Annotated in this window: 52 protein-coding genes and 2 pseudogenes (1 of these 54 running past the window's edge); 51 read left to right on the top strand and 3 right to left on the bottom strand. The window is 40.9% G+C overall.

Annotated elements, in window-relative coordinates; translation table 11 throughout:
• From mltG to KUA57_RS05360, 24 genes and pseudogenes are all read left to right on the top strand, one after another.
• A protein-coding gene (gene mltG / locus KUA57_RS05475; protein WP_218493807.1) for an endolytic transglycosylase MltG crosses the window boundary here: on the top strand, positions 1 to 1,497 show its 3' portion. It extends 198 nt beyond the left edge of the window; only the last 1,497 of its 1,695 coding nucleotides appear in the window; the start codon falls outside the window, past its left edge; the stop codon is at positions 1,495 to 1,497.
• A gap of 60 nt (positions 1,498 to 1,557) precedes the next feature.
• Positions 1,558 to 2,040, top strand: a complete 483-nt coding sequence (gene greA / locus KUA57_RS05470) for a transcription elongation factor GreA (protein WP_000818750.1) — start codon at positions 1,558 to 1,560, stop codon at positions 2,038 to 2,040.
• Between the two features lie 75 nt (positions 2,041 to 2,115).
• Complete coding sequence (locus KUA57_RS05465; RefSeq protein ID WP_023947824.1) at positions 2,116 to 3,480, top strand: amino acid permease; 1,365 nt, start codon at positions 2,116 to 2,118, stop codon at positions 3,478 to 3,480.
• A gap of 100 nt (positions 3,481 to 3,580) precedes the next feature.
• The gene (locus tag KUA57_RS05460; protein ID WP_218493806.1) at positions 3,581 to 3,991 is read left to right on the top strand and encodes a GNAT family N-acetyltransferase; all 411 of its coding nucleotides are present in this window, start codon (positions 3,581 to 3,583) and stop codon (positions 3,989 to 3,991) included.
• Between the two features lie 45 nt (positions 3,992 to 4,036).
• Positions 4,037 to 4,195: a hypothetical protein gene (locus tag KUA57_RS05455; protein ID WP_218493805.1), complete on the top strand. Its 159-nt coding sequence runs from the start codon at positions 4,037 to 4,039 to the stop codon at positions 4,193 to 4,195.
• Positions 4,196 to 4,374: 179 nt separating this feature from the next.
• The gene (locus KUA57_RS05450; protein ID WP_218493804.1) at positions 4,375 to 5,220 is read left to right on the top strand and encodes an ABC transporter ATP-binding protein; all 846 of its coding nucleotides are present in this window, start codon (positions 4,375 to 4,377) and stop codon (positions 5,218 to 5,220) included.
• A gap of 15 nt (positions 5,221 to 5,235) precedes the next feature.
• The gene (locus tag KUA57_RS05445; RefSeq protein WP_218493803.1) at positions 5,236 to 5,964 is read left to right on the top strand and encodes a hypothetical protein; all 729 of its coding nucleotides are present in this window, start codon (positions 5,236 to 5,238) and stop codon (positions 5,962 to 5,964) included.
• A gap of 384 nt (positions 5,965 to 6,348) precedes the next feature.
• Positions 6,349 to 6,558, top strand: coding sequence for a helix-turn-helix transcriptional regulator (locus tag KUA57_RS05440; protein ID WP_020902217.1), 210 nt, complete (start codon positions 6,349 to 6,351; stop codon positions 6,556 to 6,558).
• On the top strand, positions 6,548 to 7,036 hold the full coding sequence (locus KUA57_RS05435; protein ID WP_218493802.1) for a DUF6773 family protein: 489 nt from the start codon (positions 6,548 to 6,550) through the stop codon (positions 7,034 to 7,036). Before KUA57_RS05440 ends, KUA57_RS05435 begins: the two co-directional genes overlap by 11 nt.
• 114 nt (positions 7,037 to 7,150) lie before the next feature.
• Positions 7,151 to 8,611 carry a nicotinate phosphoribosyltransferase gene (locus KUA57_RS05430; RefSeq protein ID WP_218493801.1) on the top strand — a complete coding sequence of 487 codons (1,461 nt, stop codon included), beginning with the start codon at positions 7,151 to 7,153 and terminating at the stop codon, positions 8,609 to 8,611.
• A complete protein-coding gene (gene nadE / locus KUA57_RS05425; RefSeq protein WP_070482141.1) occupies positions 8,608 to 9,432 on the top strand; it encodes an NAD(+) synthase in 825 nt (274 codons plus the stop codon). Before KUA57_RS05430 ends, nadE begins: the two co-directional genes overlap by 4 nt.
• A 499-nt stretch (positions 9,433 to 9,931) precedes the next feature.
• Positions 9,932 to 10,480: a GNAT family N-acetyltransferase gene (locus KUA57_RS05420; protein ID WP_218493800.1), complete on the top strand. Its 549-nt coding sequence runs from the start codon at positions 9,932 to 9,934 to the stop codon at positions 10,478 to 10,480.
• A gap of 166 nt (positions 10,481 to 10,646) precedes the next feature.
• The gene (gene ccdA2, locus KUA57_RS05415) at positions 10,647 to 11,357 is read left to right on the top strand and encodes a thiol-disulfide oxidoreductase-associated membrane protein CcdA2 (protein WP_218493799.1); all 711 of its coding nucleotides are present in this window, start codon (positions 10,647 to 10,649) and stop codon (positions 11,355 to 11,357) included.
• Between the two features lie 13 nt (positions 11,358 to 11,370).
• A complete protein-coding gene (locus KUA57_RS05410; RefSeq protein WP_218493798.1) occupies positions 11,371 to 11,934 on the top strand; it encodes a redoxin family protein in 564 nt (187 codons plus the stop codon).
• A gap of 9 nt (positions 11,935 to 11,943) precedes the next feature.
• On the top strand, positions 11,944 to 13,056 hold the full coding sequence (gene msrB / locus KUA57_RS05405; RefSeq protein ID WP_218493797.1) for a peptide-methionine (R)-S-oxide reductase MsrB: 1,113 nt from the start codon (positions 11,944 to 11,946) through the stop codon (positions 13,054 to 13,056).
• Between the two features lie 70 nt (positions 13,057 to 13,126).
• Entirely contained in the window at positions 13,127 to 13,864 is a 738-nt protein-coding gene (locus KUA57_RS05400) for a response regulator transcription factor (RefSeq protein WP_084937094.1), read from the top strand.
• Entirely contained in the window at positions 13,861 to 15,552 is a 1,692-nt protein-coding gene (locus KUA57_RS05395) for a cache domain-containing sensor histidine kinase (protein ID WP_115904160.1), read from the top strand. The genes KUA57_RS05400 and KUA57_RS05395 overlap by 4 nt, the downstream gene beginning before the upstream one ends.
• Positions 15,553 to 15,666: 114 nt before the next feature.
• Positions 15,667 to 16,230, top strand: a complete 564-nt coding sequence (locus tag KUA57_RS05390) for a TIGR01440 family protein (RefSeq protein ID WP_049510992.1) — start codon at positions 15,667 to 15,669, stop codon at positions 16,228 to 16,230.
• Between the two features lie 2 nt (positions 16,231 to 16,232).
• Positions 16,233 to 22,130 (top strand): ZmpA/ZmpB/ZmpC family metallo-endopeptidase, encoded by a 5,898-nt coding sequence (locus tag KUA57_RS05385; RefSeq protein WP_218493796.1) that lies wholly within the window; start codon positions 16,233 to 16,235, stop codon positions 22,128 to 22,130.
• Positions 22,131 to 22,202: 72 nt separating this feature from the next.
• Positions 22,203 to 23,924: an aminodeoxychorismate synthase component I gene (gene pabB, locus KUA57_RS05380; protein WP_218493795.1), complete on the top strand. Its 1,722-nt coding sequence runs from the start codon at positions 22,203 to 22,205 to the stop codon at positions 23,922 to 23,924.
• Entirely contained in the window at positions 23,925 to 24,542 is a 618-nt protein-coding gene (locus KUA57_RS05375) for an alpha/beta fold hydrolase (RefSeq protein ID WP_218493794.1), read from the top strand.
• A 49-nt stretch (positions 24,543 to 24,591) separates the two neighbouring features.
• A pseudogene (locus KUA57_RS09695) lies at positions 24,592 to 25,278 on the top strand (excalibur calcium-binding domain-containing protein); the annotation flags it as partial.
• A 117-nt stretch (positions 25,279 to 25,395) separates the two neighbouring features.
• Positions 25,396 to 26,355, top strand: coding sequence for an ROK family glucokinase (locus tag KUA57_RS05365; protein WP_020902451.1), 960 nt, complete (start codon positions 25,396 to 25,398; stop codon positions 26,353 to 26,355).
• A 97-nt stretch (positions 26,356 to 26,452) separates the two neighbouring features.
• Entirely contained in the window at positions 26,453 to 27,292 is an 840-nt protein-coding gene (locus KUA57_RS05360; protein WP_049516528.1) for a thymidylate synthase, read from the top strand.
• Between the two features lie 50 nt (positions 27,293 to 27,342).
• On the opposite strand, the gene KUA57_RS05355 is transcribed toward KUA57_RS05360, so the two are convergent.
• Positions 27,343 to 27,513, bottom strand: coding sequence for a DUF3042 family protein (locus KUA57_RS05355; RefSeq protein ID WP_001051780.1), 171 nt, complete (start codon positions 27,511 to 27,513; stop codon positions 27,343 to 27,345).
• Between the two features lie 120 nt (positions 27,514 to 27,633).
• On the opposite strand from KUA57_RS05355, the gene miaA reads away from it, so the two are divergent.
• The 6 genes from miaA to bgaA all read left to right on the top strand — a co-directional run bounded on the left by miaA (position 27,634) and on the right by bgaA (position 39,570).
• A complete protein-coding gene (gene miaA, locus KUA57_RS05350; RefSeq protein ID WP_218493792.1) occupies positions 27,634 to 28,518 on the top strand; it encodes a tRNA (adenosine(37)-N6)-dimethylallyltransferase MiaA in 885 nt (294 codons plus the stop codon).
• A complete protein-coding gene (gene hflX / locus KUA57_RS05345) occupies positions 28,511 to 29,749 on the top strand; it encodes a GTPase HflX (protein ID WP_024057897.1) in 1,239 nt (412 codons plus the stop codon). Before miaA ends, hflX begins: the two co-directional genes overlap by 8 nt.
• On the top strand, positions 29,742 to 30,365 hold the full coding sequence (locus tag KUA57_RS05340; protein WP_218493791.1) for a cystathionine beta-lyase: 624 nt from the start codon (positions 29,742 to 29,744) through the stop codon (positions 30,363 to 30,365). The genes hflX and KUA57_RS05340 overlap by 8 nt, the downstream gene beginning before the upstream one ends.
• 14 nt (positions 30,366 to 30,379) lie before the next feature.
• Positions 30,380 to 31,309: a ribonuclease Z gene (gene rnz, locus KUA57_RS05335; RefSeq protein ID WP_218493790.1), complete on the top strand. Its 930-nt coding sequence runs from the start codon at positions 30,380 to 30,382 to the stop codon at positions 31,307 to 31,309.
• A 20-nt stretch (positions 31,310 to 31,329) separates the two neighbouring features.
• Positions 31,330 to 32,085: an SDR family NAD(P)-dependent oxidoreductase gene (locus tag KUA57_RS05330; protein ID WP_218493789.1), complete on the top strand. Its 756-nt coding sequence runs from the start codon at positions 31,330 to 31,332 to the stop codon at positions 32,083 to 32,085.
• Between the two features lie 246 nt (positions 32,086 to 32,331).
• Complete coding sequence (gene bgaA / locus KUA57_RS05325; protein ID WP_218493788.1) at positions 32,332 to 39,570, top strand: LPXTG-anchored adhesin/beta-galactosidase BgaA; 7,239 nt, start codon at positions 32,332 to 32,334, stop codon at positions 39,568 to 39,570.
• Positions 39,571 to 39,749: 179 nt separating this feature from the next.
• On the opposite strand, the gene KUA57_RS05320 is transcribed toward bgaA, so the two are convergent.
• On the bottom strand, positions 39,750 to 40,109 hold the full coding sequence (locus tag KUA57_RS05320) for a DUF3397 family protein (protein ID WP_020902455.1): 360 nt from the start codon (positions 40,107 to 40,109) through the stop codon (positions 39,750 to 39,752).
• Between the two features lie 91 nt (positions 40,110 to 40,200).
• Here KUA57_RS05320 and mnmL point away from each other — a divergent pair, with 91 nt between their 5' ends.
• Genes mnmL through KUA57_RS05295 form a run of 5 tightly spaced genes read left to right on the top strand, consistent with a single transcriptional unit; the run spans position 40,201 to position 44,899 of the window.
• Positions 40,201 to 41,157, top strand: a complete 957-nt coding sequence (gene mnmL, locus KUA57_RS05315; RefSeq protein ID WP_025172881.1) for a tRNA modification radical SAM protein MnmL/YtqA — start codon at positions 40,201 to 40,203, stop codon at positions 41,155 to 41,157.
• Positions 41,141 to 41,698, top strand: a complete 558-nt coding sequence (mnmM, locus tag KUA57_RS05310; protein ID WP_218493787.1) for a tRNA 5-(aminomethyl)-2-thiouridylate-methyltransferase MnmM — start codon at positions 41,141 to 41,143, stop codon at positions 41,696 to 41,698. Before mnmL ends, mnmM begins: the two co-directional genes overlap by 17 nt.
• Positions 41,691 to 41,945, top strand: a complete 255-nt coding sequence (locus tag KUA57_RS05305; RefSeq protein WP_004255753.1) for a hypothetical protein — start codon at positions 41,691 to 41,693, stop codon at positions 41,943 to 41,945. The genes mnmM and KUA57_RS05305 overlap by 8 nt, the downstream gene beginning before the upstream one ends.
• 11 nt (positions 41,946 to 41,956) lie before the next feature.
• Entirely contained in the window at positions 41,957 to 44,011 is a 2,055-nt protein-coding gene (locus KUA57_RS05300; RefSeq protein WP_004255758.1) for a cation:proton antiporter, read from the top strand.
• Between the two features lie 27 nt (positions 44,012 to 44,038).
• Positions 44,039 to 44,899 (top strand): YihY/virulence factor BrkB family protein, encoded by an 861-nt coding sequence (locus KUA57_RS05295; RefSeq protein ID WP_218493786.1) that lies wholly within the window; start codon positions 44,039 to 44,041, stop codon positions 44,897 to 44,899.
• Positions 44,900 to 44,978: 79 nt separating this feature from the next.
• Here KUA57_RS05295 and queA read toward each other — a convergent pair whose 3' ends face one another.
• Positions 44,979 to 46,007, bottom strand: coding sequence for a tRNA preQ1(34) S-adenosylmethionine ribosyltransferase-isomerase QueA (gene queA / locus KUA57_RS05290; RefSeq protein ID WP_218493828.1), 1,029 nt, complete (start codon positions 46,005 to 46,007; stop codon positions 44,979 to 44,981).
• A 150-nt stretch (positions 46,008 to 46,157) separates the two neighbouring features.
• Here queA and KUA57_RS05285 point away from each other — a divergent pair, with 150 nt between their 5' ends.
• The 16 genes and pseudogenes from KUA57_RS05285 to KUA57_RS09595 all read left to right on the top strand — a co-directional run.
• Positions 46,158 to 46,865 (top strand): glucosamine-6-phosphate deaminase, encoded by a 708-nt coding sequence (locus KUA57_RS05285; protein ID WP_218493785.1) that lies wholly within the window; start codon positions 46,158 to 46,160, stop codon positions 46,863 to 46,865.
• Between the two features lie 150 nt (positions 46,866 to 47,015).
• The gene (gene rpsU, locus KUA57_RS05280; protein ID WP_000048054.1) at positions 47,016 to 47,192 is read left to right on the top strand and encodes a 30S ribosomal protein S21; all 177 of its coding nucleotides are present in this window, start codon (positions 47,016 to 47,018) and stop codon (positions 47,190 to 47,192) included.
• 282 nt (positions 47,193 to 47,474) lie between these two features.
• Positions 47,475 to 48,410 carry an HPr(Ser) kinase/phosphatase gene (gene hprK / locus KUA57_RS05275; RefSeq protein WP_000115152.1) on the top strand — a complete coding sequence of 312 codons (936 nt, stop codon included), beginning with the start codon at positions 47,475 to 47,477 and terminating at the stop codon, positions 48,408 to 48,410.
• Positions 48,403 to 49,191 (top strand): prolipoprotein diacylglyceryl transferase, encoded by a 789-nt coding sequence (gene lgt / locus KUA57_RS05270; protein WP_218493784.1) that lies wholly within the window; start codon positions 48,403 to 48,405, stop codon positions 49,189 to 49,191. The genes hprK and lgt overlap by 8 nt, the downstream gene beginning before the upstream one ends.
• Entirely contained in the window at positions 49,192 to 49,575 is a 384-nt protein-coding gene (locus tag KUA57_RS05265) for a DUF948 domain-containing protein (protein ID WP_042750944.1), read from the top strand.
• Positions 49,576 to 49,590: 15 nt separating this feature from the next.
• Positions 49,591 to 49,980 (top strand): YtxH domain-containing protein, encoded by a 390-nt coding sequence (locus KUA57_RS05260; RefSeq protein WP_000517381.1) that lies wholly within the window; start codon positions 49,591 to 49,593, stop codon positions 49,978 to 49,980.
• A gap of 83 nt (positions 49,981 to 50,063) precedes the next feature.
• Positions 50,064 to 51,194 (top strand): radical SAM family heme chaperone HemW, encoded by a 1,131-nt coding sequence (gene hemW, locus KUA57_RS05255; protein WP_218493783.1) that lies wholly within the window; start codon positions 50,064 to 50,066, stop codon positions 51,192 to 51,194.
• A gap of 4 nt (positions 51,195 to 51,198) precedes the next feature.
• Entirely contained in the window at positions 51,199 to 51,936 is a 738-nt protein-coding gene (locus KUA57_RS05250) for an acyl-[acyl-carrier-protein] thioesterase (RefSeq protein ID WP_218493782.1), read from the top strand.
• Positions 51,937 to 51,944: 8 nt separating this feature from the next.
• Complete coding sequence (locus KUA57_RS05245; protein WP_049487855.1) at positions 51,945 to 52,718, top strand: TIGR01457 family HAD-type hydrolase; 774 nt, start codon at positions 51,945 to 51,947, stop codon at positions 52,716 to 52,718.
• On the top strand, positions 52,708 to 53,325 hold the full coding sequence (locus KUA57_RS05240; protein WP_218493781.1) for a TIGR01906 family membrane protein: 618 nt from the start codon (positions 52,708 to 52,710) through the stop codon (positions 53,323 to 53,325). The genes KUA57_RS05245 and KUA57_RS05240 overlap by 11 nt, the downstream gene beginning before the upstream one ends.
• A 211-nt stretch (positions 53,326 to 53,536) precedes the next feature.
• On the top strand, positions 53,537 to 53,938 hold the full coding sequence (locus KUA57_RS05235; protein ID WP_000631254.1) for a Spx/MgsR family RNA polymerase-binding regulatory protein: 402 nt from the start codon (positions 53,537 to 53,539) through the stop codon (positions 53,936 to 53,938).
• A complete protein-coding gene (locus tag KUA57_RS05230; protein WP_001041977.1) occupies positions 53,938 to 54,216 on the top strand; it encodes a UPF0223 family protein in 279 nt (92 codons plus the stop codon). The genes KUA57_RS05235 and KUA57_RS05230 overlap by 1 nt, the downstream gene beginning before the upstream one ends.
• On the top strand, positions 54,206 to 54,979 hold the full coding sequence (locus KUA57_RS05225; protein WP_218493780.1) for an inositol monophosphatase family protein: 774 nt from the start codon (positions 54,206 to 54,208) through the stop codon (positions 54,977 to 54,979). Before KUA57_RS05230 ends, KUA57_RS05225 begins: the two co-directional genes overlap by 11 nt.
• The gene (locus tag KUA57_RS05220) at positions 54,980 to 56,284 is read left to right on the top strand and encodes an RsmB/NOP family class I SAM-dependent RNA methyltransferase (protein WP_218493779.1); all 1,305 of its coding nucleotides are present in this window, start codon (positions 54,980 to 54,982) and stop codon (positions 56,282 to 56,284) included. It abuts the gene before it with no gap.
• Between the two features lie 327 nt (positions 56,285 to 56,611).
• Positions 56,612 to 57,490, top strand: coding sequence for a phosphate ABC transporter substrate-binding protein PstS family protein (locus KUA57_RS05215; RefSeq protein WP_049486872.1), 879 nt, complete (start codon positions 56,612 to 56,614; stop codon positions 57,488 to 57,490).
• Positions 57,490 to 57,671, top strand: a pseudogene (locus KUA57_RS09595) (hypothetical protein); the annotation flags it as partial. The gene KUA57_RS05215 and the pseudogene KUA57_RS09595, both read left to right, overlap by 1 nt.

Here is a 57,671-nt window from a genome sequence, read left to right as displayed (position 1 = left end):
TCTCTTTCTGTTGTGGATCAAATATTAAAGAATGCTCCTGGTGTTCCATCACGTTCTAATAATATTTCGGATGAAATTGCAGGAAATGAAGAAGTTGCAGAACCTAAAATTGAAGCGGTAGTTGAACCAGTAGAACCTGTTTTCGAGCCAGTTCAACCAAAAGTAGAACCTGTAAAACTTAACGAAGACAAAGAATTTAACGAGATTCCAACAAAGGTTGCGGTGTCGTATAAAACAAGTAGACAACAGGAAGAAGTTAGTACTCCTGCAGTGGATAATGAGCTATCTGAGTTAGCTGAATCGGCAGATAGCCTAGGTTCAGTTCCTAGACGTAGTCGCCGTGAGACAGTTAAACCAGTTAAGAAGAAAAAATCACATTTGAAGGCATTCTTCATTTCTCTACTGATTTTCCTAGCCTTGATTTCGGCAGGTGGTTACTTCGGTTATCAGTATGTTCAGTCATCTTTATTACCAGTTGATGCTAATTCTAAGCAGTATGTAACCGTTCAAATCCCGGAAGGATCTAATGTCCAAGAGATCGGATCAACTCTTGAACATTCTGGTGTGATTAAACACGGTGTGATTTTTGCTTTTTATGCTAAATATAAGAATTATTCAGATCTGAAGGCTGGATATTACAATTTGCAAAAGAGCATGAGTACAGAGGATATCATCAAGGAACTTCAAAAAGGTGGTACTCCTGAACCTCAAGAACCGTCACTTGCAGATTTGACCATTCCAGAGGGCTATACAATTGAGCAAATTGCCCAAGCTGTAGGCCAATTACAAGGTGAATTCAAAGAACCTTTGACAGCGGAAGCTTTCTTGGCTAAAGTTCAAGATGACAACTTTATCAGTCAAGAAGTTGCTAAATATCCAAATCTACTCGAAAGCTTGCCAACGAAAGAAAGTGGAGTTCGTTACCGTTTGGAAGGTTATCTTTTCCCAGCGACCTACTCTATCAAGGAAAGCACAACTATTGAAAGCTTGATTGATGAGATGCTGGCAGCTATGGATAAGACTTTGACTCCGCACTATAGTGCAATCAAGTCTAAAAACTTGACAGTTAATGAATTGCTAACAATTGCTTCACTTGTTGAAAAAGAAGGTGCTAAGACTGAAGACCGTAAGTTGATTGCAGGTGTCTTCTACAATCGTTTGAACCTTGGTATGCCACTTCAAAGCAATATTGCAATCTTGTATGCCCAAGGGAAACTTGGCCAAAATATTAGCCTAGCAGATGATGCTGGAATTGACACATCGATTAATTCACCATATAATGTTTATACCAAACCTGGTTTGATGCCTGGTCCAGTAGATAGTCCAAGTCAGGACGCGATTGAAGCAAGTATCAACCAAACAAAGAGTGAGAACCTCTACTTTGTAGCAAATGTTACAGATGGTAAAGTCTATTACGCAGTGACACAGGAAGAACATGATCGTAATGTAGCTGAGCACGTCAATAGCAAGCTTACTCAAAATAGTAGTTCAAACTAAGACTACAAAAATGAGAATCTCAGATAGAGATTCAATACTATCGAAAGAAAGTTGAGAAAAATGGCAGAAAAAACATATCCTATGACCCTTGCGGAAAAGGAAAAACTTGAAAAAGAATTAGAAGAATTGAAATTGGTCCGCCGACCAGAAGTGGTAGAACGCATAAAGATTGCTCGTTCGTACGGTGACCTTTCAGAAAACAGTGAATACGAAGCAGCTAAGGATGAACAAGCCTTTGTCGAAGGACAAATCTCTAGCTTGGAAACAAAAATCCGTTATGCTGAAATCGTCAATAGCGACTCAGTTGCCCAAGACGAAGTAGCGATTGGTAAAACAGTTACTATCCAAGAAATTGGTGAGGACGAAGAAGAAGTTTATATTATCGTAGGTTCAGCTGGTGCAGATGCCTTTGCAGGAAAGGTTTCAAATGAAAGCCCAATTGGACAAGCCTTGATTGGCAAGAAAACAGGTGATACAGCAACAATTGAAACACCTGTTGGTAGCTATGATGTAAAAATTTTGAAGGTTGAAAAAACAGCCTAAAAATAGAAAAAAGGAGTGGGGAGGCAGTGCGCTTCACTCACTCCTTTTTCCATTTTAAATTGAATTGGAGACGTTATGAGTTCAAAGAAGAAAAAAAATAAGATGGAGCGTGGTCTAACCAATCGTCACGTACAGGTTATGGCCATTGCGGGAACAATCGGAACAGGACTCTTTTTGGGAGCAGGTCGCTCTATCAGCTTAACAGGTCCTTCCATTGTACTGATTTATATGATTACTGGAGCTTTCATGTTCCTCATGATGCGTGCGGTTGGGGAAATGCTCTACCAAGACCCTGAGCAACATACCTTTATCAACTTTATCACGCGCCATTTGGGTAAGGGCTGGGGTTATTTCTCAGTTTGGTCTTACTGGTTATCCGTTGTCTTTATCGGTATGGCGGAAATCACTGCTATCTCTCACTATGTTCAGTTTTGGTTCCCTAGCTGGCCAAGTTGGATGATTGAGATTGGATTTTTGACTATTCTAGCCTTAGTAAATCTGATTGCGGTGAAGCTCTTTGGGGAAGTTGAGTTTTGGTTTGCTATGGTCAAGATTGTGGCTATTTTAGCTATGATTGCCACAGGAGTCTTTATGGTCTTGACAGGCTTTAAGACACCACATGGAGTAGCAAGTTTGGCTAATATCACCGATAATTTCTCCCTATTCCCAAATGGTGGAGTAAACTTTGTCATGGCCTTCCAGATGGTTTTCTTTGCCTACCTCATGATTGAGTTTATTGGGGTAACGACTTCTGAAACAAAAAATCCTCGTCAGGTATTGCCAAAAGCTGTTAAGGAAATTCCATTACGTATTGCCTTTTTCTATGGAGGAGCCCTATTAGCCATCATGGCTATCATTCCGTGGCGTGAGCTTGCATCGGCTGATTCTCCCTTTGTTACAGTATTTGAATTGGCCGGTATCAAGTGGGCGGCAGCCTTAATTAACTTCGTCGTTTTGACCTCAGCAGCATCTGCTCTTAACTCAACCCTTTATTCAACAGGTCGTCACTTGTATCAGATTGCCCATGATTCACCAAACCCATTCTTAAAGGCTATTAAGGCAGATACTCTTTCTCGCCATAATGTGCCACAAAATGCCATCATCGCTTCAGCAATCTTGATTGCTCTAGCAGCCTTTATCAATGTCTTGCCAGGTGTTTCGGATGCTTTTGCCTTGATTACAGCATCATCATCAGGTGTCTACATTGCCATTTATATCTTGATTATGGTGGCTCACCTTAAGTATCGCAAGTCACCAGACTTTATGGCGGATGGCTATCTCATGCCCCATTATCGTTTCTTAAATCCTTTAACCATGCTCTTCTTTGCCTTTGTCTTTGTAACCCTCTTTTTGCAAGAGTCTACCTTTGTAGGAGCAATTGGTTCAGCTATCTGGATTATCGGTTTCGGGATTTATAGCCAGTGGAAATTTAGAAAATAGATTAAAGACTCATCAACTCAAGTTGGTGGGTTTTTGCTAGTTTGACAGTCTTTGGAAATAAGACTATAATCAAGCTGTAACAGTATTTAAGGAGATTTAGATGTACTTTAGATTGGAAAATGAGAAATCCCAGAAAGCACAAGAAATTGGGAATTTGATTCGTGCTTATAACCGTTCCAAAAGAGAAGAGGCTGAAAGTGAGCCATTGAATCTTTATGTTGAAGATGAGATGGGCAATCTCTTGGCTGGCTTGGTGGCTGAGACTTTTGGAAATTGGTTGCAAATTGAGTATTTGTTTGTGAAAGAGGAGTTACGAGGGCAAGGAATCGGTTCAAAACTATTGCAACAGGCAGAAAGTGAAGCTAAGAATCGAAACTGTCGTTTTGCTTTTGTCAATACCCACCAGTTTCAAGCTCCAGATTTTTATAAAATGCATGGCTACAAGGAAGTCTTTAGGTTACAAGACTATCCCTACATTGGGCAAAGATATTATTACCAAAAGAATTTGTAAGGTGAATATGAAAGTATAAGGCAAAGAGGGGTTCTTGACATAAGTATGAAGGGGATTCTCGATAAATACCAGTTAAATCCCACACATTATGTCTTTCTAGGTGATATTGAGGACAATACAATTGCAGCTGAGAAATTGGGAATCAAGGTCTATAAGGTTAAGAAAAGAAGTGATGTCGTCGATATTTTGAAATCCTATATTTAAACTTAACACTCTCTATTTTTTATGGTAGAGAGTTTTTTGTTAATAAAAATTTACAAAATGACATTTATATATTGCATTAAGTTAGATATATGATATAATGTTGTTAAAAAGAGGCGCAACTTTTTAAAATTAATGATGATCAAAGAGAAAACCAAGAATATTAATGGAGGAATTAAAAAATGGAAGTTATAAATGTAAGTAAAAATTATGGTCATTCAACCATTCTCAAAGATATAAATTTCTCACTTAATAAGGGTGAAATTGTTGGTCTAGTAGGGAGAAACGGAGTTGGCAAGAGTACATTGATGAAAATTCTTGTTCAGAATAATCAACCGAATTTAGGGAATATTATAAGTAGTGATAATGTTGGGTATTTAATCGAAGAACCAAAATTATTTTTATCTAAAACAGGTTTAGAGAATTTAAAATATTTGTCAAATTTATATGGTATTGACTACAATCAAGAAAGATTTGGAAGTTTGATCCAAGAGTTAGATTTGACTCAGTCTATTAATAAAAAAGTAAAGACCTATTCTTTGGGTACAAAACAAAAATTAGCTTTGCTTCTAACTCTCGTTACGGAACCTGATATATTGATTTTAGATGAACCGACTAATGGTTTAGATATTGAATCATCACAAATAGTTTTAGCGGTTCTAAAAAATTTAGCTTTACATGAAAATGTGGGAATTTTAATATCGAGTCATAAATTAGAAGATATTGAAGAAATTTGTGAGAGAGTCCTTTTCTTGGAGAACGGGCTTTTGACATTCCAAAAAGTAGGAAAAGATAGTCATAATTGCTTGTTTGAGATAGCTTTTTCATCAGCTACAGATAAAGACATTTTTATTACCAAACAAGAATTTGGGGATATTGTTCAGGAAGAGGGACTGAAAATTACTATGTCTGGGAATGTTCAAAGTAGTGAGCTTTTTAAATTTTTTAACGAAAACTCTATTAAAGTAGTTGATTTTGAAACTAAAAAAGAGACGCTTAAAGATATTTATCTAAATCGTTCAAAATAAAGAAAGGTTATAATCATGAAATTAAATAAATTGAATTTTCTTAAGGAAAATATAAGAGATTTATATTCATCAGGCGTAATATATCTCGGATTGATTATCTCGTTTATACCGCCGATACTGGTTACATTCTTTATTCTAAAGACTCAAGGGACATCACTTGGTATTAAGCATATTTCAAATTTTTATGCTATGCTCGGTATGTTAATGGCTGTTATACATGCTAACCGAGTCATTAGTAGAGATTTTTCTCACAATACGGTAAGTTTGTTTTATAATCAACAGAAAAATCGGATGATTTACGTCTTGTCTAATTTTCTATATGCCATCTCAGTTTCCATTATTTATGCTTTGAATGGTATTGTGTTACTAGTCATCGTAAGTAAATTGGGTGTTCCAGGTGATTTAGGATTAGATTTTATAGTAGCTATTGTAGTCAATACAATTTTGTTAGTCCTATTTTATTTTCTATTATCTTACATTTTCTATTTATACAAATTGAAAAGTGGCTTGATATTTGGTATTTTAGTAGCTTTACTACTCTTTATCCCTAATATATTAAATACGATTATGATGAATACTAGTAATGATTTGTTTATCAAAGCAATTGAACTTCTTCCTTTTTATTCTTTACCTGTATTTGTGGCTTCAAATACGATGTCTATTAGTCAGTATCTTGTGGCAACCACTACAATCATTTTATTGTACTTTTTCACTCTCAAGAAAAGCAAGAAGTATTCATTTTAGTTTTATTTAGTATTATTTTGCATACCTAAAATACAGTAAAAAATCAGTCATCTTGCTATGCTCATGCTCTTGTTGTGTACACGTTTTTCTCTTATGCTAGACTCATTTCCAAAAGCATTATATAATAGTGATATGAAACCAACTAAACTAAACAAGAAATACAAGAAATAAAAACTCGTTTAAAAGACCCTACTAAAGCTAATACTAAACAAAAAATTAAATAGCAAACTAGGAAGTTTATTTCAAACAATCCAACATACTGATTTTATGCTGAAGATAATATTGGAGTGCTAATTAATGAGGTTATAATAAATAGCTGACAGCTTGTGTTGGTTTTAGATTTTTTAAGAGTAGATGAGTATTAAAACTATAAGGAGGACGCAGGTGGCTAAAAATTTAAAATTAAAATTAGCTCGGGTTGAGCTTGATTTAACTCAGGGTCAACTAGCAGATGCTGTCGGGGTGACGCGCCAGACTATTGGTTTGATAGAGGCGGGAAAATACAATCCCAGTCTCTCGCTCTGCCAGTCCATTTGCAGATGTTTAGGGAAAACCCTAGACCAACTATTTTGGGAGGAAGAAGATGGTAAATAAATTCATTCATTATCAATTACTTGACGAAAGAGAAGAACAACTAATCAATAAAGCTGGAGCGGAATCCTTTACCCTTTTCATTGGGCTTGTACTTCTAAGCTATTTGGTGGCAGTGTTGGCTCCATCTCTTTTTAATCCGAATTTTCTAGTCTATACTCTGATAGTAGGAATTTTCTTCTTTTTCAATCGTGCCCGTTATCTGGGAGTGACCTACTATAGTCGTTTTCATTTTACGATTTTGGGTTGTTTTTTCCTAACCTTGGCTATTACGGCTCTTTTGATGTTACAGAATTATCAATTCAACATAGAAGTTTATCAGCACAATCCTTTGAACGTTAAATACCTATCTGCTTGGGCAATTACTTATGTTATTTACCTTCCCTGGGTCTTTATTGGCAATCTTGGTCTTAAGAGCTATGGCGAATGGGCTCAGAAAAAGTTTGAACAAGATATGGATGAACTGGAGAGTGGAGAATAGCTTGTTACTCTTTTCTCAATCCAGCTAAAATGTGATATAATAGTACTAATTTATTGGAATACATGAAAGTTTTTGAAAATTTCATGTATTTCTAGTTAAGGAAGTAGGAAAAGTATGTATCCAGATGATAGTTTGACATTGCACACGGACTTGTACCAGATTAACATGATGCAGGTTTACTTTGACCAAGGGATTCACAATAAGAAGGCAGTTTTTGAGGTTTATTTCCGCCAACAGCCTTTTAAGAACGGCTATGCGGTTTTTGCAGGTTTGGAAAGAATTGTGAGTTATCTTGAAGACTTGCGTTTTTCAGATAGTGATATTGCCTATTTGGAGTCGCTAGGCTATCATGGGGAATTCTTGGACTACCTTCGCAATTTCAAGTTGGAGTTGACCGTTCGTTCTGCCCAAGAAGGGGACTTGGTTTTTGCTAATGAACCGATTGTGCAGGTGGAAGGACCTCTAGCCCAATGTCAGTTGGTCGAAACGGCTCTCTTAAACATCGTTAACTTTCAAACCTTGATAGCGACCAAGGCAGCACGTATTCGTTCAGTTATAGAAGATGAACCCTTGATGGAGTTTGGGACACGTCGGGCGCAAGAGATGGATGCGGCTATCTGGGGAACACGCGCAGCGGTGATTGGTGGAGCCAATGGAACTAGCAACGTGCGTGCGGGTAAACTCTTTGACATTCCTGTCTTGGGGACCCATGCCCATGCCTTGGTACAGGTTTATGGTAACGACTATGAGGCCTTTAAGGCTTACGCTGCGACCCACAAAAACTGTGTCTTTCTTGTGGATACCTATGACACCCTTCGTATCGGTGTACCAGCGGCCATTCAGGTGGCGCGTGAGCTAGGTGACCAGATTAACTTTATGGGTGTGCGGATTGACTCTGGGGATATTGCTTACATTTCCAAGAAAGTTCGTCAGCAATTGGACGAGGCTGGATTTACAGAGGCTAAGATTTATGCTTCAAATGATTTGGACGAAAATACCATCCTCAACCTCAAGATGCAAAAGGCCAAGATTGATGTCTGGGGCGTGGGAACTAAGCTGATTACAGCCTATGACCAGCCAGCTCTTGGGGCAGTTTATAAGATTGTTGCAATCGAAGATGAAAATGGCCAGATGCGCAATACCATCAAGCTGTCAAATAATGCTGAAAAAGTGTCTACACCAGGTAAGAAGCAGGTGTGGCGCATTACCAGTCGTGAAAAAGGCAAGTCAGAAGGAGACTATATCACTTATGATGGCGTAGATGTTGCCAGCATGACAGAAATCAAGATGTTCCATCCGACCTATACTTACATCAAGAAGACGGTTCGTAATTTTGACGCTGTTCCTCTCTTAGTGGATATCTTCAAAGACGGAAAATTGATTTACAACCTGCCTAGCTTGACTGAGATTCAGGATTATGCTCGTAAGGAATTTGACAAGCTTTGGGATGAATACAAGCGCGTGCTCAATCCTCAGCATTATCCAGTGGATTTGGCGCGTGATGTATGGCAAGACAAGATGGACTTGATTGACAAAATGCGCAAGGAAGCCCTTGGTGAAGGAGAAGAAGAATGAGTTTGCAAGAAACGATTATCCAAGAGCTGGGTGTCAAACCAGTGATTGATGCCCAGGAAGAAATCCGTCGTTCTATTGATTTCTTAAAAAGATACTTGAAAAAACACCCCTTCCTAAAGACCTTTGTATTAGGGATTTCTGGGGGACAAGATTCAACCTTAGCAGGACGTTTAGCTCAATTAGCTATGGAAGAACTGCGAGCAGAAACGGGAGACGACAGCTATAAATTTATCGCTGTCCGTCTGCCTTATGGAGTGCAAGCTGATGAAGCAGATGCTCAAAAAGCCTTAGCATTCATCCAACCAGATGTCAGCTTGGTTGTGAATATCAAGGAATCAGCTGACGCCATGACAGCTGCAGTTGAAGCGACAGGTAGTCCTGTTTCGGACTTCAACAAGGGGAATATCAAGGCTCGTAGTCGTATGATTGCTCAGTATGCCCTTGCTGGTTCCCATAGCGGAGCGGTCATTGGGACAGACCATGCTGCGGAAAATATCACAGGTTTCTTTACCAAGTTTGGTGACGGTGGTGCAGATATTTTACCCCTTTTCCGCCTCAATAAACGCCAAGGAAAACAATTATTGAAGGAACTAGGTGCAGACCCAGCCCTTTATGAAAAAATCCCAACAGCAGACCTAGAAGAAGATAAACCAGGCCTAGCTGATGAAGTAGCACTCGGAGTCACTTATGAAGAGATTGACGACTACCTAGAAGGCAAAACAATCAGCCCAGAAGCCCAAGAGACTATCGAAAACTGGTGGTACAAAGGTCAACATAAACGCCACCTGCCCATCACTGTCTTTGATGACTTTTGGGAGTGAAAACCTCCAGTGGAGGTTTTCAGCTTCTCACCTTGAAATAAGAAAGTGAGAGAAGGTTCGGGGGACCTTTTTAGCTTCTTGCCCTGAAACTCGAGAGCAAGAATAACCTCCAGTGGAGGTTTTCAGCCTCTCGCCTTGAAATAAGAAAGTGAGAGAAGGTCCGGGGGGCCTTTTTAGCCCGAGTCTAAAAATAGAAAAACGAGGAAGGTTCGGTAACTCACCGAGTTCGATTTTGTCGTTTCACCCCCGCAACGATGACTAGGTTTGAAAAAGCTTGCTAGAGCGTATTTCAAACCAGACAGCGACTGCGTCAAGGAACTAGATGAAAAACTTGTTTTTTAGTTGTTACTGAGTTTAGTCTTTTTACCCTGAGCATGGAAACAGGTAAGCGAAGAAGGTCCGAGAAACCTTTTTAGCTTATTACCTTGAAATTCAAAAGCAAAGCAAATATAAATGGAGATTGGACATAGAATCATCTATCAGAAAGCGAGGTAGTTTCGTGAAATCTATCGGTACACAAACATTACAGACAGAACGTTTGATTTTAAGAAGATTTGTGGAAAGTGATGCAGAAGCCATGTTTCAGAATTGGGCTTCATCCGCTGAGAATCTGACCTATGTCACTTGGGATCCCCATTCTGATGTCGATGTGACTCGAAATTCCATTCGTAATTGGGTTGCCTCTTATACAAATCCCAACTATTACAAATGGGCCATTTGTCTCAAAGAAAAGCCAGAGCAGGTGATAGGAGATATCAGCATCGTTGCAATAGATGAGAACGATTCTTCTTGTGAAATTGGTTATGTGTTAGGCAAGAAATACTGGGGTCATGGTATAATGACGGAGGCCTTGAAAGCTGTCTTGGATTTCTGTTTTACTCAAGCAGGTTTTCAAGATGTCAGAGCACGATATGCTAGTCTCAATCCAGTTTCAGGTCGTGTCATGGAGAAGGCTGGAATGTCCTATCTAAAGACTATTACCAATGGTGTAGAGAGAAAAGGCTATCTTGCGGACCTTATTTATTATCAGATAAGTAGGGAAGACTAGTGAAATTTCTTTTCTGTTTCCATCAAAGTCAGACTGTGTCTGGCTTTTTTTGCAATATTTTTTACATAACCTGATTAAATTCCTATTTTTCCCTATCATTGTCCCTGTTTTTTCTGGAATTTTGGGGCTATAATAATCCTATCAAATCAAAGAATGGAGGAAGGCAATGGATAATATAATCTTTTTTATCAGTGTTTTTCTTGCTGGAATTCTTTCCTTCTTTTCTCCTTGTATCTTACCCTTGTTACCGGTTTATGCAGGGGTCTTGTTGGATGACAAAGATGGTGCTCAGGCTTCTAGTGGAAAATATTCAATCTCACTTGTTAGTCTATTGCGAACTCTAGCTTTTATAATAGGGATTTCCTTTGTTTTTATCTTACTAGGCTATGGAGCTGGTTTTTTAGGCAATTTGCTGTATGCTTCTTGGTTTCAGTATGTGACGGGTGCGGTTATCATTCTTTTGGGCTTGCACCAGATGGAAGTCTTACATTTTCAGGGACTTTACAAGGAAAGAAGGCTAAAACTACAGAGACAGGGGCAAAAGGGTAAGGGCTATAGTCAGGCATTTTTACTGGGGTTGACCTTCAGTTTTGCTTGGACGCCATGTGTAGGACCGGTTCTGGGCTCTGTTTTGGCTTTGGCGGCTTCAGGTGGCTCAGGTGCTTGGCAGGGAGCTGCTCTCATGTTGATTTACACGCTGGGTCTAGCGCTACCATTTTTGGTTCTAGCTCTAGCATCCAGCTATATTTTGAAACATTTCCGGAAACTCCATCCTTATCTCGGAACACTCAAAAAAGTGGGTGGTTTGCTCATTATCGTGATGGGAATTTTGGTTCTTTTGGGAAATGCTTCCATTTTGACTACATTATTTGAATAGAGAGGAAGAAGAAATGAAAAAATGGCAAACATGTCTCCTTGGAGTAGGCTCAATTTGTTGCCTGGCAGCCTGTTCGGCTAAAAACATGTCAGACGAATCTACTATGAAGGAGCAAACAAAAACAGAACAAGTTAGTTCGCAAACTGCGACTAAAGGTCAGACAGTTGCTGATTTCGAACTGACGGGAGTAGATGGCAAGACCTACCGCTTGTCTGATTATAAGGGTAAGAAAATCTATCTCAAATTCTGGGCTTCTTGGTGTTCCATCTGTCTAGCCAGTCTACCAGATACAGATGAAATTGCTAAGGATGCTGGTGATGATTATGTGGTCTTGACAGTGGTGTCTCCTGGACACAAGGGGGAACAAGCAGAGTCGGCCTTTAAAAACTGGTACAAGGGCTTGGATTATAAAAATTTCCCAGTTCTAATTGATCCGTCAGGCAAGCTTTTGGAAAGTTATGGTGTCCGTTCTTACCCAACTCAAGCCTTTATAGACAAGGAAGGAAAGCTGGTCAAAACGCAACCTGGTTTTATGGATAAGGATATGATTTTAAAAACATTGAAAGAAATGGGGTAGAGAAAGATCATGAATGATAAAGTAAAATTGTTTGTCTTGGCAGGAATCTTTTTCTTAGCCATAAGCGGTTTCTATTTTCTATTGATGCGAAATGCAGGGCAGACAGATAGCTCGCAAATTGAGAAAGCATCAGTTAGCCAAGGAGGAAAAACAGTGAAAAAAACAGAAGTTAGCAAAGACGCAGATTTGCACGAAATTTATCTAGCTGGAGGATGTTTCTGGGGAGTTGAGGAATATTTCTCACGCGTTCCCGGTGTGACAGATGCCGTATCAGGCTATGCAAATGGTAGAGGGGAAACAACCAAGTACGAATTGATTAACCAAACAGGTCATGCGGAGACTGTTCATGTTACCTATGATGCTAATCAAATTTCCCTCAAGGAAATCCTGCTTCATTATTTCCGCATTATCAATCCAACCAGCAAAAATAAACAAGGAAATGATGTGGGAACCCAGTACCGTACTGGTGTTGATTACACAGATGACAAGGATTTAGAGGTGATTAACCAAGTCTTTGATGAGGTGGCTAAGAAATACGACCAACCTCTAGCAGTTGAAAAGGAACCCTTGAAGAATTTTGTAGTGGCAGAGGATTACCACCAAGACTATCTCAAGAAAAATCCAAATGGCTACTGTCATATCAATGTTAATCAGGCGGCCTACCCCGTCATCGATGGCAGCAAATATCCCAAACCAAGTGATGAGGAATTGAAAAAGACCCTGTCACCTGAGGAGTATGCAGTTACTCAGAAAAATCAAACAGAACGAGCTTTCTCAAACCGCTACTGGGATAAATTTGAATCTGGTATCTATGTGGATGTGGCAACTGGCGAACCCCTCTTTTCATCAAAGGATAAGTTTGAGTCTGGTTGTGGCTGGCCTAGTTTTACCCAACCCATCAGTCCAGATGTTGCTACCTACAAGGAAGATAAGTCTTACAATATGACACGCATGGAAGTGCGGAGCCGAGTTGGAGATTCTCACCTTGGCCATGTCTTTACGGACGGCCCACAGGACAAGGGTGGCTTACGCTACTGTATCAATAGTCTCTCTATCCGCTTTATTCCCAAAGATCAAATGGAAGAAAAAGGTTACGCTTATTTACTAGATTATGTCGATTAAGAGGGCTTTCCTAAGCAGTTAGAGGAGAATTTTGCTATACTGATACTAGTAAGTGACAAAGGAGCCGAGCATGACCTATACAATCTTAATCGTAGAAGATGAATATCTGGTAAGACAAGGTTTGACCAAGCTGGTCAATGTAGCAGCCTACGATATGGAAATCATCGGTCAGGCTGAAAATGGAAGGCAGGCTTGGGAATTGATTCAAAAGCAGGTGCCAGATATTATTTTAACCGATATCAACATGCCTCAGCTGAATGGCATCCAGTTAGCCAGTCTGGTACGAGAAACCTATCCTCAGGTTCATTTGGTCTTTTTAACAGGCTACGATGATTTTGATTATGCCTTGTCTGCTGTCAAACTCGGTGTGGATGACTACCTGCTCAAGCCCTTTTCTCGTCAGGATATTGAGGAAATGTTGGGGAAAATCAAGCAAAAGTTGGATAAGGAAGAAAAGGAAGAGCAGTTACAAGATTTATTGACTGATAAGTTTGAGGGAAATATTGCTCAGAAAATTCAGTCTCATCTGGCTGATAGTCAATTTAGTTTAAAGTCTTTGGCTAGTGACTTGGGATTTAGCCCGACTTATCTGAGTTCCTTGATTAAGAAAGAGTTGGGCCTACCTTTTCAGGATTATTTGGTGCGAGAACGTGTCAAACAGGCCAAGCTCTTGCTTTTAACTACGGATCTGAAAATTTACGAGATTGCAGAGAAGGTTGGTTTTGAAGATATGAACTACTTTACCCAACGTTTTAAACAGATTGCAGGTGTGACACCTCGTCAGTTTAAGAAGGGGGAAGGTCGATGAAGCGTTCTTCACTCCTAGTTAGAATGGTTATTTCTATCTTTCTGGTCTTTCTCATTCTCCTAGCTCTGGTTGGGACTTTCTACTATCAATCTAGTTCTTCAGCCATTGAGGCTACCATTGAAGGCAATAGCCAAACGACTATCAGCCAGACTAGTCACTTTATCCATTCTTATATCAAAAAATTAGAAACCACCTCGACTAGCTTGACCCAGCAGGCGGACGTCCTAGCTTATGCTGAGAACCCCAATCAAGACAAGGTCAAGGGAATTCGAGATCTATTTTTGACCATTTTGAAGGCAGACCAGGACTTGAAAGCTGTTGTACTGGTAACCAAATCTGGTCAGGTCATTTCTACGGATGATAGTGTGCAGATGAAAACTTCCTCAGATATGATGACTGAGGATTGGTACCAAAAGGCTATTCATCAGGGAGCTAAGCCCGTTTTGACACCAGCTCGTAAATCAGATAGCCAGTGGGTCATTTCTGTCACTCAAGAACTTGTTGATGCAAAGGGAGCTAATCTGGGCGTTCTTCGTTTGGATATTTCTTACGAAACTCTGGAAGCCTATCTTAACCAACTTCAGTTGGGTCAGCAGGGCTTTGCCTTTATCATCAATGAAAATCATGAATTTGTTTATCATCCTCAACACACAGTTTATAGTTCGTCTAGCGAAATGGAGGCCATGAAACCCTATATTGAGACAGGGCAGGGCTATACTCCAGATCACAAATCCTATGTCAGTCAAGAAAAGATTGCAGGAACTGATTGGACGGTGCTGGGCGTGTCTTCACTGGAGAAGCTAGACAAGGTTCGGAGTCAACTCATGTGGACCTTGCTCGGTGCTAGCGTTACATCTCTTCTGGCCTGTCTCTGTTTGGTGTGGTTCAGTCTTAAACGCTGGATTGCCCCTTTGAAGGATTTGAGAGAAACAATGTTGGAAATTGCTTCTGGTGCTCAAAATCTTCGTGCCAAAGAAGCTGGTGCCTATGAACTGAGAGAAGTGACTCGTCAGTTTAATGCCATGTTGGATCAGATTGATCAGCTGATGGCAGATGTGCGCAAACAGGAAGAAACGACCCGTCAGTATGAACTTCAAGCCTTGTCGAGTCAGATTAACCCCCATTTCCTCTACAATACTTTGGACACCATCATCTGGATGGCTGAATTTCAGGATAGTCAGCGAGTGGTTCAGGTGACCAAGTCCTTGGCGACTTATTTCCGCCTAGCGCTCAATCAGGGTAAAGATTTGATTTGCCTGTCTGACGAAATTAACCATGTCCGCCAGTATCTCTTTATCCAGAAACAACGCTATGGCGATAAGCTGGAATACGAAATTAATGAAAATCCTGCCTTCGATAATCTAGTCTTGCCCAAGCTGGTGTTGCAACCTCTAGTAGAAAATGCTCTTTACCATGGCATCAAGGAGAAGGAAGGTCAGGGACATATTAAAGTTTCTGTTCAGAAACAGTATAGAGGACTAGTCATCCGCATTGAAGATGATGGCGTTGGCTTCCAAGATGCTAGCGATAGTAGTCAGAGTCAGCTCAAACGTGGAGGAGTTGGTCTGCCAAATGTTGACCAGCGTCTTAAACTTCATTTTGGAGAAGATTATCAGATGAAGATTGATTCTGCACCTTGCAAAGGAACGACGGTTGAAATATACATAAATAGAATAGAAACTAGCTAACTCCCAGTCAATTCTGGGAGTTTTATGCGTAATTGGGCAAGCTTTCTAGGTTGTCTATCTTGCTAAAAACAAGAAAAAACGATATGATAGATAGTGACAAAAGAGGTATCAAGTATGAAGGAAAAAGACATTCAAAGAGAAACAAGCCAGATTGTAGAAGATGTGTTAGAAAAGGCCAATTTGAAGCAAGGATCTATCTTTGTTTTGGGCCTTTCTTCTAGTGAAGTGATAGGTGGTCAGATTGGTAAGGAATCCAGCCAAGAAATTGGGGAAATCATTGTGAAGACCATCCTAGATATCCTAGAGGAAAAAGGAATTCATCTAGCTGTTCAAGGTTGTGAACATGTCAATCGGGCCCTCGTTGTTGAACGTCAGGTTGCAGAGCAGTTTGCTCTGGAAATAGTTAGTGTCCTTCCTACCCTTCATGCAGGAGGTTCAGGTCAGTTGGCAGCCTTCAAGTTTATGCAAGATCCAGTTGAGGTTGAATTTATCAAGGCTCATGCTGGATTGGATATCGGAGACACTGCAATTGGCATGCATGTCAAGCATGTTCAGGTTCCGATTCGCCCTCTTTTGAGAGAAATTGGGCATGCCCATGTAACGGCTCTTGCTAGTCGTCCAAAATTAATTGGAGGTGCGCGTGCGCACTATCCGCAAGATTCTATTAGAAAGTCATAAGAATGAGAAAAACAAAACAACAACTTGAAAAAATTACTAAATATTCCATTCGCAAGTTAACTGTTGGGGTTGGTCCTGTAGCCATCGGGGCCTTCCTTTTTGGTGCAAGTGCCCTTTCAGTAGATAAGGTACAAGCCAATGAAGTTGGTGGAGCTCATAGCGTTCATTACCGTTATTTGGCGGAGCAGGAGTTGACCGAGTCTGAAAAAGCCTTAATTCACCATGAAGTCCCTTCGGAGTTTCAAGAGGATGATATTATCTATGCAGTGTATCGAAAGAAAGCTAGTACCTACCAAGAACTTCCTTATACAGGGAGTAAAGAATTAGCCTTGGCTGGTATAGGGTTGGCTACGGCTTCTTTGGCTGTTTTATTAATCTCTAAAAAACATCGTGGTAAGGTGCTTGGTGTCTTATTAATTAGTTCGATTGGTGCAAGCAACTTTGTTCCTTTCACCACATTTGCGTTTGAAAATAAAGAATTGCTTTCTTATAACCAAACTATTTCGGCTTCTACACATGAAGGTTTGGCTGAAGGGATTATCCACATTGATGGCTATGAATACATTGGATACTTCAAGGAAGCAGAACTCCATCCATCAAGACCAGCCTCAGCTGAGAAGCCTCAGTTGTCATTAGAAAAGCAAAGTGCAAATGAAATCGAGAAGACAGAAGTAGTTCAAGAAAAACCAGTTTCTGAGAAGCCTCAAACTAGACAGGAAGAGAGCTTGGTAGAGATTCCGTTTGAAACAGTCACAAGCCCAGATGCGAATCTAGCAGAAGGACAGACTCGTATCGTCACAGCCGGAGTAAATGGTCAGCGCCGCCTTGTAACCAAAGTATCAATGGTTAATGGTCAAGAAGTTAGAGAAGTTATCGAAGACCAAGTGGTTCAAAATCCTGTGTCACAAGTGATTGCAGTCGGAACGAAGAAAGAGGTGCAACCTGCTCCAACTCCAACTCCACAAGCTGAACCAACTCATCAAGTAGCTAAAGGGACGCAAGAGGAAGGTAAAACTGGCCAAGCCTTAACACAACCTGAATTGCCAGAGGCTCCAGTAGAAGCAAAAGGGACTCAAGAACCAGGTAAAGAGGGCCAAGCTCTAACGCAACCAACCTTACCAGAGGCTCCAGTTGAAGCAAAAGGTACACAAGAGGGAGGAAAAGAAGGTCAAGCTCTAACACAACCAGAACTTCCAGAGGCTCCAGTTGAAGCAAAAGGTACCCAAGAGGAAGGCAAAGAAGGCCAAGCCTTAACACAACCAACCTTACCAGAGGCTCCAGTTGAAGCAAAAGGTACACAAGAGGATGGTAAAACTGGTCAAGCCCTTGTACAAGATCAGTTACCTGAGTACAAAGTAACTGAGGGAACCCTTGTTGAAACATCGACTACAGACTTAGACTACAAAACTGAGACGATTGAGGACCCAACTAAGTATACGGACGAAGAAACTGTCCTACGAAATGGTGAAAAAGGTAGCCAAGTTACTAAAACAACTTATAAAACAGTAGAAGGTGTTAAAACGGACCAAGTTCTTTCAACTAGCACAGAAGTTACCAAGGAACCTGTAAACCAACAGGTAAGTCGTGGAACAAAACCAATTGAAGGAACTCTGGTAGAAGAAAGTCTTGAAAAGATTCCATTTAAGGAAGTTGTTAAAGAAGATGACCAACTGAAAAAAGGTGAAAGAGTTACTGTCCAAGAAGGAAAAGATGGGCAGAAAAAAGTTACCAAAACTTACAAAACTATCAAAGGTTTAAAAACTGAAGAAGCACCTAAAATTGTGGAACAGGTTCTGGAGTTAGACCAAGATCGTATCGTCAAATTAGGAACTAAAAACTTTGAAAAACCAATCTTAAGTTTGTCACTTGTTGATGTTCAAGATTTGAAACGATCATCTCAAATTCGTTATAATTTGGAAAATCCAAGTAAGGCAGCCATTAAATCTATCACCCTAACTCTGAAAAAAGGTGACGAGATTGTGAAGACATTGAATGTTTCACCAGAAGATCTAACAGCTTCTTTGACAGACTTACAGTACTACAAAGATTATAAACTTGAAACGAAGATGGTTTATGACCGTGGTGAGGGTGATGAGGAAGAAGTTCTGAAGGAAGAGCCGCTAAGAATTGATCTCAAAAAAGTTGAAATCAAAAACATCAAAGAAACAAGCTTGATAAGTGTTGATGCTGACGGAAACGAAACAGACACTAGTTTGCTGACAGAAAAACCAGCTAATCTTGCTCCACTCTACCTACGAGTTACAACTCACGACAACAAAGTTACAAGACTGGCTGTTGCCAAGATTGAAGAAATAGAAAAAGACGGAAAAACGTTATTTAAAGTTACTGCAACAGCTCCTGATTTAGTTCAGCACATAGATGCTTCTAAATTGGCAAACGAGTATGTCCATTACTTTGAAAAACAAAAAGCACACGATGGTGATGTATATTATAGCTTTAAAGACCTAGTAACGGCTATGAAAGCTAACCCAAGTGGTACCTTTAAACTTGGTGCAGATTTGAATGCAGCAAATGTACCAACTCCGAATAAACAATATGTACCTGGTAAATTTAGCGGAACTTTAACAAGTGTTGACGGTAAACAATATACCATTCATAATATGGCTCGTCAGTTATTCGATAACGTTGAAGGCGGTACAGTTAAAAACATTAACTTAGGTAATGTTAATATTAATATGCCTTGGATTGAAAATATTTCCGCACTATCAAGAGTAATTAAAAATGCCACAGTTGAAAATGTTAAGGTAACTGGTAGTATCCTTGGTAAAGATGGTATTGCTGGTATCGTAAATAAAGGAGATACTGGTGGACTTCTTAAAAATGTTGCTTTCATCGGTAAACTAACAGGTGTCGGTAATAAAGGTTGGGATCTTGGTGGTATCGCCGGAGAACTTTGGCGTGGTAATATTAAACATGCATACGTAGATGCTGATATTGTTGCAGATAGAGCACGTGTTGGTGGACTTGTCGCTAGAACCGATAACGGTTCTGATCCTAATGGTATTGATAAATACGCTTCTGTTCGTAACGCTGTTACTAAAGGAACTATTGATGTGAAGAACCCTGTTGAGGTAGGTGGTTTCATTAGTAAAAACTGGACATGGGGGCGTGTTGCTGACACAGTTTCAATGATGAAAGTCAAAAACGGTGAAGAATTCTACGGTTCTAGAGATTTAGAAGCAGAAGGTGGATATTACACAAAAAACTGGATTGAAAGAAACTACGTTGTTAAAGATGTGAGTGAAGGTTCTCACTCATTTAACGGTTCTCGTAGTAAACGAATCCAAGAGATCAGCTTAGAAGAAGCCAACAAGAAAATAGAGTCATTCGGGATTACAGCTGATAAATTTGAAATTGCTCCACTTGTGGAAGATACACTAAATAGTGTAAAACCAAAATCTGACACTTACAAGGATACTCAAGATTATGACGCATCTCGTGAGCTTGCTTACCGTAACATTGAAAAACTTCAACCGTTCTACAATAAAGAATGGATTGTCAACCAAGGTAATAAGATTCCTGCAAATTCTAAATTACTAACTACTGAAGTTTTATCTGTTACAGGTATGAAAGATGGACAATTTGTGACCGACTTATCAGATGCTGATCACATTATGATTCATTACGCTGATAAGACGAAAGAAATTAAAGCTATTACACAAAAAGAATCTAAGGTTCAACAAGTTCGTGAATATAGTATTGAAGGATTAGGTGATATTGTCTATACACCAAATATGGTTGTTAAAGATAGGACACAATTGATCAGCGATATCAAAGCTAAATTAGCTTCTGTTGAACTTGATTCAGATGAAGTTCGTAAGATTAATAACAATCCTAAGATGTTATACATGGAAGAAAGCTTCAAAGAAGTAAAAGATAATCTTGATGCTTTAGTTAAAGCTTTAGTTGAAAATGAAGACCATCAATTAAATACGGACGAAGCAGCTAAACGTGCATTGATTAAAAAAGTTGAAGATAACAAAGCTAAAATCATGTTAGCTCTGGCTTATTTAAACCAATACTATGGAATTAAATTTGACGGATTAAATATCAAAAATATGATGACCTTCAAACCTGATTTCTACGGTAAGAACGTTAACGTACTTGATAGATTAATCAGCTTCGCTTCAAATGGTAACAACCTAAAAGGTGATCAATCACATGATGCATTTAACAGAGCTCTTGCAAGTGCTACTGGTAAAGCTAACTTACACGAATTCCTGAAGTACAACATGGAATTATTCACTAGTGAAACAGATATGAATACTTGGTTCAAGAATAACATTGCAGATAACGCTTATGTTGTTGAGAAACAATCATCAAATCCAGATTTCGCTAATAAGAAACATAAATTGTATGAAGTAATTAATAATGGACATCACGGACGTTATATTCTACCACTTCTGAATTTGAAGAAAGCGCATATGATCTTAATTACGACCTATAATACCATTGCGTTTAGTTCATTTGAGAAATACGGTAAGAACACAGCAGAAGAACGTGAAGCGTTCAAGAAGCAAGTTGATTTACGTGCGCAAGAACAAATCAATTATTTAGACTTCTGGTCAAGACTTGCTGCAGATAATGTACGAAATAATCTTCTTAAGAGTGAAAATATGGTACCATCTGCAATTTGGGATAACCATGATGTACCAGGTTTGGGATGGGTTGACCGTATGGGACATACGAAGAAAGGCGATTTTGCTCCAATTCGTGAATTCTATGGTCCGACTGATAAGTGGCACGGATACAATGGAATGGGTGCATACGCTTATATCTTCCAAAATCCACAACCACAAGAGGCTGTATATTACATCATCTCTAGCATGATTAGTGATTTTGGTACATCTGCATTCACTCACGAAACAACTCACATCAATGACCGTATGGCCTACTTAGGAACATGGCGTCACCGTGAAGGAACAGATGTTGAAGCCTTTGCTCAAGGTATGTTACAATCACCATCAGTTTCAAATCCAAATGGTGAATATGGTGCCTTAGGATTAAACATGGCTTACGAACGTCAAAATGATGGAAATCAAATTTACAACTATAATCCGAATGTGTTAAATAGTCGTGAGAAAATCGATCACTACATGAAGAATTACAATGAATCCATGATGATGCTTGATTACTTAGAAGCTGAGTCTGTCATCAAGAAAAATACTGGAACAAATGATAAGTGGTTCAAGAAGATCGATAAGAAATATCGTGAAAAAGCGGATCGCAATGGCTTAGTTGGTGAACCACACCAATGGGATTTAGTTCGTGATTTGAATGATGGCGAAAAGAATACGAAGCTGACAAGTATTGATCAACTGGTTGATGGAAACTTTGCAACGAAACATGGATTACCAGGAAATGGTCATTACCGTACTGAAGGATTTGATTCTGCTTATACTGTAGTAAATATGATGACAGGTATTTATGGTGGTAATACAAGTAAGAGTGCGGTTGGTTCAATCTCATTCAAACATAATACCTTCCGTATGTGGGGTTACTTCGGTTATCTAGACGGGTTCTTAGGTTATGCATCAAACAAATACAAGCAAGAATCTAAAGCTGCTGGTAATGTAGGTCTTGGTGATGACTTTATTATTAATAAAGTTTCTAACGGCAAATTCCAAAGCTTAGAAGCATGGAAGAAAGCATGGTATCATGAAGTACACGAAAAAGCCCAAAGAGGTTTTGTTGAAATTGAAATCGATGGTCAAAAGATTTCAACTTACGCACAACTTCAGACCTTATTTGATGCAGCGGTCGAAAAAGACCTTCAAGGTAATGATTTCAAGAATACTGTAGATCTTAAATGGAAGGTTTACAAACAACTCTTGCAAAAATCAGATGGATTTGCTGGTGATTTATTCACTAAAGCATAATCAATAGTAAGAAAATAATAAAAAGGTAGATCGGCTTTGTCTGAATCTGCCTTTTTATGCTATACTTGAAATATGCATAGAAAAACAGTGATTGATTTTAGGGCTTTGGGCGAGAGATACACCTTTACCCAGCCTATTAAAGAGTTGAAAACGAGAAATGTAGCAGAAGTGGCAGATTTGCTGGTACAAGTGGAAAGCTACCAAGAGCAAGGCTACTATGTGGTGGGCTATGTCAGCTACGAGGCTGCACCTGCTTTTGAGGAGAAATTAGCAGTTCATAAAGCTCCTTTACTGGACGAGTATTTGCTTTACTTTACTGTTCACGATAGGGTGGAGACATCTCCTATTCCCCTGACTTATGATGAGGTTGATTTGCCTTCAAATTGGCAGGAAGTGACGTCTGAAGCAGATTATGAAAAGGCGATTGCTCAGATTCACCATCATTTGCGGCAGGGGGACACCTATCAGGTCAACTACACCGTCCAACTCAAGCAAAAATTAAGTGCCAATCCTTTTGCCATCTACAATCGTATGGTAGTAGAGCAGGAGGCGGGCTACAATGCTTATGTTGAACATGACGAGATGGCAGTGATTTCCATGAGTCCAGAACTCTTTTTTGAGCAAAATGACCGCGAGTTGACAACACGACCAATGAAGGGAACGACTCAGCGTGGGGTAACTGACCAAGAAGATCTTGAACAGGCCAGTTGGTTGGAGCAGGATTCTAAAAATCGCTCTGAAAATATGATGATTGTGGACCTCTTGCGCAATGACATGAACCGTATTTCTGAGGTGGGGAGTGAGCATGTAGAGCGTCTTTGCCAAGTGGAACAGTATTCAACGGTTTGGCAGATGACTTCGACCATCAAGAGTTGGTTGCGAGAGGATGTTGACCTTGTAGAGATATTCCGTTCTCTATTTCCTTGTGGTTCCATAACGGGAGCTCCGAAAATTGCGACTATGGAAATCATCAAGGACTTGGAGCCACAACCGCGCGGAGTCTACTGTGGAACGATTGGTCTCCTGCTTCCAAATGGACGACGAATTTTCAATGTTGCTATTCGGACCATTCAACTGCATCAAGGGAAAGCCATCTATGGAGTTGGCGGAGGCATTACATGGGATAGCACTTGGGAGTCTGAATACCGTGAGGTTCATCAAAAGGCGGCAGTTCTTTATCGTAAACAAGCTCGTTTCAAACTGATTACTACAGGGAAAATCAGCCAGAAGAACTTGCTGTTTGAAGAACAACATATAGAAAGGCTGAGAAAAGCTAGTCGGTATTTTGCCTTTCCATTTGATTCAGAAAACTTGAAACAAAAGATAGAGGAAGAGTGTCAGGCTTGTGATGCTAATCAAGATTACCGCTTGCGAATTTCTCTCGGCAAGTCTGGAGAGATAGAAGTCGATCGTCAAGTATTAACAGCTCTTAGTCCAAGTTTTTGTCAGGCCAAACTTTGCCTTCAGGAAGCCAATTTGCAACAAGCCTTTATCTACTTCAAAACGACTCACCGACCGCATTTGAGCATAGGGGAGCAAGAGATCATTTACCATAATAAGTCTGGAGAACTTCTTGAAACCTCTATCGGAAATTTGGTTCTGAAAATTTCTGGGAAACTCTACACACCGCCTATCCGACTTGGAATCTTGCCAGGAATTTATCGTCAGCATTTGCTGGAAACAGGACAGGTAGAAGAGAAAGACTTGACTTTAAAAGACTTAGCCCAAGCAGAAGCTATTTACGGCTGTAATGCAGTGAGAGGCTTGTATGAATTAAGCCTAGAGGAGAACTAGATGAAACTGGTATTTTTACACGGGTTAGGGCAGTCAGCAGAGTCTTGGAAAGAAGTTCAGAATCTACTGACAGATTATCCTTCTGAGGCTATTGAGTTATTTCCTTCTGGAGTTAGCAACTATCAACAAGCTAAAGAGCGAGTTTATCAGCATCTAGCTCAAGAGACAGAACCTTTTATTTTGGTTGGATTGTCCTTAGGTGCTGCCCTTGCACTAGAACTTTCCAGTTATGATTTATCAAATCTTCGAGCTTTGGTTCTATCAGGATGCCCGCTAAAATTAGCAGGGAATATCCTATTTTATGTTCAATTGCTGATATTTAAATTACTTCCCAAAAGAGTATTTGAAAAACAGGGAGCAGACAAAGTTCTTATGGTCGGAGTTTCTGAGGAATTGAAGACACTTGATTTAACTGATATATCAAGAACTTGTTCTTATCCAACCTTACTAATTTGTGGCAGCAAAGATAAAACGAATCTTAGTTCTATGAGAAGTCTTCATGAACTAATATTAGAATCTCAATTTCAGATTATACCAGATGGTCCTCATGTCTTGAATGAGGCTAAACCAAAAGAGTTTGCTGAACAGATTAAACCTTTCCTTGAATTGCTGAAATAAGTTTGATAAAATAATAGTGAAATCGATAACATCGTTATAGGAGAAAGAGATGAATAAACGTCTATTTTTAAAAATGAGTCTGGCTACCTTGCCGGTTTTAGCCTTGTTTTCACAACCTGTGTTAGCAGAAGAAAACATTCATTTTTCTAGTTGTAAAGAAGCTTGGGCGAATGGATACGCAGATATTCACGAGGGAGAACCTGGTTATTCTGCCAAGTTAGACCGCGATCATGATGGTGTGGCTTGCGAATTGAAAAATGCTCCTAAGGGTGCTTTCAAGGCAAAACAATCAACGGCGGCTCAAAGCAACACAAGTTCAGCAACAGCAAGTGGTTGGGTTAAGCAGGACGGTTCTTGGTACTATTTTGATGGAAATGGAAATCCAGTGAAAAATGCATGGCAGGGAAGCTATTACCTGAAAGCTGATGGTAAAATGGCACAGAGTGAATGGATTTATGACTCTTCTTATCAAGCTTGGTATTATTTGAAATCAGATGGTTCTTATGCAAAAAATGCATGGCAAGGAGCTTATTACCTTAAATCAAACGGTAAAATGGCACAAGGTGAGTGGGTTTATGACTCTTCTTATCAAGCCTGGTATTACTTGAAATCAGATGGTTCTTATGCTCGCAATGCATGGCAAGGAAACTACTATTTGAAATCAGATGGTAAAATGGCTAAAAATGAGCGAGTTGATGGAGGCCGCTACTATGTAGATGCTTCAGGTCTATGGAAACCATAAGTAAGGATAAAATCTAGAAAGTTAATGCAAACCTTTGCATAAATGAGTGAATTTTGTTATACTATATCTGTAAGCATTTTCAATTAATTCATAATAAAAAAGGAGAATATGATGAGTCAAAAGATTATTGGGATTGACCTTGGTGGAACTTCTATCAAATTTGCAATCTTAACAACAGCAGGAGAAATCCAAGAAAAATGGTCTATCAAGACTAATATATTGGATGAGGGAAGTCATATCGTAGATGATATGATTGAGTCTATTCAGCATCGTTTGGACTTGCTTGGATTGGCAGCAGCGGACTTCCAAGGAATTGGGATGGGATCACCAGGTGTGGTTGACCGTGAAAAAGGGACTGTTATCGGTGCCTACAACCTCAACTGGAAAACCCTTCAACCAATTAAAGAGAAGATTGAAAAGGCCTTGGGTATTCCATTCTTCATCGATAATGATGCCAACGTAGCTGCTCTTGGTGAGCGTTGGATGGGGGCTGGTGATAACCAACCAGATGTTGTATTTATGACACTCGGTACTGGTGTTGGTGGCGGTATCGTCGCTGAAGGCAAATTGCTTCACGGTGTTGCTGGTGCAGCAGGTGAGCTTGGTCATATCACTGTTGACTTTGATCAACCAATCGCATGTACTTGCGGTAAGAAAGGTTGCCTTGAGACAGTTGCTTCAGCAACAGGGATTGTCAACTTGACTCGTCGCTATGCCGATGAATACGAAGGCGATGCAGCCTTGAAACGCTTGATTGATAATGGAGAAGAAGTAACCGCTAAGACTGTCTTTGATTTGGCAAAAGAAGGAGACGATCTTGCTTTGATCGTTTACCGTAATTTCTCACGTTACTTGGGAATCGCTTGTGCTAACATTGGCTCAATCCTAAACCCATCAACAATCGTTATCGGTGGTGGTGTATCAGCTGCGGGAGAATTCCTTCTACAAGGTGTTCAAAAAGTCTACGATGAAAATACCTTCCCACAAGTACGCACAACTACTAAACTAGCTCTTGCAACTCTAGGAAATGACGCTGGAGTTATCGGAGCAGCATCACTTGTATTGCAATAAAATAGAAAAAGGAGAAAATTGCTTTCCAGAAGCGAGTGATTTTCCTCCTTTCTTTTTTTATGCTATACTAGTTAGGAAATAAATGAGGTGAGAGTAAATGACAAAATCAGATACGATTTTTAAAGAGAATATTGAACGCATTCTAAAGGAAGGTGTTTTCTCAGAGCAAGCACGTCCCAAGTACAAGGATGGGACAGTTGCCAACTCTAAGTACGTAACGGGTGCCTTTGCAGAGTATGACTTGGCCAAGGGGGAATTCCCCATTACAACCTTGCGTCCCATTGCAATCAAATCAGCTATCAAAGAAGTTCTCTGGATCTACCAAGACCAGTCTAATAGCCTAGAAGTTCTCAATGACAAGTACAATGTTCACTACTGGAATGACTGGGAAGTGGGAAATACGGGAACCATTGGTGAGCGCTATGGTGCTGTTGTTAAGAAACACGACATTATCAATAAGCTTCTCAAGCAGTTGGAAGTCAACCCTTGGAACCGTCGCAATATCATTTCGCTCTGGGATTACCAAGCTTTCGAAGAAACAGAAGGACTACTCCCATGCGCCTTTCAGACCATGTTTGATGTCCGCCGTGTAGATGGAGAAATCTATCTGGATGCGACCTTGACCCAGCGTTCTAATGATATGCTGGTGGCCCACCATATCAACGCTATGCAGTATGTAGCTCTTCAAATGATGATTGCCAAGCATTTTGGCTGGAAGGTTGGGAAGTTCTTCTACTTCATCAACAATCTCCATATCTATGACAATCAATTTGAACAAGCTCAGGAATTGCTTCGTCGTGAGCCGTCAAACTGCCAACCACGTTTGGTTTTGAATGTGCCAGATGGGACTAATTTCTTTGATATCAAAGCGGAAGACTTTGAGTTGGTGGATTATGACCCTGTCAAACCACAGTTGAAGTTTGACCTAGCTATTTAAAAGAATAGAAAAAAGAAGTTGAGACAATAAATCTCAACTTCTTTTGTTTTTTAACGTGATACGCGGCGACGGGCTGCTTTTTTACGGTTTTCTTCGATGAAAGCTGCTTTTTGCTCTTCTGGTTCGATCACTTTCTTTTTAAATGCGTATACTGCACCTGCGACGGCAGCGACAGTTCCTGCGACACCTGTCACAAGACCTTTAGCGAATCCTTTAGCCATGAGTCTTCCTCCTTTATCTTCTTAATCAGCCAGCCCCTTCAAGAGGTCACATTTTTCTGACTGACTTTTTTGTGTTATAATAATAGTAACGAAAAAATGGGAATTTTTCAAGGAAAAAAGATGAAAACAAAAATAATTGTGATCGTTGGACCGACTGCAGTTGGAAAGACGGCTCTAGCCATTGAAGTGGCCAAGCGTTTTAATGGCGAAGTGGTTAGTGGAGATAGCCAGCAAGTCTATCGAGGACTTGATATTGGGACGGCCAAGGCTAGTCCAGAAGAGCAGTCAGCTGTTCCCCATCATTTAATCGATGTTAGAGAGGTAACCGAGTCTTACTCGGCTTTTGATTTTGTTTCAGAAGCTAAGATGGCTATTGAAGATATTCACAGTCGTGGCAAGCTAGCCATTATCGCTGGTGGGACTGGGCTTTATATCCAGAGCTTACTAGAAGGCTACCATTTAGGTGGAGAGACTCCTCATGAGGAGATTTTGGCCTATCGGGCTGGTTTGGAGCCCTATACAGATGAGGAATTAGCTCATCTTGTGGAGCAAGCTGGCCTTGAGATTCCCCAGTTTAATCGTCGTCGTGCGATGCGTGCCTTAGAAATTGCCCATTTTGGTCAGGATTTGGAAAATAAAGAGAGTCTATATGAACCGCTGATTATCTGCTTGGACGATGAGCGCAGTCAGCTTTATGAGCGTATCAATCGCCGAGTAGATCTAATGTTTGAGGCTGGGCTTTTGGATGAGGCTAAGTGGCTCTTTGCCCATTATCCAGATGTGCAGGCAGCCAAGGGCATTGGCTACAAGGAACTCTTTCCGTATTTTCGTGGGGAGCAGACTTTGGAGGAAGCTAGTGAGAGTCTCAAACAGGCGACCCGCCGTTTTGCCAAGCGTCAGTTGACCTGGTTCCGTAATCGTATGCAGGTCACCTTTTATCAGATTGGAGAAACTGGTGTGCAAGACCGCATTTTAAGCCAGATAGAGGAGTTTTTAGATGATTGAAACGGAGAAAAAAGAGGAACGGGTTCTGCTCATTGGTGTAGAATTGCAGGGCATGGACAATTTTGACCTCTCCATGGAAGAATTGGCCAGTCTAGCTAAGACAGCTGGGGCAGTTGTTGTAGATAGCTACAGACAAAAACGTGAAAAATATGATTCCAAGACCTTCGTCGGCTCTGGTAAGTTGGAAGAAATTGCGCTTATGGTGGATGCAGAAGAAATTACCACTGTCATCGTCAACAACCGTCTGACCCCAAGGCAAAATGTCAATCTAGAGGAAGTTCTGGGTGTTAAGGTCATTGACCGTATGCAGTTGATTTTGGATATCTTTGCCATGCGAGCTCGAAGCCATGAAGGGAAGCTCCAAGTTCACCTAGCTCAGCTCAAATATCTCTTGCCTCGCTTGGTTGGTCAGGGAATTATGCTCAGTCGTCAGGCAGGGGGAATTGGTTCCCGTGGACCTGGTGAAAGCCAGCTGGAGCTGAATCGTCGTAGTGTTCGAAACCAAATTACGGATATCGAGCGCCAGCTCAAGGTGGTTGAGAAAAATCGGGCGACTGTCAGAGAAAAACGTTTGGAGTCAAGCACCTTTAAGATTGGTTTGATTGGTTACACCAATGCTGGGAAATCAACCATCATGAACACTTTGACCAGTAAGACACAGTATGAAGCAGACGAGCTCTTTGCGACTTTGGACGCGACAACTAAGAGTATCCATCTGGGAGGCAATCTCCAAGTAACTTTGACAGATACAGTTGGCTTTATCCAAGATTTGCCGACAGAGTTGGTGTCCAGTTTTAAGTCAACCTTGGAAGAAAGCAAGCATGTGGACCTTCTGGTTCATGTTATCGATGCCAGCAATCCTTACCATGAGGAGCATGAAAAAACAGTCCTGTCCATCATGAAAGACCTGGACATGGAAGATATTCCTCGCTTGACCCTCTATAATAAAGCGGATTTGGTGGAGGATTTTACGCCTACCCAAACGCCTTATGCCCTCATTTCTGCCAAGTCTGAGGATAGTCGTGAGAACTTGCAGGCACTATTTTTAGAGAAAATCAAGGATATTTTTGAATCTTTTACCCTGCGCGTGCCTTTTTCTAAGTCCTATAAGATTCATGATTTAGAAAGTGTAGCGATTCTGGAAGAACGTGATTATCAGGAGGATGGCGAAGTGATTACAGGCTACATTTCCGAGAAAAACAAATGGAGGTTAGAGGAATTTTATGACTGATATTAAAACGTTGGCTCTAAAATATGGGGGCTATACAAGTCTGGACAAGGTCTATCTAGATCAGCTTCTAGCTGGTAAAACAGAGCAAGAGCAGTTGGCACTGATCACACCTCCGCCCAGCGTGGTCAATGCTTACTTTGCAGAACTCTATCAGAAAAAAAGTCCTGAGGCTGCGACGGATTATTTTGCGGAACTCAGTCAGGAACTGAATCTTTACAATACTGAGCCAAGTTTCACCCTAGAAAATAAGCCTTTTATTCGGCTTAATCTGTCTGGTAAATCCTTTGGTTTTTGTTATGAGAGTGAGGGTCTGGGTCGGATTTTCTCTGAAAATGAAGAGAAAATTTCAGAAGACTTGCTCTTTGAAATTGCGCAAATTTTCCCACATCAACTAGTCTTTGAAGAGTCTGGTAAGATTTACATGAAGGCTATTAGAGATGAGGAAGTTGTTAGCGTAGAGAGTCTCACAGCTTTGACTGATTTGGAAAGTTTGGCTGACGGTCGTAAGCGTCTTAAAGGTTACAGCCAAGAGGAGTTATTACAAGAAGCTACTGCTTTTTCTGGCAAGCGCTATTTCCGATCGGAAAACCGCACAGCCATGTTATATATTGATTAATTAGAAAGTATCGAATGGATATTCAATTTTTAGGAACGGGGGCTGGCCAGCCCTCTAAAGCCCGCAATGTCTCTAGTCTCGCCCTGAAACTCTTGGACGAGATTAACGAAGTCTGGCTCTTTGACTGTGGAGAAGGTACGCAAAATCGCATTCTTGAAACGACAATTCGACCACGTAAGGTCAGCAAAATCTTTATTACCCACCTACATGGAGACCACATCTTTGGCTTGCCAGGTTTCCTTTCTAGTCGTGCCTTTCAGGCCAATGAAGAGCAGACAGATTTGGAAATCTATGGACCGCAAGGGATCAAGTCATTTGTCTTAACTAGTCTTCGTGTGTCAGGTTCGCGCCTGCCTTACCGTATTCATTTTCATGAGTTTGACCAAGATTCTCTAGGGAAAATCCTCGAGACCGATAAATTCACTGTGTATGCAGAGGAGTTGGACCACACTATTTTCTGTGTTGGTTACCGTGTCATGCAAAAGGAATTGGAAGGAACGCTGGATGCTGAAAAACTCAAGGCTGCTGGCGTCCCATTTGGCCCACTTTTTGGAAAAATCAAAAACGGTCAGGATGTTGTTCTTGAAGATGGGACTGAAATCAAAGCTGCTGACTATATCTCAGCGCCACGTCCTGGTAAGATTATCACTATTCTGGGTGATACTCGAAAAGCCAATGCCAGTGTGCGTCTGGCTGTCAATGCAGATGTCCTAGTTCACGAATCGACTTATGGCAAGGGTGATGAAAAGATTGCTCGCAATCATGGTCACTCAACCAATATGCAGGCAGCACAGGTTGCAGTAGAAGCAGGTGCCAAACGCCTCTTACTCAACCACATCAGTGCTCGTTTCCTCTCAAAAGATATCAGCAAGCTCAAGAAAGATGCGGCTAGTGTCTTTGAAAATGTCCATGTCGTCAAAGACTTGGAAGAAGTGGAAATTTAAAAGATTGAGAAAGGAACAGTATGCGTACTATTCTCATTACCGGAGCTAGCGGTGGTCTAGCTCAAGAAATGGTCAAACTCTTGCCAAATGACCAACTCATCTTACTTGGTCGAAATAAGGAAAAATTAGTCCAACTCTACGGAAACCATCCCTATGCAGAATTGATTGAAATCGATATTACCGATGATTCAGCCTTAGAAACTCTGCTAGCAGACCTTCATCTCCGCTATGACGAGATTGATGTTTTGGTAAACAACGCTGGTTACGGGATTTTTGAGGAATTTGACCAGATTTCCGACCAAGATATTCATCAGATGTTCGAGGTCAATACCTTTGCCCTAATGAATCTGTCTCGTCGCCTTGCGGCTCGAATGAAGGAAAGCCGAAAAGGCCATATCATCAATATTGTTAGCATGGCTGGTTTGATTGCTACTGGCAAGTCTAGTCTCTACTCAGCAACTAAGTTTGCGGCTATTGGTTTTTCAAATGCTCTACGTCTCGAACTCATGCCCTATGGAGTCTATGTGACAACAGTCAATCCAGGACCAATCCGAACAAGATTTTTTGACCAAGCCGACCCAGATGGAAGCTATCTCAAGTCGGTTGAACGCTTCCTGTTGAAACCAGATGCAGTGGCTAAAAAGATTGTCAAGATTATAGGAAAAAACAAACGAGAACTCAATCTCCCGATGTTGTTGAACCTAGCCCATAAGTTTTATACTCTTTTTCCAAAGCTAGCTGATAAGCTGGCAGGGGAAACTTTTAATTATAAATAGTAGAAGTTCCTTTTAAAGGGACTTTTTTACTTCTTTTAATTTAAAGGTTAATAAGTATTTTTTCTTTTAAAACTACATTCAGTTTTTTTAAAATTCTTCTACAAATTTTAGAAAAAACAATCAAAAATATTATTTTATATGCTAGAGTATTGAAAATTCCTATATTATTTAATAAAATAAGGGTAAAAGACTATTAAAAGTATGCGCTTACATAAAAATGAAAGCGATTACTAAAAGGAGGATTTTATGGAAAAAAGCCATTGGAATCGGAAAAGAGTCTATAGCATTCGTAAATTTGCTGTAGGAGCTTGCTCAGTAATGATTGGAACTTGTGCAGTTCTATTCGCAGGAAATATAGCTGGAGAATCTGTAGTTAATGCGGATGAAACACCTATTACTCGTACTGCTGAGAAACCTAAAGAGGAAAAACCGATAGTAGAAGAAAAGGTTGATCAAGCTTTGGAAACTAAAAATATAGTTGAAAGTACAGCACAAAAACAACCTAGTGCCACTGAGTCTATTTCATCTGAGAAGAAAGAAGATGAAGCAGTGACTCCAAAAGAGGAAAAAGCATCTTCAAAATCTGAAGAAAAAGCTCCAAAGATAGAATCACAAGCTTCAAGTCAAGAAAAACCGCTCAAGGAAGATGTTAAAGCTGTGACAAATGAAGAAGTCAACCAAATGATTGAAGACAGAAAAGTGAATTTTAACCAAAATTGGCACTTTAAACTCAATGCAAATTCTAAGGAAGCCATTAAACCGGATGCAGATGTATCTACGTGGAAAAAATTAGATTTACCGCATGACTGGAGTATCTTTAATGATTTTGATCATGAATCTCCTGCACAAAATGAAGGTGGACAGCTTAACGGTGGGGAAGCTTGGTATCGCAAGACTTTCAAACTAGATGAAAAAGATCTCAAGAAAAATGTTCGCCTCACTTTTGATGGCGTCTACATGGATTCTCAAGTTTATGTCAATGGTCAGTTAGTGGGTCATTACCCAAATGGTTATAACCAATTTTCATATGACATCACTAACTATTTGAACAAAGATGGACGTGAGAATGTAATTGCTGTTCATGCAGTCAACAAACAACCAAGCAGCCGTTGGTATTCAGGTAGCGGTATTTACCGTGATGTGACTTTACAAGTGACAGATAAAGTTCATGTTGAGAAAAATGGGACAACCATCTTAACACCAAAACTTGAACAACAGCAACACGGCAAGGTTGAAACTCATGTGACCAGCAAAATTATCAATACGGACGACAAAGACCATCAACTTGTAGCAGAATATCAAATCGTTGAACGTGGTGGTCAGGCTGTGACAGGTCTAGTACGTACAGAGAGCCGTACCTTGAAAGCACATGAAGTAACTAGTCTTGATGCGATTTTAGAAGTTGAAAGACCAAAACTCTGGACGGTTTTAAATGACAAACCGGCCTTGTATGAATTAGTTACACGTGTTTACCGGGACGGTCAATTAGTTGATGCTAAGAAAGATCTGTTTGGTTACCGATATTATAACTGGACTCCAAATGAGGGCTTCTCTTTGAATGGTGAACGCATTAAATTCCATGGAGTTTCCTTGCACCATGACCACGGAGCGCTTGGAGCAGAAGAAAACTACAAGGCTGAGTACCGTAGACTGAAACAGATGAAGGAAATGGGGGTGAATTCGATTCGTACGACTCACAACCCAGCAAGTCCTCAGACTTTACAGATTGCAGCTGAACTTGGCTTACTTGTTCAAGAAGAGGCCTTTGATACTTGGTATGGTGGAAAGAAACCTTATGACTACGGACGTTTCTTTGAAAAAGATGCTACCCATCCTGAGGCTAAAAAAGGTGAAAAATGGTCCGACTACGATTTACGTACTATGGTAGAGAGAGACAAAAATAATCCTGCTGTTTTTATGTGGTCAATCGGAAATGAAATCGGTGAAGCAAATGGGGATCCTCATTCTCTAGCGACTGTTAAACGTCTAGTCAAAGTTATCAAGGATGTTGATAAAACTCGTTATGTTACCATGGGAGCAGATAAGTTCCGTTTCGGTAATGGTAGCGGTGGGCATGAAAAAATTGCTGATGAACTCGATGCTGTTGGATTTAACTACTCTGAAGATAATTACAAAGCCCTTAGAGCTAAGCATCCAAACTGGTTGATTTATGGGTCAGAAACATCTTCAGCAACGCGTACAAGAGGAAGTTACTTCCACCCAGAGCGTGAGTGGGTACAAAGTAATCAGTCATGGCGTAACTATGAACAGTCAGATTATGGAAATGACCGTGTTGGTTGGGGTAAAACGGCAACTGCTTCATGGACATTTGACCGTGACAATGCTGGCTATGCTGGTCAATTCATTTGGACAGGTACGGACTATATCGGTGAACCAACTCCATGGCACAACCAAAACAACACGCCAGTTAAAAGCTCTTACTTTGGTATCGTAGATACTGCAGGTATTCCAAAAAATGATTTTTATCTTTACCAAAGTCAATGGGTTTCTGCCAAGAAAAAACCAATGGTTCACCTTCTTCCTCACTGGAACTGGGAAAACAAAGAGTTGATAGACAATGTAGCAGACGCGGAAAATAAAATCCCTGTACGTGCTTATTCTAATGCTGCAAGTGTAGAATTGTTCTTGAATGGAAAATCTCTTGGTCTTAAGACTTTCAACAAAAAACAAACTAGCGATGGACGAACTTACCAAGAAGGTGCTAATGCTAATGAACTTTATCTTGAATGGAAAGTTGCTTATCAACCAGGTACCTTGGAAGCAATTGCTCGTGATGAAGCTGGTAAAGAAATTGCTCGAGATAAGATTACGACTGCTGGTAAGCCAGCGGCTGTTCGTCTTATCAAAGAAGATCATGCAATCGCAGCAGATGGAAAAGACTTGACATACATCTACTATGAAATTGTTGACAGTCAAGGGAATGTAGTACCAACTGCCAATAATCTGGTTCGCTTCCAATTGCACGGACAAGGCCAACTTGTCGGTGTCGATAACGGGGAACAAGCCAGCCGTGAACGCTATAAGGCGCAAGCAGATGGTTCTTGGATTCGTAAAGCATTTAATGGTAAAGGTGTTGCCATTGTCAAATCAACTGAACAAGCAGGTAAATTCACACTGACAGCCCATTCAGATCTCTTGAAATCTAGTCAAGTAACTGTCTTTACTGGTAAAAAAGAAGGACAAGAAAAAACTGTTTTAGGGACAGAAGTAGCAAGAGTTCGTACATTAATTGGTAAAGATCCAAAAATGCCGAAAACAGTAGGTTTTGTATACAGCGATGGTAGTCGTGAAAAACTTCCAGTAACTTGGTCTCAAGTCGATGTTAGTCAAGCAGGAGTTGTGACTGCTAAAGGTACAGCAAATGGACGTGAGGTAGAGGCTCGTGTTGAGGTTCTAGCAATTGCGAAAGAATTACCAACAGTTAAACGTGTTGCTCCAGGAGCAGATTTGAACACTGTAGATAAATATGTGTCAATACTTGTAACCGATGGAAGTGTACAAGAGTACGAAGTAGATAGCTGGGAGATTGCGGAAGCAGATAAAGCCAAACTTTCAGTAGCAGGATCACGTATTCAAATGACTGGTCAGTTAGCTGGAGAAACTATTCATGCAACCCTTGTGGTAGAAGAAGGAAAAGTTGCAGCACCTGTAGTGCCAACTGTTACTGTTGGTGGTGAGGCAGTAACAGGGCTTACTAGTCAACAACCAATGCAATACCGCACTCTTGCTTATGGTGCCCAATTGCCAGAAGTCATAGCAAGTGCTGAAAATGCTGATGTTACAGTTCTTCAAGCAAGCGCAGCAAACGGCATGCGTGCGAGCATCTTTGTTCAGTCTAAAGATGGTGGCCCTCTTCAAACCTATGCAATTCAATTCCTAGAAGAAGCACCAAAAATTGCTCACTTGAGCTTGCAAGTGGAACAAGCTGACGGTCTCAAAGAAGACCAAACAGTCAACTTGTCGGTTCGAGCTCATTATCAAGATGGAACGCAAGCTGTATTACCAGCTGATAAGGTGAGCTTCTCTACAAGTGGTGAAGGGGAAGTTGCAGTCCGAAAAGGAATGCTTGAGTTGCATAAACCAGGAGCACTTACTCTGAAAGCTGAATATGAGGGTGCTACAGGTCAAATCAATCTCACTATACAAGCCAATACTGAGAAGAAGATTGCGCAATCCATCCGTCCTGTAAATGTAGTGACAGATTTACACCAAGAACCTACTCTTCCATCAACAGTAACGGTTGAGTATGACAAAGGTTTCCCTAAAGCTCACAAAGTCACTTGGCAAGCTATTCCGAAAGAAAAACTAGACCACTATCAAAGCTTTGAAGTGTTAGGTAAAGTTGAAGGCATTGACCTTGAAGCGCGTGCTAAAGTATCTGTAGAAGGCATCGTTTCAGTTGAAGAAGTTAGTGTGACAACTCCAATCGCAGAAGCACCACAATTACCAGAAAGCGTTCGTACATATGATTCAAATGGTCACGTTTCATCAGCTAAGGTTGCATGGGATGCGATTCGTCCAGAGCAATACGCTAAGGAAGGTGTCTTTACAGTTAATGGTCGCTTAGAAGGTACTCAATTAACAACTAAACTTCATGTTCGCGTATCTGCTCAAACTGAGCAAGGTGCAAACATTTCTGACCAATGGACCGGTTCAGAATTGCCACTTGCCTTTGCTTCAGATTCAAATCCAACCGACCCTGTTTCAAATGTCAACGATAAATTGATTTCCTTTAATGACCGACCAGCCAATCGTTGGACAAACTGGAATCGTAGTAATCCAGAAGCTTCAGTCGGTGTTCTGTTCGGAGATTCCGGTATCTTGAGCAAACGCTCCGTTGATAATCTAAGTGTCGGATTCCACGAAGACCATGGAGTCGGTGCACCGAAATCTTATGTGATAGAGTATTATGTTGGTAAGACTGTTCCAACAGCTCCTAAGAATCCTAGCTTTGTCGGTAATGAAAACCATGTCTTTAATGATCCTGCTAATTGGAAACAAGTGACTAATCTAAAAGCTCCAGAACAACTCAAGGCTGGAGAAATGAATCACTTTAGCTTTGATAAAGTTGAAACCTATGCTGTTCGCATTCGCATGGTTAAAGCAGATAACAAGCGTGGAACGTCTATCACAGAAGTACAAATCTTTGCGAAACAAGTTGCGGCAGCCAAACAAGGACAAACAAGAATACAAGTTGACGGCAAAGACTTAGCAAACTTCAACCCTGATTTGACAGACTACTACCTTGAGTCTGTAGATGGAAAAGTTCCCGCAGTCACAGCAAGTGTTAGCAACAATGGTCTCGCAACCGTCGTTCCAAGTGTTCGTGAAGGTGAGCCAGTTCGTGTCATCGCGAAAGCTGAAAATGGCGACATCTTAGGAGAATACCGTCTGCACTTCACTAAGGATAAAGACTTACTTTCTCGTAAACCAGTTGCTGCAGTTAAACAAGCTCGCTTGTTGCAACTAGACCAACCACTTGAATTGCCAACTAAGGTTCCGGTTTACTTCACAGGTAAAGACGGCTACGAAACAAAAGACCTGACAGTTGAATGGGAAGAAGTTCCAGCAGAAAATCTGACAAAAGCAGGTCAATTTACTGTTCGAGGTCGTGTCCTTGGTAGCAATCTTACTGCAGAGTTCACTGTACGAGTGACAGATAAACTTGGTGAGGCTCTTTCAGATAACCCTAACTATGATGAAAACAGTAACCAGGCCTTTGCTTCAGCAACTAATGATATTGACGACAGTTCTCATGACCGTGTAGACTATATCAATGATAGAGATCACTCTGAAAATCGTCGTTGGACAAACTGGTCTGCAAGACCGTCTACCAATCCAGAAGTATCAGCAGGCGTCATCTTCCGTGAAAATGGTAAGATTGTAGAGCGGACTGTTGCGCAAGCCAAACTTCACTTCTTTGCAGATAGTGGTACAGATGCACCATCTAAACTTGTTTTGGAACGTTATATTGGCCCAGACTTTGAAGTGCCGACCTACTATTCAAACTACCAAGCATACGAATCAGGCCATCCATTTAACAATCCAGAAAATTGGGAAGCTGTTCCTTATCGTGTGGATAAAGACATTGCAGCTGGTGATGAAATCAACGTAACATTTAAAGCTGTCAAAGCTAAAGCCATGAGATGGCGTATGGAGCGTAAAGCAGATAAGAGAGGTGTTGCGATGATTGAGATGACCTTCCTTGCACCAAGTGAATTGCCTCAAGAAAGTACTCAATCGAAGATTCTTGTAGATGGAAAAGAACTTCCTGATTTCGCTGAAAATCGTCAAGATTATCAAATTACCTATAAAGGTCAACGTCCAAAAGTCTCAGTTGAAGAAACCAATCAAGTAGCTTCAACAGTTGTAGATAGTGGAGAAGACAGCCTTCCAGTACTTGTTCGCCTCGTTTCAGAAAGTGGAAAACAAGTTAAGGAATACCGTATCCAGTTGACTAAGGAAAAACCAGTTTCTGAGAAGACAGTTGCTGCTGTTCAGGAGGAACTTCCAAAACTTGAATTTGTTGAAAACGATTTGGCCTACAAGACAGTTGAGAAAAAAGATTCAACACTCTATCTAGGTGAGACTCGTGTAGAACAAGAAGGAAAAGTTGGTAAGGAACGTATCTTTACAGCAATTAATTCTGATGGAAGTAAGGAAGAAAAACTCCATGAAGTGGTAGAGGCACCGACAGACCGCATCGTCTTGGTTGGAACGAAACCAGGCACCGCCCTTCCAGAAGATGAAGTGAAGAATCTTGTGCTTAACAGACCAGAACTTGTGGTCGAAGAAGAAACCATTGATTTCAAGGTTCAGGAACGTAAGTCTGATAAGTTGTATCTAGGTGAAACCCGTGTTCTTCAAGAAGGAAAACAAGGAGTCCGTGTTCGCTTGATCGAAGTGGAAAACGGAAAACGCCAACTTAAAGAAACTTATGATAAAGTTGTTGCTCAAGATCGTATCCTAGAAGTTGGAACGAAACCAGGCACCTCTCTTCCAGAAGACGAAGTTAAGAATCTTGTGCTTAACAGACCAGAACTTGTAATTGAAGAAGAAACAATCGATTTCAAAGTTCAGGAACAAAAGAACGATAAACTTCCAGTAGGTCAAACTCGAGTCCTCCAAGAAGGAAGACAAGGAGTCCGTGTTCACTTAATCGAGGTTGAAAATGGTAAGCGAACTGAAAAGGATAGCTATGATAAAGTTATGGCTCAGGATCGCATCGTAGAAGTCGGTATGGCTGGTGAAGCAACTAAACCAGTACAGCCGGTAGATACAAAACCACAAGTGTCAGAAAAAGCAGAAACAAAACCAATTGCTCCAAGTGAAGCTAATCAAACTAATAAAGCCCAGTTACCAAATACAGGTAATGCGGCAAGCCAAGCAACAGTAGCAGCAGGTTTAGCTCTACTCTGTTTGAGTGCAGGATTAGTAGCCACTAAAGGTAAAAAAGAAGACTAGAAATTTTGATACTTTCGTTATCATTAAAGAGTGGAGAGAAACTCTTGTCTTAGATAGAAGATAAATCCCTTGGAATATAAGTTTCTAAGGGATTTTCTTTGTATAAAATTGTATAGTGTTATTATCTACCTTATTTTGTAGAGAAAGCAAAAATCCCTAGAAAATGTTTAGGGATTCAATTATTTCATTAAGAACAATTCAACAATCATCTCTATATACATGACAAGGGTTAATAAGAATCCTGCACGCCAGAAGAATTTGATGAATTTAGGATAGTAAAAGCTACGTTTTTTCAAAAGGAAGAAAAAAACGAGAATAATGGCTAGGAGTGAGAGGGCTAGTCCTAGTCTAGGGAGAAAATTATGGGTAAAGGTTTTAGCTGTGATTAGGTAGTACTCAAATACCAAGACTGGAAAAGCCAAATCCGCAAAGTTTCGTCCTAGTTTTTTTAATCTAAAAAGTTTGGTTATGATAATGCAGACGACCAAGGTCAGTATCAATAATAAAATAGATGCTAATTTCATTAAAATCATACCCATATTGTATCATAAAAAATCGCTAATGGAAACGAGAAACAGAGGAATTTATAGGAAAGTCAGGCTTTTGAGATTGTAGATGTTTTTTGTTATAATGAAAGTTATGAAATCTTATAATACCTTGAATGATTATTATCGAAAACTCTTTGGAGAAAAGACCTTTAAAGTCCCTATTGATGCGGGGTTTGACTGTCCCAATCGTGATGGGACTGTGGCTCATGGAGGCTGTACTTTTTGTACGGTTTCAGGTTCTGGAGATGCTATCGTAGCACCGGATGCGCCTATCCGTGAGCAATTTTATAAGGAAATTGACTTTATGCACCGTAAGTGGCCGGATGTTCAGAAATATCTGGTTTATTTTCAAAATTTTACCAACACCCATGAAAAGGTGGAAGTCATCCGAGAGCGCTATGAGCAGGCTATCAACGAGCCAGGTGTGGTAGGAATCAATATTGGAACGCGCCCAGACTGTTTACCCGACGAAACCATCGAATATTTGGCTGAGTTGTCGAAACGCATGCATGTGACGGTTGAATTGGGCTTGCAGACCACTTATGAGGCAACCTCTGATCTGATTAATCGTGCCCACTCCTATGAATTGTACGTGGAGACGGTCAAGCGTTTGAGAAAATATCCCAAGATTGAGATTGTTTCTCATTTGATCAACGGACTTCCTGGTGAAACCCATGAGATGATGATTGAAAATGTCCGCCGTTGTGTCACGGATAACGATATTCAAGGGATTAAACTGCACTTGCTTCACCTGATGACCAATACTCGTATGCAACGGGACTACCACGAGGGACGTTTGCAACTGATGAGTCAGGACGAATATGTCAAGGTCATCTGTGACCAACTGGAAATCATTCCCAAGCATATCGTCATCCATCGAATCACAGGAGATGCACCTAGAGATATGCTGATTGGGCCTATGTGGAGCCTCAATAAGTGGGAAGTGCTCAACAGCATTGAGATGGAGATGCGACGTCGTGGAAGTATTCAAGGATGCAAGGCTGTAAAACAGGAGTTTGAAAATGAAAAGACCACTTGAGATGGCACATGATTTTTTGGCTGAGGTAGTGACAAAAGAGGATATCGTAGTGGATGCGACCATGGGTAATGGTCATGACACGATTTTTTTAGCGAAACTAGCTAAGCAAGTCTATGCCTTTGATATTCAGGAGCAAGCCTTGGAAAAGACCCAAGAGCGTTTGGACCAAGCTGGAATGACAAATGCCCAGTTAATCTTGCAAGGTCACGAGACACTGGACCAGTTTGTGACAGAAGCCACGGCAGGGATTTTTAATCTGGGCTATTTGCCATCAGCTGATAAGTCAGTCATTACCCAACCTCAGACAACGATTGAAGCATTAGAAAAGCTGTGTCATTTGCTTGTCAAAGGTGGACGGATTGCTATCATGATCTATTATGGTCATGAAGGAGGCGACCTAGAGAGGGATGCTGTCTTGGATTTTGTCAGCCAGTTGAACCAACAAGAGTACACAGCTGCCATTTACCGAACCCTGAACCAAGTCAACAACCCACCGTTTTTAGTGATGATTGAAAAATTAGAGAGATATAGACATGGATAAACAATACCTACGTGAAAAGCTGGATGCCATGCGCCAGAATTTTGTTGAATCAACCCAACACGAACGAGCGGTGGGTGTGTTAGACCAAGCACACATGAGCAAAAAAATGCTTAAAATCAAGAAAAAATTAGTTGCTCTTGAGATGGAACGGTGCCAGAGAAAAATTGAGCACAAAGACTGTTCCAAGATTGACCAAAAAATCAAAGAGCAGAAGGAGATATTTGAATCCTGTTGTAAAAAAGATTAAGGAGGACGTGCGTGGAATTACTGATTTACCTCATCCTGTTTTTACTGGTCTTGATTGTTTCAAGCACAACCAATAAGCTCCTGCCCTTTTTGCCTCTCCCTTTGGTGCAGATTCTTTTGGGAATTGTGATTGGTCTCTTTTTACCCAATACAGACTTTCACCTCAATACAGAGTTGTTTTTGGCACTGGTTATCGGACCCTTGCTTTTCCGAGAGTCGGAAGAAGCGGATATTACGGCTATTTTAAAACACTGGCGAATCATTGTTTATCTCATATTTCCAGTGATTTTCATCTCGACCCTGAGTTTGGGTGGCTTGTCCCATCTTCTTTGGCTCAGTCTTCCCTTGGCGGCTTGCTTGGCTGTTGGGGCGGCACTTGGCCCTACGGACTTGGTAGCCTTTGCCTCTCTTTCGGAGCGGTTTAGCTTTCCTAAGCGCGTGTCCAATATCCTTAAGGGTGAAGGACTCTTGAATGATGCTTCTGGCTTGGTTGCCTTTCAGGTAGCTTTGACAGTTTGGACAACTGGGGCATTTTCCCTTGGGCAAGCGAGTAGTTCGCTCATCTTTTCAATCCTAGGCGGTTTTTTGATTGGCTTTTTAACAGCCATGACCAACCGTTTCCTCCATAGTTTTTTACTTAGTGTACGAGCAACGGATATTGCCAGCGAACTTTTATTAGAATTGAGTTTGCCCTTGGTAACCTTCTTCCTGGCAGAAGAAGTCCACGTTTCAGGGATTATTGCCGTTGTAGTTGCTGGGATTTTAAAGGCAAGCCGTTTTAAGAAAATTACGCTCCTTGAAGCCCAGGTGGATACGGTGACCGAGACGGTCTGGCATACAGTGAATTTTATGCTAAACGGTTCTGTCTTTGTGATTTTAGGGATGGAGTTGGAAATGATAGCAGAACCTATCTTGACCAATCCAATCTATAATCCCTTACTTTTATTGGTATCTCTTATAGCCCTTACCTTTGTCCTCTTTGCTATTCGTTTTGTCATGATTTATGGCTATTATGCCTATAGGACTAGACGTCTCAAGAAAAAGTTAAATAAGTATATGAAGGACATGCTTCTTTTGACCTTTTCAGGTGTCAAGGGAACGGTGTCAATTGCTACGATCCTTCTGATACCAAGTAATCTAGAACAGGAGTATCCTCTCTTGCTTTTCCTTGTCGCAGGTGTGACGCTAGTAAGCTTTTTCACAGGCCTATTGGTCTTGCCTCATCTTTCTGATGAACAGGAAGAAAGCAAGGATTATCTCATGCATATCGCCATTTTGAATGAAGTAACGATAGAATTGGAAAAAGAGTTGGAAGATACCAGAAATAAGCTCCCTCTCTATGCAGCCATTGACAATTATCATGGACGTATTGAAAATCTCATCCTGAGTCAAGAAAATAAGGGGGCTCAAGAAGACTGGGAGGCTTTAAAACTTCTCATCCTCAGTATTGAAAGTGATGGTTTAGAACAGGCTTACGAAGAAGGCAAGATGAGTGAGCGTGCTTATCGGGTTTACCAACGTTATTTGAAAAACATGGAACAAAGTATCAATCGTAAGTTTGCGTCACGATTGACCTATTATTTCCTTGTTTCCTTGCGGATTTTACGTTTTCTCCTACACGAAGTCTTTACCTTTGGCAAGACCTTCCGCAGTTGGAAAAATGAAGAATCACAGAAACTCAGAGCTCTTGACTATGACCAAATTGCAGAGCTCTATCTAGAAAATACAGAGATGATTATCGAAAGTTTGGAGAACCTTAAAGGGGTTTACAAGAGTTCTTTGATCAGCTTCATGCAGGATTCTCGTCTCCGAGAAACAGCTATCATCACCAGTGGTGCCTTTGTCGAACGGGTTATCAATCGCGTCAAGCCCAACAATATCGATGAAATGCTGAGAGGCTATTATCTGGAGCGCAAGTTGATTTTCGAATATGAAGAGAAACGATTGATTACGACCAAGTATGCCAAGAAGTTACGACAAAATGTGAATAACTTAGAGAACTATTCCTTGAAGGAAGCTACCAATACCCTCCCTTATGATATGATGGAATTGGTAAGAAGAAGCTAATCAAGATTGTAAGTGAAGGAGTGTGACATGAAGAAGTGGTTGAAAGAGCTGATAGACAAGCCTTTAGTAAAAGCTTTTTTGCATTATTATCAAGCATCAGATAGTGAGTTAACCAGTGTCGCAGTAGCCTACTATTGGTTGATTTCGATTTTTCCACTTCTTTTGGTGGTGGTTAATATCCTCCCTTATTTTCGGATTCCAGTTTCTAATTTTTTAAAGGTTGTCAATGAATTCTTGCCGGAAAGCATGTATGATGTGGTGGCAAAGATTATTACAGAAGTGCTGACCCAACCGTCAACAGGCTTATTGAGTTTTGCGGTTTTATCAGCCCTCTGGACCTTTTCAAAATCCATGAATTTCCTACAGAAAGCCTTTAATAAAGCTTACGGAGTAGCTAAAAATCGTGGGATGATTTCCCATCAGCTCATGAGTTTGTTTGTCAGTTTTGGCTTGCAGATTCTATTTGCCTTAGCTCTATTTCTCAGTGTCTTTGGTCGCATGCTCCTCAACCTTATCAAAAGTTACTGGAAATCGGATAGTCCTCTCTTTGATTATCTGCAAGACCTAACAGGTCCCTTGGTCTATGCTTTGATTTTTGCAATCTTGGTCATGCTTTATTATTTCCTGCCTAATGTTAGGGTCCGACGAATTCGCTTTGTATTGCCAGGTAGTGCTTTTGTCATGCTGACTCTGGCCTTACTGCTCAATATCTTTTCAGTCTATGTTAACAATTATGTCAATCACCTAGTGGACGTGCGTTTTTTCAGTTCCGTCGTCGTGGTGGTCATGATGTTCTGGTTTATTCTCATCGCTAAGATTTTGATTATCGGCGCGGTGATCAATGCCAGTGTCCAGAGCTTGAAAGATACGAGCTTTAGAATAAATTAACTCATTTTTTATCCATTACAAAACGCATACTATCAGGCTTTATAAAACCTTGATAATATGCGTTTTTTGATTATATAAATTAATAGATAAACATGGCATCGCCAAAACTGAAGAAGCGGTAGTGTTCTTGAATGGCATGGTGATAAGCGTCTAAGACTAATTCACGGCCGGCAAAGGCAGAAACCAACATGACCAGAGTTGATTTTGGCAGGTGGAAGTTGGTTGAGAAGGCATCTACAACCTTCCATTCATAGCCAGGTTTGATAAAGATATTGGTCCAGCCAGAATCTGCTTGGATTTTCCCATCAAACTTGGAACCAATAGTTTCCAAGGTGCGGATAGAAGTGGTTCCGACAGCGATGACACGGCCTCCATTTTCCTTGACAGATCGAAGGGTGGCAGCAGCTTCCTCAGAAAGTTGGTAGAATTCTGAGTGCATTTCGTGTTCGTCCAGATTGTCAACTGAAACGGGTCTAAAGGTTCCGAGTCCGACATGAAGAGTCAGATAGACTAGATGAACACCCTTAGCTTGGATTTCTGCCAGCAGTTCTTTGGTGAAGTGTAGTCCAGCAGTTGGTGCTGCAGCAGAGCCACTTTCCTTGGCGTAAACGGTTTGATAGCGTTCACGGTCATCCAATTTTTCATGGATATAAGGTGGTAATGGCATTTCTCCTAGACTTTCCAAAACTTCTAGGAAAATTCCTTGGTATTCAAAGCGGACAATGCGGCCCCCGTGAGTCAATTCTTCCGTAACGACAGCGCTGAGGCGACCATCACCAAAGCTGACACGAGTACCAACCTTGAGGCGTTTGGCAGGTTTAGCAAGAACTTCCCACTCATCTCCACTAGTATTTTTAAGAAGGAGAAGTTCCACATGGCCTCCAGTTTCTTCCTTTTGACCATAGAGGCGGGCAGGGAGAACGCGGGTGTCATTCATAACGAGGGCATCACCAGGTTCCAGCATATCAATAATAGAGTGGAAGTGTTTATCCTGCATTTCTCCTGTCTCACGGTTGACGATGAGGAGTTTAGAGGCATCCCGTTTTTCAAGGGGTGTTTGGGCAATCAATTCCTCCGGCAAGTGGAAGTCAAAATCAGCTGTATTCATATATCTGTTCATTCTTTCTAAGTTCTAATCCTATCCATTATAACATGTTTCAAGTATAGTCGCTCTTTTTTTAGAAATTAAATCGTTTTCACTTGACAGAAATTGGTCTATACCATATAATAAATATAGATTAAAATGGAGGATGAAAAGATGAAAGTCATTAAAGTTGAAAACCAAATCGAAGGTGGAAAAGTTGCTTTTGAGATTTTAAAGGAAAAATTGGCCAATGGAGCTCAAACTCTAGGACTTGCGACAGGAAGTAGCCCACTTGAATTTTACAAGGAAATTGTTGAAAGTGACCTTGATTTTTCAAATCTAACCAGTGTCAACCTTGATGAGTATGTAGGCCTTGATGGTGACAACCCACAGTCTTACCGTTATTTTATGCAAGAAAACTTGTTTAACCAAAAACCATTTAAAGAAAGTTTCTTGCCTCGTGGGATTAAGGACAATGCTGAGACAGAAGTTGAACGCTACAACCAAATTTTGGCTGACCATCCAGTTGACCTCCAAATCTTGGGAATCGGTCGCAATGGACATATCGGATTTAATGAGCCTGGTACTCCATTTGACAGTCAAACACATCTAGTAGAACTTGACCAGTCGACTATCGAAGCCAATGCGCGCTTCTTTGACAAGATTGAAGACGTCCCAACCCAAGCTATTTCAATGGGGATTAAAAACATCTTGGATGCTAAGTCTATTATTCTTTTTGCTTACGGTGAATCAAAAGCAGAAGCCATTGCCGGAACAGTGTCTGGCCCAGTGACTGAGAATCTACCAGCAAGTAGCCTGCAAAATCACCCTGATGTGACCATCATCGCAGATGCTGAAGCGCTCAGCTTACTTGAGAAATAAAAAAGCGACCACCTTCAGTTTTTCTATTTAATGCTTCCAAGACCTGTATAAACGGCAGAAAAAATCAAAATTAAACCGCATTTTTTCTTGACAATTATTACTTTTACGTGTAAAATAGAATAGATCTTGAACTTGAAGGGAGTGAAAAAAATGTCTAAAACAGTAGTACGTAAGAATGAATCTCTTGACGACGCACTTCGTCGTTTCAAACGTGCGGTTACTAAAGCTGGTACTCTTCAAGAAACACGCAAACGTGAATTCTATGAAAAACCTTCTGTAAAACGTAAACGTAAATCAGAAGCAGCTCGTAAACGTAAAAAATTCTAATTAGAAATGAAAGGCTGGAGAAATCTAGTCCTTTTTCTTTTAATACTCTTCGAAAATCAAATTCAAACCACGTCAACGTCGCCTTGGATTATATATGTGACTGACTTCGTCAGTCTTATCTACAACCTCAAAACGGTGTTTTGAGCAACCTGCGACTAGTTTCCTAGTTTGCTCTTTGATTTTCATTGAGTATAAATAAATACTTCAAAACCTGCAAAAATCTGAAATATCCTCCTACAATTTGATATAATAGAGAGAAGAACTCATTTGAAGGAGGAAATGATGTCGGTTTTAGTAAAAGAAGTGATTGAAAAGCTTAGACTAGACATTGTCTATGGCGAACCAGAATTACTTGAAAAGGAAATTAATACCGCGGACATTACGCGACCTGGTCTTGAAATGACGGGCTATTTTGACTATTATACGCCTGAGCGAATCCAGCTCTTGGGAATGAAGGAGTGGTCCTACCTCGTTTCGATGTCCTCTCACAACCGTTACCAAGTCTTGAAAAAAATGTTTCTACCTGAGACACCTGCGGTTATTGTTGCCCGTGGTTTGGTAGTTCCAGAGGAAATGTTAAAGGCAGCCAGAGAATGTAAGATTGCCATCTTAACTAGTCGTACAGCTACTAGTCGTTTGTCTGGAGAGTTATCTAGTTATCTGGATTCTCGTTTGGCAGAACGGACCAGTGTACACGGTGTCTTGATGGATATCTATGGGATGGGTGTCTTGATTCAGGGAGATAGCGGTATCGGTAAGAGTGAAACAGGTTTAGAGCTTGTCAAACGTGGTCACCGCTTGGTAGCAGATGACCGTGTCGATATCTTTGCCAAGGATGAGATTACTCTTTGGGGTGAACCAGCTGAAATCTTGAAACACTTGATTGAAATTCGTGGGGTTGGGATTATCGATGTTATGAGCCTCTACGGTGCGAGTGCGGTCAAGGATTCTTCACAAGTCCAGCTGGCTGTTTACTTGGAAAATTACGATACGCATAAGACTTTTGATCGTCTTGGAAACAATGCTGAAGAAATAGAAATTTCTGGCGTAGGCATTCCTCGTATCCGTATTCCAGTTAAAACAGGTCGGAATATCTCTGTCGTGATTGAGGCTGCTGCCATGAATTATCGTGCCAAGGAAATGGGCTTTGATGCGACTCGTTTGTTCGAAGAACGCTTGACAAATCTCATTGCTCAGAACGAGGTGCCTAATGCTTGATCCAATTGCTATTCATCTAGGCCCTATAGCCATTCGTTGGTATGCCTTGTGTATTGTGACAGGCTTGATTCTTGCGGTTTATTTGACCATGAAAGAAGCGCCTAGAAAGAAAATCATACCAGACGATATTTTAGATTTTATCTTGGTAGCCTTTCCCTTGGCTATTTTAGGAGCTCGTCTCTACTATGTTATTTTCCGTTTTGATTACTATAGTCAGAATTTAGGAGAGATTTTTGCCATTTGGAATGGTGGTTTGGCCATTTACGGTGGTTTGATAACTGGGGCTCTTGTCCTCTATATCTTTGCTGATCGTAAACTCATCAATACTTGGGATTTTCTAGATATTGCGGCACCTAGCGTCATGATTGCCCAAAGTCTAGGCCGCTGGGGTAATTTCTTTAACCAAGAAGCTTATGGTGCAGCAGTGGATAATCTGGATTATCTACCTGGCTTTATTCGTGACCAGATGTATATTGAGGGGAGCTACCGTCAACCGACCTTCCTTTATGAATCTCTATGGAATCTACTTGGCTTTGCCTTGATTCTGATTTTTAGACGAAAATGGAAGAGCCTCAGACGAGGTCATATTACTGCTTTCTACTTGATTTGGTATGGTTTCGGTCGCATGGTCATCGAAGGTATGCGGACAGATAGCCTCATGTTCTTTGGACTTCGAGTATCTCAATGGCTTTCAGTTGTTCTTATCGGATTGGGTATTTTTATCATTCTTTATCAAAATCGTAAGAAGGCCCCTTACTATGTTACAGAGGAGGAAAATTAAATGTTAGAAGTTGCATATATTCTTGTAGCCCTTGCTTTGATTGTATTTTTAGTGTATTTAATCATTACTGTACAAAAGCTTGGACGTGTTATCGATGAAACAGAGAAGACGATTAAAACCTTAACTTCAGATGTAGATGTGACCTTGCATCATACCAATGAATTGCTGGCTAAGGTCAATGTCTTGGCAGATGATATCAATGTCAAGGTGGCAACGATTGATCCACTCTTTAGTGCTGTTGCAGATTTATCTCTATCTGTTTCAGATCTCAATGACCATGCGCGTGTATTGAGTAAGAAAGCTTCATCAGCTGGTTCAAAAACATTTAAGACTGGTGCAAGTTTGTCAGCTCTTCGTCTTGCAAGTAAATTTTTCAAAAAATAAAAAAGGAGAATCCTTATGGGTAAACTATCCTCAATCCTTTTAGGAACCGTTTCAGGTGCAGCTCTTGCCTTGTTTTTAACAAGCGACAAGGGCAAACAAGTTTGCAGTCAGGCTCAAGATTTTCTAGATGATTTGAGAGAAGATCCTGAGTATGCCAAGGAGCAGGTCTGTGAAAAACTGACAGAAGTTAAGGAGCAGGCTACAGATTTTGTTCTTAAAACCAAAGAACAGGTTGAGTCAGGTGAAATCACTGTGGACAGTGTACTTGCTCAAGCCAAATCATGTGCTCGCCAAGCGACAGAAGCATCAAAAGATCGATTCAATAATCTCAAGGAGCAATGGCAAGAAAAGGCCGAAACTCTTGATGAATCAGAAGAGATTGTTATTGACATAACAGAAGAATAAACCATCACCATCTCTGGACGGACTATGTGTCTGGGGATGGTGATTTTTTTCTCGTAGCGTGTCTTTGTGGTATAATAATTACTATGCAGAAAAAACCAACGTCAGCCTATGTGCACATCCCATTTTGTACCCAGATTTGTTATTATTGTGACTTTTCAAAAGTTTTTATCAAGAATCAGCCGGTAGATAGTTATTTGGAACATCTGTTAGAAGAGTTTCAATCTTATGATATTCAAAAGTTGCGAACCCTCTACATCGGTGGTGGCACACCGACAGCTTTGTCAGCTTCGCAACTGGAGGTGTTATTGAAGGGATTGACTAAAAACTTGGACCTGTCTGTTTTAGAAGAGTTGACTATTGAGGCTAATCCAGGCGACTTGGATGCGGATAAGATTGCTGTTTTGAAAAACTCGGCTGTCAACCGTGTTTCGCTAGGTGTGCAGACCTTTGATGACAAGATGCTGAAAAAGATTGGGCGCAGTCATTTGGAGAAGGATATTTATGAAAATATCGACCGTCTGAAACTGGCTGGTTTTGACAATATCTCCATCGATTTGATTTATGCACTGCCTGGTCAGACCATGGAGCAGGTCAAGGAAAATGTGGCTAAGGCTATTGGGCTGGATATTCCTCATATGAGTTTGTATAGCTTGATTTTGGAAAATCATACGGTCTTTATGAACCGTATGCGACGAGGGAAGTTGCCTCTGCCTAAGGAGGAAGTGGAAGCTGAGATGTTTGAATATATCATCGCAGAGCTGGAGCGAGCTGGTTTTGAGCATTATGAGATTTCCAATTTCTCAAAGCCTGGTTTTGAAAGTCGCCATAATCTCATGTACTGGGACAATGCTGAATACTATGGCATCGGTGCTGGGGCCTCTGGTTATGTCAACGGAGTGCGCTATAAAAATCATGGTCCGATTCGTCATTATCTCAGTGCAGTTGAGGAAGGCAATGCACGTATCACAGAAGAGCACCTGAGTCAAAAAGAGCAAATGGAAGAAGAAATGTTCTTGGGACTCCGCAAGAAATCAGGAGTCTCCATGGCGCGATTTGAGGAAAAATTTGGGCGGTCTTTTGATGGACTTTATGGAGAAATTGTCAAGGACTTGGTTCAACAAGGTCTCATGCAAATAGAGGGTGACCGCGTGCGCATGACAAAGAGAGGTCTCTTTTTAGGAGACACTGTAGCAGAACGATTTATTTTGGAGTAGGATGATGGGCTTAACTTATCAAATGAAAATGAAAATTCCTTTTGATATGGCTGATATGAACGGTCATATCAAACTCCCAGATGTGATTTTACTGTCTCTGCAAGTTTCAGGGATGCAGTCGATTGAACTGGGAGTTAGTGATAAGACTATTTTGGAAGAGCATAATCTGGTCTGGATTATCACAGACTATGATATTGAGGTGGTTCGTTTGCCTCGTTTTGCGGAAGAAATTACCATCGAAACGGAAGCTTTGAGCTATAATCGACTTTTTTGCTACCGTCGCTTTACCATTTATGATGAAGCGGGACAGGACCTTATCCACATGATGGTGACCTTTGTTCTCATGGATCGAGATAGTCGAAAAGTCCAAGCTGTCGAACCCGAGATTGTGGCTCCTTACCAGTCTGATTTTGATAAAAAACTTATCCGCGGGCCAAAGTATGAGTCCTTGAACGAATCAATCAGCAAGGATTACCATGTCCGTTTTTACGATTTGGATATGAATGGTCATGTCAATAACAGTAAATACTTGGACTGGATTTTTGAGGTCATGGGAGCGGATTTTTTGACCCAATATATTCCCAAGAAAATCAATCTCAAGTATGTCAAGGAAGTTCGACCAGGTGGGGTGATTACATCGGCTGTTGAACGAACTGGACTGGAAACCAAGCATGAGATTACAAGTGATGGGGCTACCAATGCCCAAGCAATTATCACTTGGCAAGAAATGAAGAAGGATTAGAGAAAAATATGAAATATAAAGGCTATTTAATTGATTTAGACGGAACAATTTATAAGGGGAAAGATCGAATTCCAGCAGGAGAAGCTTTTGTCCATGAATTGCAAAAGCGGAATATCCCCTATCTTTTTGTAACAAACAATACAACCCGCACTCCAGAGAGTGTTCAAGAGATGTTGGCTCAGAATTTTAATATCGATACGCCCCTATCGACTGTCTACACAGCGACTTTGGCAACGATCGACTATATGAACGACTTGGGGCTTGAAAAGACCGTCTATGTCATCGGAGAAGCAGGGCTCAAGGAAGCCATCAAGGCAGCTGGTTATGTGGAAGACAAGGATAATCCTGCCTATGTGGTAGTAGGTCTGGACTGGCAAGTCGACTATGAAAAATTTGCGACAGCAACTCTAGCTATCCAAAAGGGTGCTCACTTTATCGGAACCAACCCTGACCTCAACATCCCGACAGAACGCGGTCTTTTGCCAGGTGCTGGTTCACTGATTACCCTGCTTGAAGTAGCAACACGAGTGAAGCCTGTTTATATTGGAAAACCAAATGCCATCATTATGGATAAGGCGGTTGAGCACTTAGGTTTGGAACGTGAAGAGTTAATCATGGTCGGGGACAACTATTTAACAGATATCCGAGCAGGGATTGACAATGGCATTCCAACGCTCTTGGTGACAACAGGTTTTACCAAGGCGGAAGAAGTAGCAGACCTACCAATCGCACCGACTCATGTGGTTTCTAGTCTTGCGGAGTGGGATTTTGATGAAAACTAAATTAACCTTTTGGGGCTCTATGCTCTTTCTACTCTCCCTCTCAATCCTTTTGACCATTTATTTGGCTTGGATTTTTTATCCTTTGGAGATTGAGTGGCTGAACTTGACGGATCGAGTTTATCTAAAACCAGAAACTATTCAATACAACTTTCATATTTTGATGAATTATCTGACCAATCCTTTTAGTCAAGTCTTAGAGATGCCTGATTTTCGTTCGTCAGCAGCTGGTCTGCATCACTTTGCAGTGGTCAAGGACCTCTTTCACCTAGTTCAGCTGGTTGCTCTAGTTACCCTGCCAAGTTTCTATTTCTTTGTCAAAGGGATTGTGAAAAAGGGCTTTTTATCTTTATTCAGTAAGGGGCTTTTGACTCTAGTAGTCTTGCCTGTGCTGATTGGTCTTGGGGGAGTCTTGATTGGTTTTGATCAATTCTTTACCCTTTTTCATCAAATTCTCTTTGTGGGAGATGATACCTGGCTTTTTGATCCAGCCAAGGATCCTGTTATTATGATTTTGCCAGAGACCTTTTTCCTTCATGCCTTCATCCTCTTTTTTGCCCTCTATGAAAGCTTCTTTGGTTTTCTGTACCTGAAAAGTCATAGGAAATAATACTAAAGATATTCTTATTTTGCATAAATCAATTAGGTATGTGATTCGAAACTATTGTCAAGAATGAATTAATCAAATCCAAAAAGGGTTAATCGTTCGCAAACAGTCTATTTTTCTTGAAAAAATAGGCTTTTTTTCTAAAAATCCCTAGTCAAGCGCTTTATTTTTTTGTATAATAGAATTAGCAAAGTATAGATAAGAAGAGAAAAGCATGATTACACTATTTCTATCACCGAGCTGTACTTCATGTCGTAAGGCGAAGGCCTGGTTAGAAAAACATAAGGTGCCCTTTGAGGAGCACAATATTATGACTAGTCCTTTAACGAGAAAAGAATTGCAACACATTCTTTCCTTGACCGAAAATGGTACTGATGACATCATTTCAACTCGTTCAAAAATTTTTCAAAAATTAGATATTGATGTAGAGAGTATTTCAGTATCGGAATTGCTTCATTTGATTGAGCAGTATCCTAGTCTTTTGCGTCGTCCAATTATTATTGATGCCAAACGTATGCAAATTGGTTTTAATGAAGATGAGATTCGTGCTTTTCTCCCTCGTAGTTACCGTAAGCAAGAACTAAAAGAAGCAAGAATGAGAGCTGGTATTAGTTAATGAACAAACAGTATAGTTACCCACTAGATTTGTCGTGGAGCACTGAAGAACTTGCTTCAGTGCTTTCTTTTTTTAATGATGTTGAAGCTGCCTATGAAGGCAAGGTGGAGGCTAAAAAGTTACTGGACTCCTATAAGGGATTCAAAGCGGTCGTGCCAAGTAAGAGCGAAGAGAAACGTTTGGGACGAGAATTTGAAACAGTTAGTGGCTATTCGCTTTACCGAGCAGTTCAGACTGCCAAGGAAAAAGGGGAAGGGAAGATTTCTCTTGGAAAGTAAATTTGAATTTGCCAAAGAGCTTGTTAAGAGAGCGGGCCAGTACATACTTGACCATATGCAGGAAGACTTGCGTGTTGAAACCAAGTCCTCTCCAACAGATTTGGTGACCAAACTGGACAAGGAAGTTCAGGAGCTATTGGTTGGTGAGATTTTGTCTCGTTATCCTGAAGATAAGATTTGTGCTGAAGAAGGTTGTCTGCGAGCCTCGGTTCAAGAGGGCAGGGTTTGGGTCATTGATCCCATTGATGGGACCAATAATTTTGTAGCCCAGCAGGAAGATTTTGCTGTTATGATGGCTTATTTTGAAAATGGTCAGGGACAGTTTGGTCTGATTTATGATGTGGTCAAAGGGGATTGTTATCACGGTGGTGGTAAGTTTCCAGTCTGTCGAAATGATCAGCTCCTAGCTCCCTTTAAAGTAAAACCACTTGGAGATTTCCTCATTGCAGGGAATAGTGGTATGTTGGAAACCAACGAATGGGGGCTGGCTGATTTGGGTCGAGCTGTGCTTGGTGTTCGAGTCTATGGGAGTGCGGCCATTAGTTTTGCCAAGATTTTGTCAGGGCGTTTGTTGACCTATGTCACTTATCTGCAACCATGGGATTATGCTGCGGCTAGTATTTTAGGGGAAAGTCTGGGCTATCGGGTTGTGACCCTATCTGGTCAAGCGCTTGATTTTCAAACCAGACAGCCGGTCATGATGCTACCTCTTGAGATGCAGGAGGAAATTCAGTCCTATATTTACGAAAGGAAAAGAACTTAAATGCAATTTCCAGAAGGATTTGTTGAAAAATATGAAGAGATACTAGGAGATGAGGCAAGAGATTTTCTTGCCTCTTTTGAGGAGGAAGCGGTTTCGGCTTTTCGGGTCAATCCTTTAAAAGAAGCGCCAGTTTCCTTTCCTAATGCCATTCCTCAAACTCCTTGGGGACATTATGGGAAGGTTTCAGGGAAATCGCCTGAGCATGCCACTGGTTTAGTTTATTCGCAAGAACCTGCTGCCCAGATGGTGGCTCAGGTAGCCCAGCCCAGTCCTGGTATGAAGGTTTTGGACTTGGCAGCTGCACCGGGTGGAAAATCAACTCAGCTGGCAGCCTATCTAGCAGGGGAGGGTCTCCTTGTTTCCAATGAAATTTCAAGCAAACGGGCTAAGATTTTAGTAGAAAACATGGAGCGCTTTGGAGCGACAAATGTCGTGGTGACCAATGAATCTGCTGACCACTTGGCCAAGGTTTTTAAGGGCTATTTTGACCTCATTGTCCTTGATGCCCCTTGCTCAGGGGAAGGGATGTTCCGTAAGCAACCAGATGCTATGGACTATTGGAGCTTAGATTATCCGAGTCAATGCGCTAACTTGCAAAGAGAAATTCTGGAAGATGCAGTAACCATGCTAGCTGAAGGTGGTCGTTTGGTTTATTCAACCTGTACCTGGGCACCTGAGGAAAACGAAGAGATTGTCAATTGGTTGCTGGAGGAGTATGATTTTGATTTGTTGCCAGTAGAGCATATCAATGGAATGGTAGCTGGTATTGACCTGCCAGAAACGGCTCGTATGTACCCACATCATTTTAAGGGAGAGGGGCAATTTGTAGCCCATTTGCAATTTAAAGGTGACAATCCAGCTCCTAAATTTAAGGCAAGTAAGAGCAACCTCAGCCGAGAACAAGTTTCCTTGTGGCAGGAATTTACCCAAAACCACCTGAAGGTTAATCTACTGGGTATCTTGCAGACTTTTGGAGACCAGCTTTATCTCTTGCCAGAACTTTTGCCAGATTTAGAGAAACTCAAGATTGCTAGGAATGGCCTGCATCTGGGTACCTTTAAGAAGAAACGCTTTGAACCCAGTTTCGCTCTTGGTCTAGCCTTGAAACCGAGTCAGGTCAAGCAGTCGGTTGAAATTGACCAAGAGAAATTTGTAAAGTATGCCGCTGGAGAAACCGTTCAGCTGGCAGAAAGTCTGCCAAATGGTTGGTACCAAGTTTTGGTTCAAGGCAATGGGTTGGGCTTTGCTAAGGTGACGGGAAATGTTTTGAAAAATTATTTTCCAAAAGGCCTAAGATTCAAGTGAAAATGCTAGTCAAAGTAGCTTGTCTATGTTATAGTGGAAGTATGGATTTTTTTCAAATTGTCTTTCATTTTAAGTCAAAATTGGTGGAGATGGTAACTAAGCAAATTTCTAGTTAAACCAAGCTAATACTCTTCGAAAATCAAATTCAAACCGCGTCAACATCGCCTTGCCGTACTCAAGTACAGCCTGCGGCTAGTTTCCTAGTTTGCTCTTTGATTTTCATTGAGTATAAGAACTTTAGTTGGCTCCCAATTTTAAAAAAGAAAAACATAAATAAATAGTTGAAAAAATTCACAGCATTCACCATTATTTTCAAGGAGAAAAACAGTGAAAAAAAGGAAAAAACTCGCTCTATCCCTTGCAGCTCTTTTGCTGGCAGGTTCTTTGGCGGGATGTGCTAGCTGGATTGATCGTGGGGAATCCATGACAGCTGTTGGCTCAACGGCTCTTCAGCCCTTGGTCGAAGCAGCAGCAGATGAATTTGGCTCTATGCACATTGGAAAAACAGTTAACGTCCAAGGTGGCGGATCTGGTACAGGTCTGTCTCAGGTTCAGTCTGGAGCCGTTGATGTAGGAAATTCAGACGTATTTGCCGAGGAAAAAGACGGTATCAACGCATCCGCTCTAGTGGACCATAAGGTAGCCGTAGCGGGCTTGGCAGTCATTGTAAACAAAGAAGTTGATGTTGAAAATCTGACAACTGAACAACTCCGTAGCATCTTCACAGGTCAAGTGACCAACTGGAAAGAAGTCGGTGGGAAAGACCTAGCCATTTCCATTATCAACCGCGCGGCAAGTTCAGGTTCACGTGCAACCTTTGATAGTGTTATCATGGATGGTCAATCTGCCGTGCAGAGTCAAGAACAGGATTCAAATGGGATGGTTAAAAACATTGTTTCTCAGACACCAGGAGCCATTTCTTACCTAGCCTTTGCCTATGTGGATGACTCGGTTAAACGCATGAAGTTGAATGGCTATGAGCCGATTGCAGAAAATGTTACAAGCAATAACTGGCCTTTGTGGTCTTATGAACACATGTACACCCTAGGCCAACCAAATGAATTGGTGGCAGAATTCCTCAACTTCGTCCTCTCAGATGAAGCGCAAAGCGGAATCGTTAAGGGAATGGGCTATATTTCTGTCAAGGAAATGAAGGTTGAAAAAGATGCTGTCGGAACGGTGACAGCACTAGAAGGGAGTCACTAATGAATCAAGAAGAATTAGCTAAAAAATTACTTTCTCCCTCAAAGAACTCTCGTCTAGAGAAATTAGGAAAAGGCTTGACCTTTGCTTGTCTGTCTTTGATTGTTATCATCGTGACCCACAGTATGCAGCAGGCTGCGCGTGCTAGTGACTACACAGGATTTTTCTACTTGGGTGACTTGAT

The sequence above is a fragment of the Streptococcus vulneris genome (assembly GCF_019218685.1).
In the GTDB taxonomy this organism is placed as follows: Bacteria; Bacillota; Bacilli; order Lactobacillales; family Streptococcaceae; genus Streptococcus; species Streptococcus vulneris.
Note: the sequence above shows the minus strand (reverse complement) of the source record. Positions and strands in the feature narration are given on the sequence as shown.

What these genes read in the sequence shown, in the direction of transcription:
- greA (WP_000818750.1), top strand. Translation starts at nt 1,558, where the DNA reads ATGGCAGAAAAAACATATCCTATGACCCTTGCGGAAAAGGAAAAACTT.
- KUA57_RS05465 (WP_023947824.1), top strand. Translation starts at nt 2,116, where the DNA reads ATGAGTTCAAAGAAGAAAAAAAATAAGATGGAGCGTGGTCTAACCAAT.
- KUA57_RS05460 (WP_218493806.1), top strand. Translation starts at nt 3,581, where the DNA reads ATGTACTTTAGATTGGAAAATGAGAAATCCCAGAAAGCACAAGAAATT.
- KUA57_RS05455 (WP_218493805.1), top strand. Translation starts at nt 4,037, where the DNA reads ATGAAGGGGATTCTCGATAAATACCAGTTAAATCCCACACATTATGTC.
- KUA57_RS05450 (WP_218493804.1), top strand. Translation starts at nt 4,375, where the DNA reads ATGGAAGTTATAAATGTAAGTAAAAATTATGGTCATTCAACCATTCTC.
- KUA57_RS05445 (WP_218493803.1), top strand. Translation starts at nt 5,236, where the DNA reads ATGAAATTAAATAAATTGAATTTTCTTAAGGAAAATATAAGAGATTTA.
- KUA57_RS05435 (WP_218493802.1), top strand. Translation starts at nt 6,548, where the DNA reads ATGGTAAATAAATTCATTCATTATCAATTACTTGACGAAAGAGAAGAA.
- KUA57_RS05430 (WP_218493801.1), top strand. Translation starts at nt 7,151, where the DNA reads ATGTATCCAGATGATAGTTTGACATTGCACACGGACTTGTACCAGATT.
- nadE (WP_070482141.1), top strand. Translation starts at nt 8,608, where the DNA reads ATGAGTTTGCAAGAAACGATTATCCAAGAGCTGGGTGTCAAACCAGTG.
- ccdA2 (WP_218493799.1), top strand. Translation starts at nt 10,647, where the DNA reads ATGGATAATATAATCTTTTTTATCAGTGTTTTTCTTGCTGGAATTCTT.
- KUA57_RS05410 (WP_218493798.1), top strand. Translation starts at nt 11,371, where the DNA reads ATGAAAAAATGGCAAACATGTCTCCTTGGAGTAGGCTCAATTTGTTGC.
- msrB (WP_218493797.1), top strand. Translation starts at nt 11,944, where the DNA reads ATGAATGATAAAGTAAAATTGTTTGTCTTGGCAGGAATCTTTTTCTTA.
- KUA57_RS05400 (WP_084937094.1), top strand. Translation starts at nt 13,127, where the DNA reads ATGACCTATACAATCTTAATCGTAGAAGATGAATATCTGGTAAGACAA.
- KUA57_RS05395 (WP_115904160.1), top strand. Translation starts at nt 13,861, where the DNA reads ATGAAGCGTTCTTCACTCCTAGTTAGAATGGTTATTTCTATCTTTCTG.
- KUA57_RS05390 (WP_049510992.1), top strand. Translation starts at nt 15,667, where the DNA reads ATGAAGGAAAAAGACATTCAAAGAGAAACAAGCCAGATTGTAGAAGAT.
- KUA57_RS05385 (WP_218493796.1), top strand. Translation starts at nt 16,233, where the DNA reads ATGAGAAAAACAAAACAACAACTTGAAAAAATTACTAAATATTCCATT.
- pabB (WP_218493795.1), top strand. Translation starts at nt 22,203, where the DNA reads ATGCATAGAAAAACAGTGATTGATTTTAGGGCTTTGGGCGAGAGATAC.
- KUA57_RS05375 (WP_218493794.1), top strand. Translation starts at nt 23,925, where the DNA reads ATGAAACTGGTATTTTTACACGGGTTAGGGCAGTCAGCAGAGTCTTGG.
- KUA57_RS05365 (WP_020902451.1), top strand. Translation starts at nt 25,396, where the DNA reads ATGAGTCAAAAGATTATTGGGATTGACCTTGGTGGAACTTCTATCAAA.
- KUA57_RS05360 (WP_049516528.1), top strand. Translation starts at nt 26,453, where the DNA reads ATGACAAAATCAGATACGATTTTTAAAGAGAATATTGAACGCATTCTA.
- KUA57_RS05355 (WP_001051780.1), bottom strand. Translation starts at nt 27,513, where the DNA reads ATGGCTAAAGGATTCGCTAAAGGTCTTGTGACAGGTGTCGCAGGAACT.
- miaA (WP_218493792.1), top strand. Translation starts at nt 27,634, where the DNA reads ATGAAAACAAAAATAATTGTGATCGTTGGACCGACTGCAGTTGGAAAG.
- hflX (WP_024057897.1), top strand. Translation starts at nt 28,511, where the DNA reads ATGATTGAAACGGAGAAAAAAGAGGAACGGGTTCTGCTCATTGGTGTA.
- KUA57_RS05340 (WP_218493791.1), top strand. Translation starts at nt 29,742, where the DNA reads ATGACTGATATTAAAACGTTGGCTCTAAAATATGGGGGCTATACAAGT.
- rnz (WP_218493790.1), top strand. Translation starts at nt 30,380, where the DNA reads ATGGATATTCAATTTTTAGGAACGGGGGCTGGCCAGCCCTCTAAAGCC.
- KUA57_RS05330 (WP_218493789.1), top strand. Translation starts at nt 31,330, where the DNA reads ATGCGTACTATTCTCATTACCGGAGCTAGCGGTGGTCTAGCTCAAGAA.
- bgaA (WP_218493788.1), top strand. Translation starts at nt 32,332, where the DNA reads ATGGAAAAAAGCCATTGGAATCGGAAAAGAGTCTATAGCATTCGTAAA.
- KUA57_RS05320 (WP_020902455.1), bottom strand. Translation starts at nt 40,109, where the DNA reads ATGGGTATGATTTTAATGAAATTAGCATCTATTTTATTATTGATACTG.
- mnmL (WP_025172881.1), top strand. Translation starts at nt 40,201, where the DNA reads ATGAAAGTTATGAAATCTTATAATACCTTGAATGATTATTATCGAAAA.
- mnmM (WP_218493787.1), top strand. Translation starts at nt 41,141, where the DNA reads ATGAAAAGACCACTTGAGATGGCACATGATTTTTTGGCTGAGGTAGTG.
- KUA57_RS05305 (WP_004255753.1), top strand. Translation starts at nt 41,691, where the DNA reads ATGGATAAACAATACCTACGTGAAAAGCTGGATGCCATGCGCCAGAAT.
- KUA57_RS05295 (WP_218493786.1), top strand. Translation starts at nt 44,039, where the DNA reads ATGAAGAAGTGGTTGAAAGAGCTGATAGACAAGCCTTTAGTAAAAGCT.
- queA (WP_218493828.1), bottom strand. Translation starts at nt 46,007, where the DNA reads ATGAATACAGCTGATTTTGACTTCCACTTGCCGGAGGAATTGATTGCC.
- KUA57_RS05285 (WP_218493785.1), top strand. Translation starts at nt 46,158, where the DNA reads ATGAAAGTCATTAAAGTTGAAAACCAAATCGAAGGTGGAAAAGTTGCT.
- rpsU (WP_000048054.1), top strand. Translation starts at nt 47,016, where the DNA reads ATGTCTAAAACAGTAGTACGTAAGAATGAATCTCTTGACGACGCACTT.
- hprK (WP_000115152.1), top strand. Translation starts at nt 47,475, where the DNA reads ATGTCGGTTTTAGTAAAAGAAGTGATTGAAAAGCTTAGACTAGACATT.
- lgt (WP_218493784.1), top strand. Translation starts at nt 48,403, where the DNA reads ATGCTTGATCCAATTGCTATTCATCTAGGCCCTATAGCCATTCGTTGG.
- KUA57_RS05265 (WP_042750944.1), top strand. Translation starts at nt 49,192, where the DNA reads ATGTTAGAAGTTGCATATATTCTTGTAGCCCTTGCTTTGATTGTATTT.
- KUA57_RS05260 (WP_000517381.1), top strand. Translation starts at nt 49,591, where the DNA reads ATGGGTAAACTATCCTCAATCCTTTTAGGAACCGTTTCAGGTGCAGCT.
- hemW (WP_218493783.1), top strand. Translation starts at nt 50,064, where the DNA reads ATGCAGAAAAAACCAACGTCAGCCTATGTGCACATCCCATTTTGTACC.
- KUA57_RS05250 (WP_218493782.1), top strand. Translation starts at nt 51,199, where the DNA reads ATGGGCTTAACTTATCAAATGAAAATGAAAATTCCTTTTGATATGGCT.
- KUA57_RS05245 (WP_049487855.1), top strand. Translation starts at nt 51,945, where the DNA reads ATGAAATATAAAGGCTATTTAATTGATTTAGACGGAACAATTTATAAG.
- KUA57_RS05240 (WP_218493781.1), top strand. Translation starts at nt 52,708, where the DNA reads ATGAAAACTAAATTAACCTTTTGGGGCTCTATGCTCTTTCTACTCTCC.
- KUA57_RS05235 (WP_000631254.1), top strand. Translation starts at nt 53,537, where the DNA reads ATGATTACACTATTTCTATCACCGAGCTGTACTTCATGTCGTAAGGCG.
- KUA57_RS05230 (WP_001041977.1), top strand. Translation starts at nt 53,938, where the DNA reads ATGAACAAACAGTATAGTTACCCACTAGATTTGTCGTGGAGCACTGAA.
- KUA57_RS05220 (WP_218493779.1), top strand. Translation starts at nt 54,980, where the DNA reads ATGCAATTTCCAGAAGGATTTGTTGAAAAATATGAAGAGATACTAGGA.